General features: G+C 67.5%; 52 protein-coding genes (2 of these 52 only partly in view). 13 read left to right on the plus strand and 39 right to left on the minus strand.

Features of this window, described 5'->3' with window-relative positions; genetic code table 11:
* The 4 genes from AC3QL3_RS21120 to AC3QL3_RS21135 all read right to left on the minus strand — a co-directional run.
* Positions 1-845, minus strand: the 5' portion of a protein-coding gene (locus tag AC3QL3_RS21120; protein ID WP_492896088.1) for a ribokinase. It extends 121 nt beyond the left edge of the window; the window shows 845 of its 966 coding nt (coding positions 1-845); its start codon is at positions 843-845; its stop codon lies beyond the left edge, outside the window.
* A gap of 59 nt (positions 846-904) precedes the next feature.
* A complete protein-coding gene (locus AC3QL3_RS21125; RefSeq protein ID WP_492896089.1) occupies positions 905-1,681 on the minus strand; it encodes an OmpA family protein in 777 nt (258 codons plus the stop codon).
* The gene (locus AC3QL3_RS21130; RefSeq protein WP_492896090.1) at positions 1,678-2,043 is read right to left on the minus strand and encodes a DUF4398 domain-containing protein; all 366 of its coding nucleotides are present in this window, start codon (positions 2,041-2,043) and stop codon (positions 1,678-1,680) included. Before AC3QL3_RS21130 ends, AC3QL3_RS21125 begins: the two co-directional genes overlap by 4 nt.
* Before the next feature lie 185 nt (positions 2,044-2,228).
* On the minus strand, positions 2,229-3,545 hold the full coding sequence (locus AC3QL3_RS21135) for a NupC/NupG family nucleoside CNT transporter (RefSeq protein WP_492896091.1): 1,317 nt from the start codon (positions 3,543-3,545) through the stop codon (positions 2,229-2,231).
* A gap of 321 nt (positions 3,546-3,866) precedes the next feature.
* Between AC3QL3_RS21135 and gltB the strand changes: the two genes are divergently transcribed.
* The 3 genes from gltB (at position 3,867) to AC3QL3_RS21150 (ending at position 10,468) form a co-directional block, all read left to right on the plus strand.
* Positions 3,867-8,351 carry a glutamate synthase large subunit gene (gene gltB, locus AC3QL3_RS21140; RefSeq protein WP_492896092.1) on the plus strand — a complete coding sequence of 1,495 codons (4,485 nt, stop codon included), beginning with the start codon at positions 3,867-3,869 and terminating at the stop codon, positions 8,349-8,351.
* Positions 8,348-9,793 carry an FAD-dependent oxidoreductase gene (locus AC3QL3_RS21145; protein ID WP_492896093.1) on the plus strand — a complete coding sequence of 482 codons (1,446 nt, stop codon included), beginning with the start codon at positions 8,348-8,350 and terminating at the stop codon, positions 9,791-9,793. The genes gltB and AC3QL3_RS21145 overlap by 4 nt, the downstream gene beginning before the upstream one ends.
* Before the next feature lie 216 nt (positions 9,794-10,009).
* The gene (locus AC3QL3_RS21150) at positions 10,010-10,468 is read left to right on the plus strand and encodes a hypothetical protein (protein WP_492896094.1); all 459 of its coding nucleotides are present in this window, start codon (positions 10,010-10,012) and stop codon (positions 10,466-10,468) included.
* 55 nt (positions 10,469-10,523) lie between these two features.
* Here the strand turns inward: AC3QL3_RS21150 and AC3QL3_RS21155 are convergent, their stop codons facing one another.
* The 8 genes from AC3QL3_RS21155 to AC3QL3_RS21190 all read right to left on the minus strand — a co-directional run bounded on the left by AC3QL3_RS21155 (position 10,524) and on the right by AC3QL3_RS21190 (position 22,558).
* Positions 10,524-13,460, minus strand: a complete 2,937-nt coding sequence (locus AC3QL3_RS21155; protein ID WP_492896095.1) for a serine/threonine-protein kinase — start codon at positions 13,458-13,460, stop codon at positions 10,524-10,526.
* Positions 13,461-14,003 (minus strand): ECF-type sigma factor, encoded by a 543-nt coding sequence (locus AC3QL3_RS21160; RefSeq protein ID WP_492896096.1) that lies wholly within the window; start codon positions 14,001-14,003, stop codon positions 13,461-13,463.
* 158 nt (positions 14,004-14,161) lie between these two features.
* Positions 14,162-15,556 (minus strand): choice-of-anchor Q domain-containing protein, encoded by a 1,395-nt coding sequence (locus AC3QL3_RS21165; RefSeq protein ID WP_492896097.1) that lies wholly within the window; start codon positions 15,554-15,556, stop codon positions 14,162-14,164.
* Positions 15,557-15,627: 71 nt separating this feature from the next.
* Positions 15,628-16,080 (minus strand): DUF3574 domain-containing protein, encoded by a 453-nt coding sequence (locus AC3QL3_RS21170; RefSeq protein ID WP_492896098.1) that lies wholly within the window; start codon positions 16,078-16,080, stop codon positions 15,628-15,630.
* Entirely contained in the window at positions 16,067-17,338 is a 1,272-nt protein-coding gene (locus tag AC3QL3_RS21175) for a delta-60 repeat domain-containing protein (RefSeq protein WP_492896099.1), read from the minus strand. Before AC3QL3_RS21175 ends, AC3QL3_RS21170 begins: the two co-directional genes overlap by 14 nt.
* Positions 17,339-17,540: 202 nt before the next feature.
* Complete coding sequence (plsB, locus tag AC3QL3_RS21180; protein WP_492896100.1) at positions 17,541-20,066, minus strand: glycerol-3-phosphate 1-O-acyltransferase PlsB; 2,526 nt, start codon at positions 20,064-20,066, stop codon at positions 17,541-17,543.
* A 312-nt stretch (positions 20,067-20,378) separates the two neighbouring features.
* The gene (locus tag AC3QL3_RS21185; protein WP_492896101.1) at positions 20,379-21,296 is read right to left on the minus strand and encodes a hypothetical protein; all 918 of its coding nucleotides are present in this window, start codon (positions 21,294-21,296) and stop codon (positions 20,379-20,381) included.
* A gap of 377 nt (positions 21,297-21,673) precedes the next feature.
* Entirely contained in the window at positions 21,674-22,558 is an 885-nt protein-coding gene (locus AC3QL3_RS21190) for a 5'-nucleotidase, lipoprotein e(P4) family (protein ID WP_492896102.1), read from the minus strand.
* Positions 22,559-22,780: 222 nt separating this feature from the next.
* Here AC3QL3_RS21190 and AC3QL3_RS21195 point away from each other — a divergent pair, with 222 nt between their 5' ends.
* Positions 22,781-23,791 carry an AI-2E family transporter gene (locus AC3QL3_RS21195; protein WP_492896103.1) on the plus strand — a complete coding sequence of 337 codons (1,011 nt, stop codon included), beginning with the start codon at positions 22,781-22,783 and terminating at the stop codon, positions 23,789-23,791.
* Between the two features lie 6 nt (positions 23,792-23,797).
* On the opposite strand, the gene rhtA is transcribed toward AC3QL3_RS21195, so the two are convergent.
* The 3 genes from rhtA to AC3QL3_RS21210 all read right to left on the minus strand — a co-directional run bounded on the left by rhtA (position 23,798) and on the right by AC3QL3_RS21210 (position 27,744).
* Positions 23,798-24,682, minus strand: a complete 885-nt coding sequence (rhtA, locus tag AC3QL3_RS21200) for a threonine/homoserine exporter RhtA (RefSeq protein ID WP_492896104.1) — start codon at positions 24,680-24,682, stop codon at positions 23,798-23,800.
* 124 nt (positions 24,683-24,806) lie between these two features.
* Entirely contained in the window at positions 24,807-26,786 is a 1,980-nt protein-coding gene (locus AC3QL3_RS21205) for a UvrD-helicase domain-containing protein (protein WP_492896105.1), read from the minus strand.
* A 103-nt stretch (positions 26,787-26,889) separates the two neighbouring features.
* A complete protein-coding gene (locus tag AC3QL3_RS21210; RefSeq protein WP_492896106.1) occupies positions 26,890-27,744 on the minus strand; it encodes an NAD-dependent protein deacetylase in 855 nt (284 codons plus the stop codon).
* A gap of 140 nt (positions 27,745-27,884) precedes the next feature.
* Here AC3QL3_RS21210 and AC3QL3_RS21215 point away from each other — a divergent pair, with 140 nt between their 5' ends.
* The 3 genes from AC3QL3_RS21215 (at position 27,885) to AC3QL3_RS21225 (ending at position 30,098) form a co-directional block, all read left to right on the plus strand.
* The gene (locus tag AC3QL3_RS21215) at positions 27,885-28,607 is read left to right on the plus strand and encodes an SEL1-like repeat protein (RefSeq protein WP_492896107.1); all 723 of its coding nucleotides are present in this window, start codon (positions 27,885-27,887) and stop codon (positions 28,605-28,607) included.
* Between the two features lie 76 nt (positions 28,608-28,683).
* Complete coding sequence (locus AC3QL3_RS21220) at positions 28,684-29,340, plus strand: thymidine kinase (RefSeq protein WP_492896108.1); 657 nt, start codon at positions 28,684-28,686, stop codon at positions 29,338-29,340.
* Complete coding sequence (locus tag AC3QL3_RS21225; RefSeq protein WP_492896109.1) at positions 29,337-30,098, plus strand: hypothetical protein; 762 nt, start codon at positions 29,337-29,339, stop codon at positions 30,096-30,098. Before AC3QL3_RS21220 ends, AC3QL3_RS21225 begins: the two co-directional genes overlap by 4 nt.
* A gap of 239 nt (positions 30,099-30,337) precedes the next feature.
* Here AC3QL3_RS21225 and mutM read toward each other — a convergent pair whose 3' ends face one another.
* The 6 genes from mutM to AC3QL3_RS21255 all read right to left on the minus strand — a co-directional run bounded on the left by mutM (position 30,338) and on the right by AC3QL3_RS21255 (position 35,427).
* A complete protein-coding gene (mutM, locus tag AC3QL3_RS21230; RefSeq protein ID WP_492896110.1) occupies positions 30,338-31,150 on the minus strand; it encodes a bifunctional DNA-formamidopyrimidine glycosylase/DNA-(apurinic or apyrimidinic site) lyase in 813 nt (270 codons plus the stop codon).
* A 101-nt stretch (positions 31,151-31,251) separates the two neighbouring features.
* Complete coding sequence (locus tag AC3QL3_RS21235; protein ID WP_492896111.1) at positions 31,252-31,764, minus strand: DUF4340 domain-containing protein; 513 nt, start codon at positions 31,762-31,764, stop codon at positions 31,252-31,254.
* Between the two features lie 5 nt (positions 31,765-31,769).
* On the minus strand, positions 31,770-32,252 hold the full coding sequence (locus AC3QL3_RS21240; protein WP_492896112.1) for a hypothetical protein: 483 nt from the start codon (positions 32,250-32,252) through the stop codon (positions 31,770-31,772).
* A 75-nt stretch (positions 32,253-32,327) separates the two neighbouring features.
* Complete coding sequence (locus AC3QL3_RS21245) at positions 32,328-33,689, minus strand: GldG family protein (RefSeq protein WP_492896113.1); 1,362 nt, start codon at positions 33,687-33,689, stop codon at positions 32,328-32,330.
* A gap of 14 nt (positions 33,690-33,703) precedes the next feature.
* Complete coding sequence (locus AC3QL3_RS21250) at positions 33,704-34,465, minus strand: ABC transporter permease (RefSeq protein WP_492896114.1); 762 nt, start codon at positions 34,463-34,465, stop codon at positions 33,704-33,706.
* Positions 34,462-35,427, minus strand: coding sequence for an ABC transporter ATP-binding protein (locus tag AC3QL3_RS21255; protein WP_492896115.1), 966 nt, complete (start codon positions 35,425-35,427; stop codon positions 34,462-34,464). The genes AC3QL3_RS21250 and AC3QL3_RS21255 overlap by 4 nt, the downstream gene beginning before the upstream one ends.
* A 152-nt stretch (positions 35,428-35,579) precedes the next feature.
* Between AC3QL3_RS21255 and AC3QL3_RS21260 the strand changes: the two genes are divergently transcribed.
* Positions 35,580-36,785, plus strand: a complete 1,206-nt coding sequence (locus tag AC3QL3_RS21260; protein WP_492896116.1) for a DesA family fatty acid desaturase — start codon at positions 35,580-35,582, stop codon at positions 36,783-36,785.
* Between the two features lie 78 nt (positions 36,786-36,863).
* Here the strand turns inward: AC3QL3_RS21260 and AC3QL3_RS21265 are convergent, their stop codons facing one another.
* The 11 genes from AC3QL3_RS21265 to AC3QL3_RS21315 form a co-directional block, all read right to left on the minus strand.
* A complete protein-coding gene (locus AC3QL3_RS21265) occupies positions 36,864-37,397 on the minus strand; it encodes a hypothetical protein (RefSeq protein WP_492896117.1) in 534 nt (177 codons plus the stop codon).
* Positions 37,398-37,619: 222 nt separating this feature from the next.
* Positions 37,620-37,784 (minus strand): 50S ribosomal protein L33, encoded by a 165-nt coding sequence (gene rpmG / locus AC3QL3_RS21270; RefSeq protein WP_343788967.1) that lies wholly within the window; start codon positions 37,782-37,784, stop codon positions 37,620-37,622.
* Between the two features lie 13 nt (positions 37,785-37,797).
* Positions 37,798-38,034 carry a 50S ribosomal protein L28 gene (gene rpmB, locus AC3QL3_RS21275; protein ID WP_492896118.1) on the minus strand — a complete coding sequence of 79 codons (237 nt, stop codon included), beginning with the start codon at positions 38,032-38,034 and terminating at the stop codon, positions 37,798-37,800.
* A gap of 300 nt (positions 38,035-38,334) precedes the next feature.
* Complete coding sequence (locus tag AC3QL3_RS21280) at positions 38,335-39,051, minus strand: glycosyltransferase family 2 protein (RefSeq protein WP_492896119.1); 717 nt, start codon at positions 39,049-39,051, stop codon at positions 38,335-38,337.
* Between the two features lie 69 nt (positions 39,052-39,120).
* Positions 39,121-39,855 carry a DUF3379 family protein gene (locus AC3QL3_RS21285; protein WP_492896120.1) on the minus strand — a complete coding sequence of 245 codons (735 nt, stop codon included), beginning with the start codon at positions 39,853-39,855 and terminating at the stop codon, positions 39,121-39,123.
* Complete coding sequence (locus tag AC3QL3_RS21290) at positions 39,842-40,327, minus strand: sigma-70 family RNA polymerase sigma factor (RefSeq protein WP_492896121.1); 486 nt, start codon at positions 40,325-40,327, stop codon at positions 39,842-39,844. The genes AC3QL3_RS21285 and AC3QL3_RS21290 overlap by 14 nt, the downstream gene beginning before the upstream one ends.
* Before the next feature lie 92 nt (positions 40,328-40,419).
* On the minus strand, positions 40,420-41,400 hold the full coding sequence (locus tag AC3QL3_RS21295; protein WP_492896122.1) for an Ig-like domain-containing protein: 981 nt from the start codon (positions 41,398-41,400) through the stop codon (positions 40,420-40,422).
* A gap of 81 nt (positions 41,401-41,481) precedes the next feature.
* Positions 41,482-42,360: a ParB/RepB/Spo0J family partition protein gene (locus tag AC3QL3_RS21300; RefSeq protein ID WP_492896123.1), complete on the minus strand. Its 879-nt coding sequence runs from the start codon at positions 42,358-42,360 to the stop codon at positions 41,482-41,484.
* Positions 42,361-42,423: 63 nt separating this feature from the next.
* Positions 42,424-43,212, minus strand: a complete 789-nt coding sequence (locus AC3QL3_RS21305) for a ParA family protein (RefSeq protein ID WP_492896124.1) — start codon at positions 43,210-43,212, stop codon at positions 42,424-42,426.
* Positions 43,209-43,880 (minus strand): 16S rRNA (guanine(527)-N(7))-methyltransferase RsmG, encoded by a 672-nt coding sequence (gene rsmG / locus AC3QL3_RS21310; protein WP_492896125.1) that lies wholly within the window; start codon positions 43,878-43,880, stop codon positions 43,209-43,211. Before rsmG ends, AC3QL3_RS21305 begins: the two co-directional genes overlap by 4 nt.
* Positions 43,881-44,003: 123 nt before the next feature.
* A complete protein-coding gene (locus AC3QL3_RS21315) occupies positions 44,004-44,462 on the minus strand; it encodes an SPFH domain-containing protein (protein WP_492896126.1) in 459 nt (152 codons plus the stop codon).
* 327 nt (positions 44,463-44,789) lie between these two features.
* Between AC3QL3_RS21315 and hemB the strand changes: the two genes are divergently transcribed.
* The 3 genes from hemB to AC3QL3_RS21330 all read left to right on the plus strand — a co-directional run bounded on the left by hemB (position 44,790) and on the right by AC3QL3_RS21330 (position 46,977).
* Positions 44,790-45,785, plus strand: a complete 996-nt coding sequence (gene hemB / locus AC3QL3_RS21320; RefSeq protein ID WP_492899009.1) for a porphobilinogen synthase — start codon at positions 44,790-44,792, stop codon at positions 45,783-45,785.
* 118 nt (positions 45,786-45,903) lie between these two features.
* Positions 45,904-46,716, plus strand: coding sequence for a shikimate dehydrogenase (aroE, locus tag AC3QL3_RS21325; protein ID WP_492896127.1), 813 nt, complete (start codon positions 45,904-45,906; stop codon positions 46,714-46,716).
* Positions 46,717-46,719: 3 nt separating this feature from the next.
* Positions 46,720-46,977 carry a YkgJ family cysteine cluster protein gene (locus tag AC3QL3_RS21330; RefSeq protein WP_492896128.1) on the plus strand — a complete coding sequence of 86 codons (258 nt, stop codon included), beginning with the start codon at positions 46,720-46,722 and terminating at the stop codon, positions 46,975-46,977.
* Between the two features lie 82 nt (positions 46,978-47,059).
* On the opposite strand, the gene AC3QL3_RS21335 is transcribed toward AC3QL3_RS21330, so the two are convergent.
* Together AC3QL3_RS21335 and AC3QL3_RS21340 are read right to left on the minus strand one after the other, a co-directional pair.
* Positions 47,060-47,599 carry a gamma carbonic anhydrase family protein gene (locus AC3QL3_RS21335; RefSeq protein ID WP_492896129.1) on the minus strand — a complete coding sequence of 180 codons (540 nt, stop codon included), beginning with the start codon at positions 47,597-47,599 and terminating at the stop codon, positions 47,060-47,062.
* A 53-nt stretch (positions 47,600-47,652) separates the two neighbouring features.
* Positions 47,653-48,453 carry a helix-turn-helix domain-containing protein gene (locus AC3QL3_RS21340; RefSeq protein WP_492896130.1) on the minus strand — a complete coding sequence of 267 codons (801 nt, stop codon included), beginning with the start codon at positions 48,451-48,453 and terminating at the stop codon, positions 47,653-47,655.
* A gap of 196 nt (positions 48,454-48,649) precedes the next feature.
* Here AC3QL3_RS21340 and AC3QL3_RS21345 point away from each other — a divergent pair, with 196 nt between their 5' ends.
* Positions 48,650-49,621, plus strand: coding sequence for an alpha/beta fold hydrolase (locus AC3QL3_RS21345; RefSeq protein WP_492896131.1), 972 nt, complete (start codon positions 48,650-48,652; stop codon positions 49,619-49,621).
* Between the two features lie 79 nt (positions 49,622-49,700).
* The gene (locus AC3QL3_RS21350; protein ID WP_492896133.1) at positions 49,701-51,746 is read left to right on the plus strand and encodes a M3 family metallopeptidase; all 2,046 of its coding nucleotides are present in this window, start codon (positions 49,701-49,703) and stop codon (positions 51,744-51,746) included.
* 74 nt (positions 51,747-51,820) lie between these two features.
* Here AC3QL3_RS21350 and AC3QL3_RS21355 read toward each other — a convergent pair whose 3' ends face one another.
* The 5 genes from AC3QL3_RS21355 to AC3QL3_RS21375 form a co-directional block, all read right to left on the minus strand.
* Positions 51,821-52,246: a DUF3597 domain-containing protein gene (locus AC3QL3_RS21355; protein WP_492896134.1), complete on the minus strand. Its 426-nt coding sequence runs from the start codon at positions 52,244-52,246 to the stop codon at positions 51,821-51,823.
* A gap of 215 nt (positions 52,247-52,461) precedes the next feature.
* Entirely contained in the window at positions 52,462-52,773 is a 312-nt protein-coding gene (locus tag AC3QL3_RS21360) for a DUF3325 family protein (protein ID WP_492896135.1), read from the minus strand.
* On the minus strand, positions 52,766-54,427 hold the full coding sequence (locus tag AC3QL3_RS21365) for a PepSY-associated TM helix domain-containing protein (protein ID WP_492896136.1): 1,662 nt from the start codon (positions 54,425-54,427) through the stop codon (positions 52,766-52,768). The genes AC3QL3_RS21360 and AC3QL3_RS21365 overlap by 8 nt, the downstream gene beginning before the upstream one ends.
* A gap of 11 nt (positions 54,428-54,438) precedes the next feature.
* Positions 54,439-54,744 carry an iron uptake protein gene (locus AC3QL3_RS21370; protein WP_492896137.1) on the minus strand — a complete coding sequence of 102 codons (306 nt, stop codon included), beginning with the start codon at positions 54,742-54,744 and terminating at the stop codon, positions 54,439-54,441.
* A gap of 65 nt (positions 54,745-54,809) precedes the next feature.
* Positions 54,810-56,139: the 3' portion of a TonB-dependent siderophore receptor gene (locus AC3QL3_RS21375; RefSeq protein ID WP_492896139.1), read on the minus strand. It continues 896 nt past the right edge of the window; the window shows 1,330 of its 2,226 coding nt (coding positions 897-2,226); its start codon lies beyond the right edge, outside the window; it ends in the stop codon at positions 54,810-54,812.

The following is a 56,139-nucleotide window of genomic DNA, read 5'->3' on the forward strand; positions in this document are numbered from 1 at the left end:
GCATCCCGCACCATCGCCGCGACGAGCGCGCCGGAAAACGCATCGCCCGCACCGGTCGCATCGAGCGCATTCACGCGCTCGGGTGCGAGGCGGTAGTACGCGCTGGCATCGCCGAGTTGTTGTTGCGCAGCGTGCGAGACGAAGCAGCCGTGTGCGCCGAGCGTCAGCACCACGGTCGGCACGCCGAGGCGGCGCGCGAGCGCGTGCAGTTCGGCGTCCTCGTATCCTGCGAGGCCTGCGGCATCAATCACGACACCGGCGACTTGTTCGAGCAGCAGCGCGAATTCGCTTTCGTTCGGCGTGATCAGATCGCAGCCGGCGAGCAGGGCCGCATCGGCCTCGCTGCGCACCGGCGCCGGATTCAACACGCGCACGAGCCCGTGTCGAGCCGCCAGATCGAGCGCCGCGCACGTGGTCGCGATGTCGTTCTCCAGCTGCAAAAGCAGCAAGCGCGCACCGGCGAAGAGGTCGGCTTGCGCGGCGACGAAGTCCGGCGTCAGCGCCTCGTTCGCATCGAGCTGCACCACGTTCATCGGCGCACCGCCGGCGTCGACGAAGATGCCGGAAGTAGCGGTCGCGCGATCGCTGCGGATCTGCCAGCGGCAGGGCAGGCTTTCCGCCGCGGCGAAGCGCTGCGCGGCGGCGCCGAGCGCATCGTCGCCGAGTGCGCCGACGAAGGCGGTCGCGATACCTTGGCGCGCGCACACCACGGCTTGGTTGAAGCCCTTGCCGCCCGGCCCGCTGTAGAAGGTGGCGGCCCGGCGTGTTTCGCCGGGCCGCGGAAAGCGATCGAGTCCCCAAATATGGTCCTGCACGAAGGACCCGACCACGACCACGTCCGCCATCGCTACGCCCTGCCTGTGTTGCGGCCGGACAGTGTAGCGGGCGTGGCCGCGGCGCAGGCCTAGCGGGCGGCCAGGATCACCACGTCGACGCGGCGATCGGCCGCGCTCGGATCGTAGGCGTCGACGCCGCGCACGGTGACGCGCCCCGATTCGATGCCGCGCGCGTCCAGATAGTCGCGCACCGCGGTGGCGCGGCCGAGCGCGAGGCGGTTGCCGGCGGCGTTGCCGACGCCTTCGACCGCGACGCGTGCATTCGGCTCGTCGCGCAGCACGCGGGCGAGCTGGTCGAGCGAGCGCTCGGCGGTCGGCGTCGGCGTGCTGCTGTCGGGCTGGAACTGATACTCGGAGAAGCGCACGACCAGGCCGCGCGCATCCAGGCTCGATTCCATGTTCGGCAAACGCTCCTGGATCGCCATCAAGGTGCGGCGCTCGGGCGGCAACCATTCGCCGCCGGCGACGGTGCGTGCCGGCGCCACGCTGCGCGGCGCGCTGGCACGCGTCAACAGACGTTCGCGTTCGCCGGCGAGTTCGGCGCTGTGCGCTTCGGCGAAGCGCGCGCGTCCGCTCGCCTCGGCGATCTCGAGCAAGCGGCCTGCGATGTAGATTCTCTGCTCGCGCGCGGTTTGATCGAGCAGTCGATAGTCACGTGCCAGCGTATTCACGGCGACGTCGGCCTGCGCAAGTTCCGCGCCGCCGTTGGCGGCGACACGCGGATCGTGCTGCAGGCGATCGAGTTCGCTCTGCAGCTGCACCACCGGCGCGGGCGGAGCGGGCGGCACGCTGACGCAACCGGTCAGCGCGATGGCAAGGGCGAGGGGAACGGCACGCACGTTCATGAGCCACCTCCGGCAGCGATCTGGGCGCGCAGGCTGTCGAGACTGCGCTCGAGTTCGTCCGCGGCTGATTCGGCGCGGACCTGACGGCCGCGCGCCGCGGCGAGGTCGCCGTCGACGCGGGCGCGTTCGGAGTAAATCAAGCATTGCGTCCAGGCACGTCCGTTGCACGCGTCCATCGCCGCGTTGAGCGAGGTTTGCGCGGTGGCGAATTCGGCCACGGCGTAGGTCGGTGCATCGTCGCGACGCGCGTTCTGCACGGCGGTGCTGGCCTGTGCCAGCGTGAGTTCGGCGTCTTGGCGCTCGACGGCGCCGACGACGCCGCTGCACGAGAGCAAGAGCAAGACAAACAGAATCCGGAACATGGCGGCCTCCTAAGGCCGAGGCCGGTCCGCTCGACCGTGCATCGGCGACCACCGACGGCCGCAATCGGCACCGTCGACCCGCTTCCCGTCAAGGACTATGCGAGCGGCGGCGTGAACACGCACGAAACCCGGCCGGAACGGCTTCAGAGGCCGTTCCATGGTCCATTACGCGACGATTCGGGCGCTTAGAGCTGTTCCAGCACGCCGGCGATGGTGGCGGTCATGAAGGTCGCGATCGAGCCGCCGAGCACCGCGCGCAGGCCGAGCCGCGCGAGATCGGCGCGCCGGTTCGGCGCGAGTCCGCCGATGCCGCCGATCTGGATCGCGATCGAGGAGAAGTTGGCGAAGCCGCACAAGGCATAGGTCGCGATCAGCTGGCTCTGCTGGCTCATCTGCGAAATGTGCTTGGACATGTCGACGTAGGCGACGAACTCGTTGATGACGACTTTCTGGCCGATGAAACTGCCGACCAGCGGCGCCTCCGCCCACGGCACGCCGATCAGCCAGGCCAGCGGCGCCAGCACCCACCCGAACAAGGTCTGCAGCGACAGCTCGACCGGATGGCCGGCCTGCGCGCTGAGCCAGGCGTTGAGCGAGGAATCGGCCGCAGCGCCCCAGGCGTGCGCGCCGAGCCATTGGAACGGCGCGTTCAACAAGGCGACCAACGCGATGAAGGCGAGCAGCATCGCGCCGACGTTGAGGGCGAGGCGCAGGCCGTCGGCGGCGCCGGTGGCGGCCGCGTCGATCACGTTCGCGGTGGTTTTTTCGACTTCGAGCGTGACCGTGCCGCGAGTCAGCGGCTGTCCCGTTTCGGGCACCAGGATCTTGGCCAGCATCATCGTCGCCGGCGCGGCCATGATGCTCGCGGTCAACAGATGCGTCGCGAAGAACACCTGCTGCGCTTTGTCCTCGCCGCCGAGCAGGCCGACGTAGGCGGCCATCACGGAGCCGGCGATGTGCGCCATGCCGCCGATCATCACCGTCATCAGCTCCGACTGCGTCATGCGCTCGATGTAGGGCTTGATCGTCAGCGGCGCTTCGGTCTGGCCGATGAACACGCTGGCGCAGACGCTGGTGGTTTCGGCGCCCGACACGTTCATGACCTTGGTGATGACCCAGGCCATGCCGCGCACGATCTGCTGCATCACGCCGAGGTGGTACAGGACGCCGGTAAGTGAGGCGAAGAAGATGATCGTCGGCAGCACCTGCACGGCGAACACGAAGCCGAACTTCGACACGTCCATGAAGCCGCCGAAGATGAATTCGGAGCCGACGCGGACGAAATCGAGCAGTTTGACGAAGCCGTTGGCGATCGCGTGGAACACCTCGCGCCCGAATGGCAGCTTCAGCACGATCGTGGCGAACACGATCTGCAGCACCAGGCCGGTGGCGACCAGCTTCCAGCTGACCGCACGCTTGTTGTTGGAGAACGCGAACGCGATCGCGATCAGCACCGCGATGCCGAACAGCCCGAACGCGATGTGGCCCAGCGCCTGCAGCATGCTTGTACTCCCCCAAACGCCTGTGCGCCGGCAATCGGAGGAATGTAGAGCAGTGGCAAAGGCTTGTGCAAGGTGAGTGGACAGCCACGCCGCGTTCCCGCGCGCGCCGCGAAGGCCATGCATTTCTCCCTCTCCCGCTCGCGGGAGAGGCAACCGCGACTCTCTTCCCTTCGCGCCCTTTGACGCTCTGCAACAAATATGTTTTAGTCGGGGCGCGCGCTCCCTCCCGGAATCGAATTCAGGAATGGACGTTTAGACGCCCATTCATGGAAAGTCGTCGACGCAGGTTCCGGTGAGGCGGGCCATGCGGAGGTGCGCACGATGGCAGCAACCCAGCATGCCGGTCTGTACGACCCGGCCTACGAACACGACAGCTGCGGCTTCGGGCTGATCGCGCAGATCGACGCGCGCGCCAGCGCGGAACTCGTCGACAAGGCGTTCGCCGCGCTCGAACGCATGGCGCACCGCGGCGCGGTCGGCGCTGACGGACTCTCGGGCGACGGCTGCGGCATCCTGCTGCATCGACCGACGAACTGGTTGCGCGCGCTCGCGCAGGAGTCGGGTATCGCGCTCGGCGAGCGCTTCGCTGCCGGACTGGTCTTTCTCTCTCCCGAATCGGCGCGGCGCGAACAATCGATCGCCGAACTCGAAGCGCGCCTGCGCGACGAAGGCCTGGTCGTCGCCGGCTGGCGCGAGGTGCCGCTGGATCTGTCGGTCTGCGGCGTGCAAGCCGCGGCCTCGTTGCCGCGCATCGCGCAGCTGTTCGTCAACGCGGCGGACGCCGCGTTCGACGGCGGTCGCTACGACGAAGCGAGCTTCGACCGCAAGCTGTACCGCGCGCGCCGCCTCGCCACCAACGCGCTGCCGGACGAAGAGCATTTCTACATCGTCTCCTTGTCCGCCTCGATGATCGGCTACAAGGCGATGGTGCTGCCGGGCGCCCTGCGCCGCTTCTATCCGGACCTGGCGCGGCCCGAGCTGAGCGCTTGCGCGGCGGTGTTCCACAACCGCTTTTCGACCAATACCACGCCGCAGTGGCGGCTGGCGCAGCCGTTCCGCTATCTCGCGCACAACGGCGAGATCAACACGATCCGCGCCAACCGCAGCTGGATGGCCGCGCGCGCGAAGAAACTGATCTCGCCGCAGTTCGACTTCTCCACCCTCGGTGCCTTGGTGACGATGTCGGGCTCCGATTCGCAGAGCCTGGACAACGCGCTCGAACTGCTCCTAATCGGCGGCATCGCGCTACCGACCGCGATGCGCATCCTGGTACCGCCGGCGTTTTCGGCGCGCGAGGACGTCGACACCGATCTCGCCGCGTTCTACGAGTACTACGGCCTGCACACCGAACCGTGGGACGGCCCGGCCGGCCTGGTCATGTGCGACGGCCGCTACGCCGCCTGCACGCTCGACCGCAACGGCTTAAGGCCGGCGCGCTGGGCGTTGTCGGCCGACCGTCACCTGGTGGTCGCCTCGGAAGCCGGTATCTGGGACTACGCCGACGCCGACCTGCGCGAGAAGGGCCGGCTCGGACCGGGCGAGATGATCGCGGCCGACCTGGTCGAACACCGTCTGCTCAAGAGCGCCGACGTCGACGCCTTGAACCGCGGCTTGGCGCCGTTCAAGCAGTGGCTACGCGAAGGCGTGACGCATCTCGAATCGCACTTGATCGATCCCAGCCTCGCCGCCGAGCCGTTCCCGCCGGAGCTGCTGGCGCGCTTCCAGAAGCTGTTCGGCCTCTCGCGCGAGGAGCGCGACACGATTCTGACCGCGCTGGCCGAAGACGGCGTCGAAGCGACCGGCTCGATGGGCGACGACACGCCAGTCGCCGCGCTGTCGGGCGAAGCGCGGCCGCTGTACGACTATTTCCGCCAGGCGTTCGCGCAGGTCACCAATCCGCCGATCGATCCCTTGCGCGAAACGGCGGTGATGTCGCTGGTCACGCAGATCGGTCCGGAAGGCAACATCTTCGAACTGTCGGCCGCGAACGCGCGCCAGGTACTGCTGACCTCGCCGGTGTTGTCGCAGCGCAAGCTGCGCCAGCTGCTGGCCTTGCCGCAGTTCGCCAATGCGCAATGCTTCGTCGATCTGTATTACCGCGAAGCCGAAGGACTCGAAGCGGCGTTGAAGCGCATCTGCGTCGAAGCGACCACCGCGGTGCGCGCCGGCGCGCGCCTGGTCTTCCTGAGCGACCGCTATCCGCCGCAGCAACCCGACAAGCTGCCGATCCACGCCCTGCTCGCGACCGCGGCGATTCATCAGGCACTGGTCGCGGCGCAGCTGCGCTGCGACTGCAACCTCCTGGTCGAAACCGGTACCGCGCGCGACGCGCACCACTTCGCCTGCCTGATCGGCTTCGGCGCCTCGGCGGTGTATCCGTACCTGGCCTATCAGACTTTGTTCGACCTCGGCCGCGGCGGCCGCATCCGCGACCACGACGGCGAACCGCGCGAACTCGGCCGCACCTATCGCAAGGGCATCCGCAAGGGTTTGCTCAAGATCATCTCGAAGATGGGCATCTCGACCATCGCCGGCTACCGCGGCGCGCAGCTGTTCGAGATCGTCGGCCTCGACCGCGCGGTGGTCGATTTGTGCTTCGCCGGCACGCCGGCGCGCATCGGCGGCACGCGCTTCGTCGACCTGCAGGACGAGCAGCGCGAACGCCTGCTCGCCGCATTCGACGATGAAGCACGCCTGCCGCCGGGCGGCTTGCTCAAGTACGTGCACGGCGGCGAATACCACGCCTACAACCCCGACGTGGTCGGCGCGCTGCAAGCGGCCGTGCGCAGCGGTGAGGCGGCCGACTACCGCCACTATGCGGACCTGGTCGATCGCCGCGCACCGGCCGCACTGCGCGACCTGATCGAGCTGCGCGAAGACCTGGCGCCGATTCCGCTCGAGGAAGTCGAATCGGTCGAGTCGATCTTGAAGCGCTTCGACTCCGCCGGGATGTCGCTCGGCGCGCTGTCGCCCGAAGCGCACGAAACGCTGGCGCAGGCGATGAACCGCCTGGGCGCGCGCAGCAATTCGGGCGAAGGCGGTGAGGACCCGCTGCGCTACGGCACCGACAAGATGTCCAAGATCAAACAGGTCGCTTCGGCGCGCTTCGGCGTGACGCCCGAATACCTGGTCAATGCCGAAGTACTGCAGATCAAAGTTGCGCAAGGTGCCAAACCGGGCGAAGGCGGCCAGCTGCCCGGGCACAAGGTCAACGAGCTGATCGCGCGCCTGCGCTACGCGCGACCGGGCATCGGCCTGATCTCGCCGCCGCCGCATCACGACATCTATTCGATCGAAGACTTGGCGCAGCTGATCTTCGATTTGAAAGAGGTCAATCCCGATGCGCTGGTCTCGGTCAAGCTGGTCGCGCACGCCGGCGTCGGCACGATCGCGGCCGGCGTGGTCAAGGCCTATGCCGACCTCATCACGATCTCCGGCCACGACGGCGGCACCGGCGCGAGTCCGCTGACCTCGATCCGCTATGCCGGCGTGCCGTGGGAACTCGGCCTGGCCGAGGCGCACGAAACGCTGCGCCGCAACGGTCTGCGCGAACGCGTGCGCTTGCAGACCGACGGCGGCTTGAAGACCGGCCTCGACGTGATCAAGGCCGCCGTGCTCGGCGCCGAGAGCTTCGGCTTCGGCACCGCGCCGATGATCGCGATGGGCTGCAAGTACCTGCGCATCTGCCATCTGAATACCTGCGCCACCGGCGTCGCGACCCAGCTCGAGGTGTTGCGCAAGCAGCACTTCGTCGGCACCGCGGAATTGGTGATGCGCTATTTCCGCTTCGTCGCCGAGGACGTGCGCGAGCATTTGGCGCGGCTCGGGCTGCGCAAACTCGAAGACCTGGTAGGCCGCGTCGATCTGGTGCGCCGGCGCGAGGACTTGGACGGCAAGCACGCGCGCATCGATCTAGCGCCGCTGCTCAACGCCGCCGGCTTCGACGACGGCGCGCAGGTCTGCGCCGGCAGCCGCAACGTGCCGCGCGATCCCGGCTCGCTCGCCGCGCGCATCGTCGAGGACACGCGCTTCGCGGTCGAGCACCGACGCGGCGGCGAATTCCGCTACGCCGTTCGCAACACCGACCGCTCGCTCGGCGCGCGGCTGTCGGGCGAAGTCGCGCGCCGCCACGGCGACCGCGGCATGGACGCGCATCCGGTCACCTTGCGTCTTACCGGCAGCGCCGGCCAGAGCCTTGGCGCGTGGAATGCGGGCGGCGTGCACATCGTGCTCGAAGGCGAAGCCAACGACGGCGTCGGCAAGGGCATGACCGGCGGCCGTATCGTCGTGCATCCGCCGGCGGACGCCGGCTTCCGCGCACGCGACGCGGTCATCGTCGGCAACACTTGCCTGTACGGCGCGACCGGCGGCGAGCTCTATGCCGCCGGCTGTGCCGGCGAGCGCTTCGCCGTGCGCAATTCCGGCGCTCTGGCGGTGGTCGAAGGCAGCGGCGACCACACCTGCGAATACATGACCGGCGGCATCGTGGTCGTGCTCGGCCGCACCGGTATCAATTTCGGCGCCGGCATGACCGGCGGCTTCGCCTACGTGCTCGACACCGAGCGCGACTTCGTCGACCGCTACAACCACGAGCTGATCGACATCCAGCGCATCTCGCCCGAAGGCATGGAAAACCACCTGCAACACCTGTCCAGCTTGATCGCCGAGCACGTGAAGGCGACCGGCAGCGTGTGGGGCGCGGAGATCCAATCGCACTTCCGCGATCTGTTGCCGAAGTTCTGGCTGGTCAAACCCAAGGCGGCCAGCGTCGATTCGCTGATCGACGAACTGAGGCGCGCGGCATGAAGGAGAAGAATCCGTACTTCATCGAGATCCCGCGCGCGCTGCCGCGCGAAGTGCCGGTCGGCGTGCGCGTGCTCGGCTGGGGCGAGATCTACGGCGGCTTCGACGCCGGCCAAGGCGAGCAGCAGGCGGCGCGCTGCATCGACTGCGGCAATCCGTACTGCGAGTGGAAGTGCCCGGTGCACAACTACATCCCCAACTGGCTCAAGTTGGCGAAGGAAGGCCGCGTGTTCGAGGCGGCCACGCTGATGCACGAAACCAATCCGCTGCCGGAAATCTGCGGCCGCGTCTGTCCGCAGGATCGTTTGTGCGAGGGCGACTGCACGCTCAACGATGGTTTCGGCGCGGTGACCATCGGCGCGATCGAGAAGAACATCGTCGACCTCGCGTTCAAGCAGGGCTGGCGGCCGGACCTGTCGAACGTGCGGCCGAGCGGCCGCCGCGTCGCGATCGTCGGCGCAGGTCCGGCCGGGTTGGCCGCGGCCGACCGCTTGGTGCGCGCCGGCGTCGGCGCCGTGGTGTACGACCGCTATGAGGAAATCGGCGGCCTTCTGACCTTCGGCATTCCGCCGTTCAAGCTGGACAAGGACGTCGTGCGCTTGCGTCGCCAGGTGCTGGAGGGAATGGGGGTGGAGTTCCGGCTCGGCGTCGACATCGGCCGCGACCTGCCGTTCGCTGCGCTGTTGGACGGCTACGACGCGGTTTTCGTCGGCACCGGCGCGTATCGCGAGGTCGCCGCCGACTTGGCCGGCGACCGCCTGCCCGGCGTGCTGCCGGCCTTGCCGTTCCTGATCGCGAACGTGCGCCGCCTGCTCGGCGGCGACGGCGCGCCGGACGCCGGCTTGGACCTGCGCGGCAAACGCGTGGTCGTGCTCGGCGGCGGCGACACCGGCATGGACTGCGTGCGCACCGCGATCCGCCTCGGCGCGGTCGCGGTCAGCTGCGTTTACCGGCGCGACGAAGCGAACATGCCCGGCAGCCGGCGCGAGGTGAAGAACGCACGCGAGGAAGGCGTGCGTTTCCTGTTCAACCGGCAGCCCTTGGAGATCCTCGGCAGCGAGCGCGTCGAAGGCCTGCGCGTGGTCGAAACACGTCTGCTCGCCGATGGCCGCGGCCGTGCACGACCCGAGCCGGTTGCCGGCAGCGAACAGACCCTGCCGGCCGATGTCGTCATCGTCGCGTTCGGCTTCCGTCCGAGCCCGCCGGAGTGGTGCCGCGAGGCCGGCATCGATCTCGACGACAGCGGACGCGTGGCGGTCGGCGGCGGCGCGCGTCTGCCCTTCCAGACCACCAATCCGCGCGTATTCGCCGGCGGCGACAATGTGCGCGGCGCCGATCTGGTCGTGCGTGCGGTGCACGACGGGCGAGAGGCGGCGGCCTCGATCGTCAAAGCGCTGGCAGCCGAGAAAAAGCCGCTGCCGGAAGTCGAACTCGCCCCCGTCTAGCGGCGTCGACGGTGCGAGATCGGCCGCTTGCGACCGGCGCGCCGCAGGCGGGCGGTTCGCCGAAAGGACGATCGCCACGAATCTCTTGACAGCCCCTCGTCAAAGGATTATGGAGTACGGTGCCGTCGGCATCGAACTGCCGCCGCCTACACCGTCCACCCTCGAAACGAGGAGGCTGCTCGACCCGCCACGCTGCCGGTCGAGAGCCGAACCGATATGCCGAAACAGGGAATTCGCAGCCTCATTCAACTCTTCGTGTTCGCCTGCGCATTGACGGGCGTCGATGCGGCGCATGCGCAGAATTCCTGCGGCAACAACGCATTGCCCTCACCGCTCCCTTTGGACGGCCAGGCGATCGCGAATACCTGCATGCCGGATGCGAACCCTGTCTGCAGCGCGGCCTCCTTTCCCTACCGCACGTCGAGCGCGCGCCTGGTTCTGACCGAACCGAGCGCGGTGAACCTCACCCTCGCGGGCGGCGACCCTACGTTCTCTCCGATGCCCTACGTCACGGGCGGCGACTGCGACAAAGGCGGCTGCGGCGAGATACTGCCGGCGGGTGAGTATTGCCTCATCGTCACCGCCGATCCGGCCTCGGCCCTCGGCTCGTGCGGCTGCTTCAACCTGCTGGTCGAAACCGCCTCCGATCGCGTGTTCGCCGACAGCTTCGACTGAGGCCGCAGCGGTCACGGTTGGTGCCGTGTCCGCCTCGTGATCGCCGACTGCCCCGCTACGGCATCGCCCGTACCTGCCGCGTCATCCAGTGATCGACACCGCGCGTGCGTTCGAGCACGGCCAGCGCACTGCGTTGTTCGGCCCGGCCCTGCTCGACCTGCCGACGCGCGATCAAGCACTGCGCGTGCACCGCAAGCGCCTCGGCACGGCGCCAGCCGATCGCCTCGCCGTCGGCCGGGCGCAGCGCGAGCGCGCGGTCGGCAGCCGTGCAGCCGGCATCGACTTCCCCCTGCGCCAGCGTGATGCGCGCTTTGGCGACCCAGGCTGCAGCCAGCGTTTCGGGATTGCCGGGTCGCAACGTACTCAAAGCTTCCAAGGCCGCATCGACCTCGCTACGCGCGGCCGGCAGGTCGCCGGCTTCCTTCAGGCTCAGCGCGTACTGCATGCGCGCGGCGGCCGATTCCAACACCGGTGCGCCGGACAGATCGCGACGCATTTCCTGCGCCTGACGCTGCACAGCGACCGCCTCGTCGGCGCGCCCTTGCAGGCGCAGCACGATGCCGAGCTGATCGAGGCTGAAGGACACCAACAAGTGCTTCTCGCCGAGCTGGCGCCGGCGTGCGGCGAGCACTTCGCGAAACAGCGTCTCCGCTTCGGCGAGGTTGCCCGATTCGCGCAAGGCCACTGCGAGATTCGCCTTCGAGCCGAGCGCGAACGGATGGTCCGGCTTGCCCAGCGCCTCCCACACCGCGAGCGCGCGCCGGCTGTAGTCGGCGCCGCCGATGAAGTCGTCCATGTGCACGTGCAGGAGCGCGAGATTGTTCAAGGTACCGGCGACGTCGGGATGCGCTTCCCCGAGCAGGCGCTGCTGCATCGCCAGCGCTTCGGCGTAGAGCGGTGCCGCCGCGCGGTACTGGCCGAGACGGTCGAGTGCGCGCGCCTGGCCGCCGAGCGCCACCGCCAATGACGGATGGTCGCCGGGCAACAGACGCCGGTAGATCGCGGTGGCCTGCTCGAACAGCGCGGGCGCTTCGGCGACGCGCTCGCTCTGCATGCGAAACGCCGCCAGATTGGCCAGATTCTCGGCCACGTCGAGGTGGTTCTCGCCGTACAGCGCGCGGAACATCGCGAGCGCCTGCTCGGTCAGCGACGCACCGTCCTCGACCTGACGCATGTCGCCCTTCAACGCGGCGTATTGGTTGAGTTCGGTCGCGATCTGCGGATGCGGCGCCGGCAGGGCCGCGCGCGAGATCGCCAAGGCCTGCTGGAACAAGGGCTCGGCGCGTGGGAAGTCGCCTTGCCGGCGCGCGATCTCGCCTTGCAAGGCGAGGTCGGGCGCGACCGCCGCGCCGCGCTCGCCGGCGACCGCGCGATGCGCGGCCAGCGCGGCGGCGACGGTTTTCTCTGCCTCGGCGTAGTCGCCCTTTTCGTACTGCGCACGCGCAAGGCCTGCGAGCAGGTCGGCTTGCAGCGTGCGATCACCCGCGCCGGCGCGACCGGCGACGCGTTCGAACAGCGCGATCGCGCGGTCGTATTGACCGAGTTCGGTATAGATCGCCCCGAGCACCTGGCTGAAACGCGCCGCCAGCTGCGGCTGCTCGGCCAGCTGCGCGTCGAGCCGCTGTGCGCCGGCGTTGAGCACGTCGACCGCGCCGAGTTTGACGCCGCCGGGCACGTCCTTCGGATCGGCCACGCGGAAGATGTCGATCAGGAACGCGGTTACCGTCTCGGCGCGGCGCGCCTCTTCGCCGGCACGATGCGCCGACCACAGGGCCAGCGTGGTGGTCGCGATCAGCGCGGCGATCGCCAGCCCGAACACCGCGACGCCGCTGCGATGGCGCGCGACGAACTTGCGCAGGCGATACGTCACGGTGTCGCGGCGCGCGCTGATCGGCTCGCCGCCGAGATAGCGGTGCAGATCGTCCGACAGCGCGGCGACGGTGGCGTAGCGCCGCTCCGGTTCGGCCTGCAAGGCGGTCAGCACGATCGTGTCGAGGTCGCCGCGCAGCGCGCGTGCGCCGACCGCAGCGACCGCACCCTGCGCCGCGGCTTCGCTCGGCGGCGGCGTCGGCACGTCTTCGCTGAGTCGGCGCCGGCGGCTGCTGGTGGCGTCGTGCCGCGGCTGGCCGGTCAGCACTTCATACAGCAGGCAGCCGAGGCTGTAGATGTCGGTCGCGGTCGTCACCGGCTCGCCGCGCAACTGTTCGGGTGCGGCGTAGGCCGGCGTCAGCGGCAGGAGGTGCGCCTCGCCCGTCTGCGTGGCGGCACCGTCGGTGTCGTCGTCGATCAGCTTGGCGATGCCGAAATCGAGCAGTTTCACCTCGCCGGCCGGCGTCACCAGCACATTGGCCGGCTTGATGTCGCGGTGCACGACCAGCTGCCGATGCGCGAACTGCACCGCCGCGCAAACCTGTCGGAACAACTCGATGCGCGCGCGCAAGCCCAAGGCGTGCTCGGCGCAATAGGCCGGCAGGGTCGAGCCTTCGACGTACTCCATGACCAGATAAGGCCGGCCATCGGCGGACACCCCGCCGTCGAGCAGGGTCGCGATGTTCGGATGCGCCAGCCGTGCCAACAGCTGGCGTTCGCGCCGGAAACGCGCCAGCGCGAGTTCCGACTCCATCCCCCGTTTGATCAGCTTGAGCGCAGCGCGGCGTTCGAACTCACCATCCGCGCGTTCGACCAGGAACACCACACCCATGCCGCCGCGGCCGAGTTCGCGCACGACGCGCCAGGGTCCGATGCGCGCATCGGCGGCGAGGCGGCCGTCGACGCTGTCGACCCAATCGCTGGCGGCCTGCACGCGGGTCGCGTCGATCGCGCTGTCGAACGTATCGGCGCTGGCATCGGCGCGCAGCAGCGCGACGACTTCCCGCTCCAGATCGGCGTCGCCCTCGCACAGGCGCAGCAGCGCTTGCGCGCGTTGCGGCGCCGGCAGTTCGACGACCGCATCGAAAATCTCCCCGACCCGTTGCCAGCGTTGCGCGTCCACTCAAGCCTCCCGCGCGGGGTTCGCTTCGAGCTCCTGCACCAGGAAGGCGCGCGCGCGCCGCCAATCGCGAAAGACGGTGCGCTCGGTCACCCCTTGCAGCTTGGCGATCTCGTCGATGCCCAAGCCGCCGAACACGTGCCATTCCACCAGCTGACCGGCGCGCGGGTCGCGCTCGGACAATCGGTTCAAGGCCACGTCGAGCGCGAGCATGTCGATCAACGGCGCGGCGGCGCCGACGTGGCCCTCGTCGAGGCCGGTCAGCACGGCGAAGCCGCCGCGCTTGATGCGGCCGCGGCTGCGCGCATGGTCGACCAGCACCTGACGCATCGCGCGCGCGGCCAGCGACAGAAAATGCTCGCGCGTGAGCGACTGCGCTTCGGCCGCGCCCTGCAGTTTCAGATAGGTTTCGTGCAGCAATACGGTGGTGTCGAGCGTCGGCGGACTGCCGGCCGCACGACGCTGCCCGCGCGCAATCCGGCGCAGCTCCTGGTAGACCAGAGCGAACAGCGGCTGGGACTGATCGTTGATGGCGGCGCCTCGCAAATGACGTCCGGCCCGGGCCCGGACGGCGCGACGATACCGCAGTGCAGCGCAAGAAATCGTTGCCGCCGGTCGAATCGGGCGGGGCGCGGCGGCGCGACCCCACGGCGGCGCGGTTGCCGCGGCCCGTGTCGGCCCTTCTTGCGTTCGCGACGCCATGCCTAATCGAACCCGTCGGCGAAGATCCGGTCCGGATCGCGCTCGAAGGCGCCGATGTCGGGCGCGCCACCGAGCGAGCGCGGCTGGCCGCGCTGATCGCGGGACAGACCGTCCGTGTTGGCGCCGCGATCGAGCGCCAAGCTGTCGGCGAGCAAGGCGTGGGTCCGGGTGCTGCCGCCGTTGAGCGCCAGCGGCGCCAGGCGCGGATCGGCCACGAAGATCGTGTCGGATGGCCCGCCGAGGTCCGAGTAGCCGATCAGGTTGTGGCTGCCGCTTACGCTGGAATTTTCGCCGTTGCCGCCGATGTCGGTCGGTCCGCCAACCGTCGCGTTGGTGTTGCCGGCGATCAGCGTGCTCTGCAGCTCGACCTGGCTTTCCCACATGCGCAGGCCACCGCCGTACTTGTTCTGGCCGCTCTCGATGTTGAACGCGATCGTGCTGTTGGCGATGCGCGCGGCGCCGCCCATGATGCGCAAGCCGGCACCGAAACGCCCGCGATTGCCCGACACGGTGCTGTTGACGATCGCGATCGGCGCGCTGCCGCCGCCACGCAGATCCGCAGCGCCGGCGAAGCCGGCCGAATTGCCCGACAGCGTGGAGCTGCTGATGGTGATGTCGCCGTCGGCACGCAGGCCGCCGCCGAACACGGCCGAGTTGTCGCTGATCGTGCTGTATTTGACCTCGAGGCCGGCGCCGGCCTGGGCGCCGCCGCCGAACGAATAGCCGTTGTTGTCCGGCGTTTCCGCCACGTTTCCGCTGATCACGCTGTGCGCGATCTGCAGGCGCCCGGCCGTGTAGATACCGCCGCCGCCGGTCGTGCGATTGATCGCGCTGCTGCGTGCGGCGTTGTCGTGCACGAAGCTGTTCCACAACCTCGCGCCGCCCTGCGCGTACAGCGCACCGCCGAGTGGGCCGTCATCGCCGAGCGAGCTGCGCGCTTCGCAGCTGGTCAGCTCGGCACCGACCAGGGCGACCGTGCCGGAAGAGAAAATGCAACCGCCGCGCGCACGCGGCGCTTGCGGCAAGTTCTGATACTTGAAGCCGTTCGCGACGGTGAGATCGGACAGGCTCAGGGTGCCGGTTCCGGTGTGCACCAGCGCCTGGTTTTGCCGGCCCGCATCGATGCGCAGGATGCCCGCGCCGGGGCCGCGCAGACTGAGATCGTTCTGCCCGACGAAGATCGCACCGCCGCTCAACGTGATCGTGCTGCAGGCGAGCGCGCCGAGGTCGATCGTCTCGCCGTTGTCGGCTACGCGTATCGCCTCGCGCAGACTGCCGGCGCCGCTGTCTTCGCAGTTGGTCACCGCAGCCGCGTGCGCTGGCGTCGCGAGCGAGAAGCCGAGCGCGATCGCCAAGGCGAGCGGCGTCAGGCGCAGTAGGGTGGTTCGCGCTGCCATCGAAGTTCTCCGCCAGCGCGGCGGACTCAAGAGTCCGCCGCGTTGACTGCAGGGGTGATCGCGATGTGCCGTTAGAAGCGCGCACACGCCTCGACGCGTTCGCGCAACACCGACTCCTGCGCGTAACGCTGTCGATACGTCGCCACGACCGTGCCGATCGCGCGTTCGCTGGCCGCGTCGTCGGCGTGCAGTACGACGACGACGTGGCTCGCCTCGCTGACGCCGACACCATCGGCACCGCGCCAATGGCCGGCGGCGTCGTACACGCTGAAGCCGGCCGGAAACGCCGGCGTCAGCACCTCGCGCACGAAGCCTTGCCAGTCCGCGGCGCTGACCACACCGCCGTCGGGCCGCGCCGTGCCGAAGTACAAGGCGTCGCGCTGCATGCGCTGCTCGCCGCTCTGGCACGGAGCGTGTCCGCGCGAGGGCGTCGCGGCGCAGGCACCGAGCGTCAGCACCGCGACGAGCAGGGCGGCGCGTGACGCCACCGCCGCCGCGCGACGCCGTGGCTCAGTCGAAGCCATTGCCGAACACCTTGTCGTCGTAGATGCGCGCGATGTTGCCGTGGCTTTCGCCGCCGATGACGCTGAAGATGCCGCCGACCACGAGACGACCGTTGGGCTGCTGCGCGATCGAGCTGACGCTGGCGACGTTGTTCGGCGGCGAGGTGGTCGCATCGAAGCTGCCGTCGAGCTGGCCGTTCGGCTGCAGGCGCGCGAAGTTGCTGCGCGGCAGGCCGCCGACGCTGTCGAACGAACCGCTGATCAGCACGCTGCCGTCGGACTTGCGCACCACGCTTTCGGCATCGCATTCGACGCCCAGATCGGGGTCGTAGCTCGGGTCGACGCGACCGTCGGCAGCGCTGACGCGTGCGAGGCAATGCCGCGTCGTGCCGTTGACGGTCGGGAAGTTGCCGGCAATCAGAACCTTGCCGGCGCCGCCGTCGGGCACCCAGCCGAGCGAGGACACGTACAAGGTCGGCGAACTCTGACCGAGCGAGACGTTGAAGGACGGATCGAGCGTGCCGTTGGTGTTGAGCCGCACGATCAGGTAGTCGCCTTCGCCGGCACCGAACTCCCAGCCGGTGACGAGCTTGCCGTCCGGCTGCAGCAGCAGGGCGCGCACCGAGAACACGAACTCGTTCGCTTCGGTGAAGCTGCTGTCGAGGCCGCCGTTGGTGTTGAGGCGAGCCAGGCTCGCGCGCGCGGCGCCGCCGACCGAGGTGAAGGAGCCGCCGATGAAGATCTTGCCGTCCGGCTGCAGCGCGAAGGCGTAGACCGATCCGTTCGGACCGCCGGTGCCGTTGGGGTCGAAGCTCGTGTCCAGCGTGCCGTCCGCGTTCAGGCGCGCGACGTTGTTGCGCGGCACTCCGTTGACCGCAGTGAACGTGCCGCCGATCAGGATACGGTTGGCGCTGTCGAGCATGAGCGTGCTGACTTGCGCGTTGCCGTTCTCCGGATCGGTCACCGTCGCGGTGAACGCGGTGTCGACGCTGCCGTCGGCCTTGTTCAGGCGCACGATGTTGGCTTTGTCGATGCCGTTGATCGTACTGAAGTAGCCGCCGACCAGGATCTTGCCGTCCGGCTGCACTTTGGTGACGTTGACGTAGCCGGTGCCGCCGTTGGTGTCGGCGATGAAACTCGGATCGGCGCTGCCGTCTTGCGCGGTGGCGGTGACGGCCGTCGCCAGCGCGACCAGCAGGAGCGACCAGCGAGCGGCGCGCAGGCGGCGAGCGAAGCGGGCGGAAGCACCCGCGCCATGCGATGCGTTGAGCGTGAACATGAAGCCTCCAAAATGGACTCAGGGTTCGCGCGGAATGGCCGTTGCCGATGCTTGCTGCATGTGGCGACGACGAAACTGTGCGCGCGGGGCCGGCTACGGTGTTTCGCTCGGATCGCTGACATCGAGGCGTTGGCGCGCGTTCAGCTGCGGCACGCGCAGGAGCCGCGGCGCACGCGCAGCGAGGGGCCGCGCGATGCGCGGCTCAGGAGGCGGCGTTGAGGCCGAGCTGCGCCTGCTGCGCGTCGGTCAGCTTGAGAATGCTGTGGCGGATTTCGCGGCTCAGGATCACGCGCGCGTCCTTGGCGACGGCTTCGAGCTCGGGTTGGAAGGTGAGCTTGCCGTTGTCGTCGATCGCGATCACGCGGCGCTCGCGCAGCTTGTGGATGAAGCCGCGAAACAGCGAGCGGTCGAAGAACTCCGGCGCATTCATCTCGTGCAGCAAGGACAGGCGCTGCGCGGTGAGATAACTGAGATTCTCCAGCTCGCTCGCGCTGAGCGCATGCGGTCCGTTCTTCACCAGCAGGGCGAGCCCGATGTAGTAGCGCTCGATCGCCGGCATCAGCGTGTGCGCGAGCGCGCGCAGGCGGAAGGCGGAATTGCTCTGGCCGGGTCCGCGTTCGAGGATGCGGCCGTCGGTGCCTTCGACCGTGGTCAAGAGGCCGCGCGTCTGCAGGAAGTCCAAGGTGGCCTGCACGCGCTCGCCGAACTCGGCCTCGCTCCAGGGCAGGAACAGCTCGGCCTGCACGAACGGATAGACCAGCCGCCCCAGGCGCAGGATCGAGGCGCGCGCGAGACGCCGGTTGTTGTTGAAGCAACAGCCGATCCACGCCGCGGTCGCGAACAGATGGGTGATGTTGTTGCCGAAGTAGCTGAGCAAGACACCCGGCTTTTCGTCGACCGTCAGCACGTCGCCGAGCGGATGAGTGGTGCGGCGAATCCATTGCATCTTCTCGCCGTAGGCGACGATCTCGGCCGGCGTCTGCGGCGTCACGGTGACACGATCGGAATAGGGCAGCTCGGTCAGCAGCGCCTTGCACAGCTCGATCTGTTCGAGCAGATCGGCTTCGGCCATCGCGTGTTTGGGCGTGGCCAGCAAAGTCAGCGCGAGCAGATTGATCGGACCTGCGTGCGCGGCGCGATTGATGTTGACCAGGATGCGCTCACCCAGAACATCGACGGCGCCCTTCAACCACGCCGGCTTGGCTTCCGGATCGGCCGCCGAGGCCTGCCATTCCGGCGCGACTTCGTCGAGCAGCGGCTTTAGGAACAGCGGCTCGCCGAAGTTCAAGGTGACCGCGCCGTAGTTATGGCGCAAAGCGCCCAGGCCGCGAATCAGGCTGCCCCAAGATTCCTTCTCTTTCGGCTTGCCCGACAGCTCGCCGATGTAGGACTCGCCCTCCATGATCTTCTCGTAGCCGATGTAGACCGGCTGGAACACCACCGGGCGATCGGGCTGACGCAGGAAACTGCGCAGCGTCATCGACAACAAGCCGCCGCGTGAGGTCAGCATGCGGCCGGTGCGCGAGCGGCCGCCTTCGATGAAGTACATCAGCGAGATGCCGCGCGCGATCAGCTGACTCATGTACTCGCGGAACACGGTCGAGTAGAACGGATCGCTGAAGCTGCGGCGCAGGAAGAACGCGCCGCCGCGGCGCAGCAGCGAGCCGATCAGCGGCAGGTTCAGATTGACGCCGGCAGCGATGTGCGGCACCGCCAAGCCGTTGTGATAGAGCACGTAGGGCAGCAGCGCGTCGTCGGTGGTGCTGCGATGGCAGGGCACGAAGATCACTTCGTGGCCGGGCACGATTTCGCGCAGGCGATCGAAGTGATGCATGCTGACGCCGTGGTAGATCTTCTCCCACAGCGCACTCAAGAGGAACGAAGCCGAACGCACCACCAGATGCGACTGGTCGGCGGCGATTTCCCAAGCGAACTGGCGCGCCTTCGCCGCCGATTCGGCGCGGCTGATGCCTTCGCGGCTCGCATTGGCGTCGATCGCCTGCTGCACCGGTGCCGCGTTGACGACGCCGTCGATCAAGGTGCGCCGATGCGAAAGATCCGGCCCGATCACGGCGGCGCGGATGCGCCGGAAGTGCACGCGCAGGATGCGCTGCAGCTTGCGCACGCCGCGCTCGGTGTCGGCCTCGGCGGCGACGAATTCGCGCAGGTCGATCGGCGCCGCGAACTGCACCACGGTGTCGCGGCCGTTCAAGAACAACGCGAGCAGGCGGCGGAAGCGTCCGACCACGACCCAGTTCTCCGAGAACAGCACGCTGAACCAGCCCGATTCGCGCGCCGGCGCGCGGCCGACGAAGATCGACACCGGTACTAAGCGCACGTCCTTGCCGGGGTCGGCGCGGACCAGGTCGGCGAGCAGGCTCAGTGTTTCCGAGCGCGTCGGATGCGGCCGCCGGCCGAACAAACGCGGCCGCCGCGACAGCGCGATCACCGCGCGGCGGCGTTTGATCGGCAGGCGTGCGGCCGCCGCGAACGGCGAAGGCAGGCCGGCTTCCTGGCAGGCGCGCTCGAGGATCAGCGTGTCCGACAGGCCCGGCCGCTCGATCACGTAGACGGTCGGGCGCGCGTCTTCAGGCAGCAGCGCGCGCGCGTCTTCAGGCGTGCGGCGGATGCGCACCCAAGGGCGCAGCAGCGCGCCGATCGCGTTGAGCCAGGCCGGCGCCTGCGGGTCGTGCAGCGCGGGCGGCGCCGCAGGGGGCGAGGGTTCCATCGGTTCAGTTTATCAGGGCGGGGAAAGTCACCACCGTGTCAGCGGTGCTCGGCTGTGCGACGGAACGCGCCGGCCTGCTGGCGCGGGCGCGGCGGCCAGGTGCATGGCGTTCGTCCCGCAGACGACCGCGGGCTCTTAGGCGTGCGCTTTCTCAGTTTGGTACAGGCGCAAGACCGCGCAGAGCACGCCGACCGTGCCGCGATAGACGCGCAGACGGCCGGCGCGTGCGCGCAGTTCGATGAACTGCGCGCCGTCACGAGGAGAGATAGAAACCGCCGTCGACGTTGACGCGACGATCTCTACGCGAGGGGATCAGCCCTTTGCCGGCGCCTCGGGCGCGGCGGCGGCAGCCGGCGCCACGGCGGCGGGGGCCTTGCCTTCGCCCTTCTCCAGCGCGTGCTTGCCGTACCAGCGGCCGTCAAGATTGACCATCTCGGTCTCGCCGGTCAGCGGCGTGTCGAACAGCGTGTAGCTGATCTTGACCTTGGCGGTCTTGCCGTCGTTGGAGATCACTTCGGATTTGACCGAATCGAGCGTCTGGTCGATCGACAGGCCGTACACCGCGAGCGCTTCCTTCACGCCCTGCAGGCCGGTACGCGCCTTCTCCATCGACTGATCGTAGGTCAGCGCGCGCGCTTCGTCGGCGCTCTTGAGGTTGAGCGCGCGTGCGGTCTTGGTCACCACGGCGAGCACTTTCTTGACCGCGTCCGGATCGGTGAAGCGCGTCTTCTGCACCCAAGCACCGGCTGCGGTGATCGCCGCCAACGCCTGCTGCTTCTCCGCTTCGGACATGTCCTTGTTCTGCTGCACCAGGCCCTGCAACCAGCCGCTGCCCATCGAGACGTACATCGGAATCTGCTGCTGGTACTGCGCGTCGAACGCCTTCAGCTGCGGCTCGAGTTCGGCGTACAGCTTGGTTTCCGCGTCCGGCTCGGTCAGCTTGCCCATGGTGTCGGCGAACTTCTTGCGGTCCTCGTCGCTGACCGGCTCCGCGTCCTTGCCCCAATCGGCTTTCGCCTTGGCGAAATCGGCCGGCGGCAGCGCGTGCTGCATGAGTCCGGCAATGTCGTTCTGCTTGAGCAGCGCCACGGACTTCTGGATCGCTCCGTCCGGGCCTTCGGCTTGAACGGCCGGCGCCGCGGCCGGCGCGGCGGTTTCGGCCTGCTTCTGCTCGCAGGCGGAGACGAAAACGATCAACGACGCCGCGAGTGCGGCGCGGGCCATGGGCATGCGCATCGGAATTCCCCGGTTCAGAGGTTAGGAAGGGGCGGCACTTTAACAGCGCCCCAAGACGGCAGCCACTGCGAATGCGTGAAATCGCCAGCAGAGCAAGCATCTACTGACCGCCAGCAAGAATTTGCGCGCAGACCTCATTCGATCCGCTGCCGCCTCTCCGATCAAAAAATCGCCCAACAAAAAACCCGGCAAGCAAGCTTGTCCGGGTTAATCCGGCAGGGCCGGAGGGGGAACTGGTCGTCGTTATCTGGGAGACGGTTATCGGGGCGCTGTGGTCGTCTTCACCGAATTCTGATGGTCAATATACTTAAGAGATATAGCTAATGCAATACTTTAATTGTTAAGCAGCATGCTATTGATATTTATGACACTTATTTTTGAAGCGCGTCCATCTTTGCGCGCCGCCGCGCGTCCGGCGCTTGCGACCATTCGTTGTTGAACAAGGCCGGCTCCCACGAGCCATAGGTCGGATTGGGCAGCACGAACCAGCGTTCGCCGATCCAATCCGCATACGGCTCAACCGCGGCGCGACGGCCTTCGGGCGTATTGGCGACCACGTCGACGAAATCGCCGATCTGATCGCCGAGCTGCATCAGCACGCGATACTTGCGGCCGACCAGCTGGCGCCGACAGCCCTTCTCGGTGCCGTTCTGTTCGCAGCCTTCGACCACCGTTCCGAGACCCAGAAAGGCCGTTTCGCTGGAAACCGGGAAGCCGGCCTCGCGCAAGTTCTCCAAGGTCGCCGTATTCAAGTCCTGCGCGCGGTTGGACAGATAGAACACCGTCACGCCGCGCTTGTCGGCCAGCTTGGCGAATTCGAGCGCGCCCGGCAGCGCCTTGGCCGCCTTTTCCTGGCACCAGGCCGCCCAGGTCGCCTCGTTGAATTCGCCGCCGCTCTGGATCAAGCGCGCCTGATAAGGCGAGTTGTCCAGCACGGTTTCGTCGATGTCGAGAATCACCGCCGGTTTTGCGCCTTTGGGAATACGCGTGCGATCGCCCTTGGCCAGCGCATCCCATTTCGAATTCTTCAGCGCGACGGCGAGCTTTTCGCCGGCCTGACGGAATACCTCACGAAAGATCAGATCGTGTTCGACCGCGGTCTGCGTCCACACGACCGCGTTGAGATTGTCGTTGGCGGCCGGACCGGCCGGCACCGGCGGCGGCGTGGTGGCAGACGTCCGGCGCGAATGGGGCGCGCCGGCGCAGCCGGCCAAGAGTGCGGCGGCCAGCAGCAGGGAAATCGAAAGCTTCGACATGCGAACTCCGAAGGGTTGGAGGAAAAGGACGATAGACCAGGCACTCCCCGCCGTTCGCGAACGCGTACACGTTCGCGACGTCGGCAGCGGCCGACGCCGGAGCGAACGTTCGATCGCCCCCGGCGGGATTGGATTTGCAACGGTCAGCGCATACGATCGAGCAAGTTTATGACAAGCCGTCAGGCGCACCGTCGCGGCTGCCGACCTCCCACAGGGACGCTTATGGAATCGCCGTTCGGCCAGCGCCTGCGCCTCACGAGTTACGCGCTCACCGCGCTGGCGCTGTTTCTGATCCTGTATCTGCACCTGTTGCCGGCGCTGCTCGCCGGTCTTTTGGTGTACGCGCTGGTCAATGCGCTGGCGCCATTGCTGCAACGGCACCTGCCCGGGGCGCGCGCGCATTGGCTCATCGTCGCGCTGCTCAGCGTGGTCGTGGTCGGCTTGCTGACCTTGGGCACTCTCGGCGCAGTCAGCTTCCTGCGCAGCGAGCTCGGCAATCCGAGCGCGGTGTTCGAACGGCTGATGCCGCTGCTCGAACGCGCCCGCACGCAATTGCCGCAGGTGGTGGTCGACCACCTGCCCGACAGCATCGACGACTTCCGCACCGTCGCGATCGAATGGCTGCGCGAACACGCCGCCCAGCTGCAGCTTGCGGGCAAGACCTTCGCGCGCGTGATCGTGCACCTTTTGATCGGCATGATCCTCGGCGCGATGATCGCGCTCTACAACGCGCGCCCGAACGGCCGCGGCGGACCGCTGGCGCAGACCTTGGCCGAGCGCTGCGGCAACCTGGTCGACTCGTTCCACGACATCGTCTTCGCGCAGGTGAAGATTTCCGCGCTGAATACGTTGTTCACCGGCATCTTTCTGCTGCTCATCCTGCCGCTGTTCGGGGTGCACTTGCCGCTGGCGAAAACGCTGGTCGTGGCGACCTTCGTCGCCGGACTCCTGCCGGTGATCGGCAACCTGATCTCCAACACGCTGATCTTCGTGGTCGGCATGTCGGTCTCGCTCGGCGTCGCGGTGGCCGCGCTGGTGTTCTTGATCGTCATCCACAAGCTCGAGTACTTCCTCAACGCGCGCATCGTCGGCACGCAGATCCGCGCGCGCGCGTGGGAACTGTTGATCGCGATGCTGCTGATGGAATCGGCTTTCGGCGCGCCCGGCCTGATCGCGGCGCCGATCTACTACGCCTATCTCAAGCGCGAGCTGGCGGCGGCGAAGCTGATCTGAAGCCGCTCAGCCCGCCGGAGCCGCCGCTTCCGCCGACCGGCGCAAGCTGAGCGCGCTGCCTGCCGCCGCCGCGACGATCGCCGCGATCGCCAGCCATTGCAGCGGGCTCAAATGCTCGCTCAGGAATGCGACGCCGGCAGCCGCGGCGATCGCCGGCTCCAGACTGAGCAAGGTGCTGAAGGTGCGCGCAGGCAAGTTGGTCAGCGCGATCATCTCCAAGGTGTAGGGCAGCGCCGAACTCAGCACGGCGACGCCGAGCGCGAACGGCAGGAGGTCGGGCGATAGCAAGGCGAAGCCGGCGTGCGCCACACCGACCGGCACCGCGAGCAAGGCGCCGATCGAGGTGCCGAGCGTGACCGCATCGGCGCCGTACGCGGCTCCGGCCTTGCGGCCGAGCACGATGTACAACACCCAGCCGACGCCGGCGGCCAATGCATACGCCACGCCGAGCGGATCGAGCCCATGCATCTCTTCGCGCAGCGGCAGCAGCAGCAACAGGCCCGCGATCACCAGCGCGATCCAGACGAAGTCGATCGCGCGGCGCGAACTGAACACCGCCAGCGCCAGCGGGCCGGTGAACTCCAGCGCGACCGCGATACCGAGCGGAATCGTGCGCAGGGAAAGATAGAACAGGAGATTCATCGCGCCGATCGCGAGCCCATAGCCCCACAGCGCACGCCGATCTTCGCGCGTATGCACGTTGCGCCAAGGCCGACGCCAGGCCAGCAGGATCAGCGCCGCCAGGCCCAATCGATAGGCGGTCGCCCCTTCCGCGCCGACCGCCGGAAACAAATGCTTGGCGATGGCCGCGCCGCATTGGTAGGACAGCATGCCGATCAACAACGCGACGATGGCGAGCGCGATGCGCGCGAAATGCGAACGGGGGGACATGGAGGATGCCGCGAAAGGAGTCTGCCGATGATCGGCGCAGACTCGCGCGAATGCTACCGGGCGGCGTGTCCGCCACCATGCTCTGCTGACAACCACCGTCAGCAGAGCACGGCGAGCACGCGCTTCAGTCGGCCAGCAAGCTGGCCAGTCGCGCGATGTGCGAGGACGCCAGCTCCTGCCGGTGCGCCGCATCTTGTTCGCTGTCGCGGCCGGACCAGTGCAGATCCTCTGCCGGCAGTTCGCGCAGGAACCGGCTCGGTTCGTTGACGAGGATCTCGCCGAAGCGGCGCTTGCGTTTGGCGTAGCTCAAGGAGAGCTGTTCCTTCGCGCGCGTGATGCCGACGTACATCAAGCGCCGCTCTTCCTCGACCCGTCCTTCGGCAAGACTGCCTTCGTGCGGCAGCGTGCCGTCTTCGAGTCCGACCAGGAAGACGAAACGGAATTCCAGCCCTTTGGCCGAATGCAGGGTCATCAGCCGCGCCGCGTTGCCGGGATCGTCGCGGTCGCCGTGGCTGAGCAGGGCGAGCTGCGCGGCGAGATCGCCGGCGGCGCCGTCCTTCTGCATCGCGCGGAACCATTCGGCCAGTTCCTTCAGGTTCTCCAACCGCCGCTCGCGCAAGGCCGGCTCCTTGACCTGAGCGGCGATGTGCTCGGCGTAGCCGATGCGGCGGATCAGTTCCTCGACCAGATCGGCGGCGGCGACGCGCTCGGCGCGTGAAGCCAGCTCGTGGATCAAGCCGGCGAAGCCGGCCAGGGAGGACGCCGAACGCGCCGCGAGCTGACCGAGCACGGCGTCGCTGTGCGCGGCGCGCAGCAGCGAGGTGTGCCGCACGCCGGCGAGTTCGCCGAGCTTTTCCAGGGTCGTGGCGCCGATGTCGCGCCGCGGCAGGTTGACCACGCGCAGGAACGCCGCGTCGTCGTCGGGATTGTTGATCAGGCGCAGATAGGCGAGCAGATCCTTGACCTCGGCGCGATCGAGGAAGGCGGTGCCGCCGGTCACGTGATACGGCACGCGCGCCAGACGCAGTGCCTTCTCCAGCGCACGCGATTGATGATTGCCGCGATAGAGCACGGCGAATTCGTGCCACGGCGCCTTGTGCTTCTCGGCCAAGTGCGCGATCGCGCCGGCGACGCATTCCGCTTCGTGCTCGTCGTCGCGGCATTCGAGCACGCGGATCGGCGCGCCCTCGGCTTCCTGGCTCCAAAGTTTCTTCTCGAACACGTGCGCGTTGTGCGCGATGACCGCGTTCGCCGCCCGCAGGATGCGCCGGCCGCAGCGATAGTTCTGCTCCAGCTTGACCACTTTGAGCTGCGGATAGTCGCGCGAGAGCTCGGCCAGATTCTCCGGATTGGCGCCGCGCCAAGCGTAGATGCTCTGGTCGTCGTCGCCGACCGCGGTGAACATGCCGCGCTCGCCGGCCAGCACTTTCACCAGCCGGTATTGCGCGCTGTTGGTGTCTTGGTACTCGTCGACGAGCAGATAACGCAGGCGCTCGCGCCAGGCCGTGCGCGCGTCGCTGTCGGCTTCCAGCACCGCCAGCGGCAGGCGGATCAGATCGTCGAAATCGACCGCGTTGAACGCACCGAGGCGGCGCTGGTACGCGGCGTAGAGATCGGCCGCTTCGCGTTCGCGCGGACTCGCCGCGGCCGCCGCCGCCTGTTCCGGCGTCAAGCCTTCGTTCTTCGCACGCGACAGCAGCGACTGCAAGGCGTACAGCACGTCCGGCTTGGCGTTCTTGGGCGCCAGCTCCTTGACCAGGCTTTGCGTATCGTCAGCGTCGAGCACCGAAAAGCCGCGGCGCAGGTTCGCGCGCGCGTGTTCGAGCTGCAGGAACTTCAGGCCGAGCGCATGGAAGGTGCAGACCGTCAGCCCTTCCGCCGCGCTGCCGGAAACGAGCTTGCCGACGCGCTCGCGCATCTCACGCGCAGCTTTGTTGGTGAAGGTGATCGCGGCGATCTTCGCCGCGGAAAGATTCTTGCGCCGGATCAGATGCGCGATTTTCTCGGTGATCACGCGCGTCTTGCCCGAACCCGCGCCGGCGAGCACGAGCAAGGGCCCGTCGCAGTAGTCGACGGCGGCGCGTTGTTGCGGGTTGAGACTCATCGAACCTGCGGGGCGCGGAAACGAAAGAGAACGATTTAACCACGAAGGACACGACCAGCACGAAAGAAAAATGGAGAGGCGCTTTCTTCCTGCCCTTCCCCGCTCATGCGCCGGCTTCTGCGTCCTCGCGAGGACTGCGAATCGCGGCTGCCAGAGCCTCGGCGCAATCGCGCTCGATCTTCAGCGCCAAGAGATCGTCGGCGCGCGTGCGGCCGAGATTGATCGCTGCGACCGGCTTGCCTTGGCGTGCAGCCTCGCGCGCGAAGCGGTAGCCGGAGAACACCATCAAGGACGAGCCGACCACAAGCATCGCATCGCTGGCGGCGAGGTGCGCCTGCGCACGCTCGACGCGTTCGCGCGGCACGTTCTCGCCGAAGAACACGACGTCGGGCTTGAGCAGACCGCCGCAGTCGGCGCAGGCCGGCACTTCGAACGCAGCGAAGTCGAGGCCGTCGAGATCGGCGTCACCGTCCGGCGCGTCGCTCGCTTCGAGCGCGATCCAATTCGGATTGCGCCGTTCGAGTTCGCGCTGGAACTGCTCGCGCGGAAGGCGCCGCTCACAACCGAGGCAGCACACCTCGTCGAGGCGTCCGTGCAGATCGATGACACGGCGGCTGCCGGCGGCCTGGTGCAGACCGTCGACGTTCTGCGTCAACAGAACTTCGATGCGCCCTTCTGCTTCGAGCTGCGCCAACGCGGCGTGCGTGCCGTTCGGCCGCGCACGGCCGAAGCGGCGCCAGCCGACCAGACTGCGCGCCCAGTAGCGCGAGCGCGTCGTCGAGTCGCCGACGAAGGCCTGGTAGGTCACCGGCGGCGGCCGCTTCCAACCGCCCTCCAGGTCGCGATAGTCCGGAATGCCCGACGCGGTGCTGCAGCCGGCGCCGGTCAAGACGAACAGGCGCCGATGGCGCGCGAGAAAATCGCGCAAGGGAGTCGGTTCGGCCTCAGCGGTTCGCATCGGAAGGAGTTCTCGCCACGATCTCGTTCAGGTGCGGCTGCGGGACGCCGATTCAATCGCCGTTTCGGCCTTGAAATACGAGTAGCTCGGTAGTATGAAACGTTTCGTCGATCCGTATCGGCAAGGAGGAGGAGCCTCCGATGAATTCGCTACGTTATCTACTTGCGCTGGCTCTGCTGGTTGCTGGCGTCGCGACAGCCGCGGAAACAGCCGCGCAGAATGAGTACAAGCAGGACGATCCTTTCATCATCAGCAGCGAAGCGTTTCAACGCGCCCACCCGGACGTGCGCTGGCGCAACCTCGGCGCCACCAAGTACGACCAGAAGCGTTACAAGGAAGCGGCCGATCATTTCCGCGATGCGGCGAGTTACGCCGACAAGCCCTCCCAAGCAATGCTCGCACTGATGCTGTGGAACGGCGATGGGATCGCGGCCGATCGTGTGCAAGCCTACGCTTGGATGGACGTAGCGGCCGAGCGCGGCTACAAGACCTTCATCGCCACGCGGCAGAAATTCTGGAACGGATTGAGCGAGAACGAGCGTCCTCGCGCGCTGGAGCTCAGCAAGGAGCTGTATGCGGAGTACGGCGACGAGCGCGCCAAGAAACGGCTCAATCTCGAAATGACGCGGCAGAAGATCAAGGTGATCGGCAGCCACTTGGGTCGAGCCCAAGGCTCGCTGGTGCGGTTGCCCGGTCCGGACGGGAGGTTTCGTAGTATTTCCTCTACCCAGTTCTATAGCCCGCGCTACTGGAACCCGTCGTTGTATTGGTCCTGGCAGGATCAAATCTGGGAACAGCCACAAGGCCAGGTCGAAGTCGGTCCCGTGCAGTCGACGGACGAAACGCCGAAAGACAAGCACTGAGCAGCCGCCATCCGCGATCGCCCCGGCGCGATCGCGTCTCAGGCTAGGATAGCGGCCCGTTTGAGGCCGCTCCGCGATGGCGAAACTGCATTTCTATTATTCGGCGATGAACGCCGGCAAGACCACGACGCTGCTGCAGAGCGCGTACAACTACCGCGAACGCGGCCTGCGCCCGCTGATCCTGACGCCGCAGCTGGATACGCGAGCTGGTGTGGGAATCGTCGCTTCGCGCATCGGCCTGCGCTCACCGGCGCAGCGTTTCGCGCGCCATGAAGATTTGCGCGTGCTGGTCGAGGCCGATCTCGCCGCTCACGGCAAACTCGATTGCGTCCTCGTCGACGAGGCGCAATTTCTGTCCAAGACGCAGGTGTGGCAGCTCGGCGATATCGTCGACGTGCTCGGCATTCCGGTGCTCGCTTACGGCCTGCGCACGGATTTTCGCGGAGAGCCGTTTGAAGGGAGCCAGTATCTTCTAGCCTGGGCCGACAGCCTGATCGAGATCAAGACGATCTGCCACACGGGCAAGAAGGCGACGATGGTCGTGCGCGTCGACGAGCACGGCCGCGCCGTCACCGACGGTCCGCAAGTGGAGATCGGCGGCAACGACCGCTACGTCTCGGTCAGCCGCGCCGAGTTCAAGAAGATCATGGCCGGCGAGAGCACGGTCGAACTGCAACAAGCCGTGCTGCCGCTCGACGCAGGGCCGGCGGAGACTTCCAAGGAGCCGCGATGAGCGAAATGAGTTGGCCGCGGCCGCAATGGCGCGACAGCGGCGAGGAAGCGTTTCTGCTCTGGTTCGTGTTCGGCGATTTCGGTGCCGACCTCACCATCGACGCCGAGCGCTACCGCACGCGCGGCACGCCCGCCGGCATCGAGATCGTCCGCTACGTCAATCGCGAACTGGCGAAATGGGACGGCTATCCGCTCGCCGGCACGCTGGGGCGGCTGTTGTGGAGCGAGGACGCGCGCTTGTTCGAACAGGCCAAGCGCGCCGGCGAATGCGTCATGCTGCGCGGCGCGATCGCCGACACGGCCGATCTGGATGCGCTGCGCGATCTGCTCGGTACGATCACCGCGTTGACCGATCGCGGCGGCATCGCCGTGGTCGATCCGCAGACCTTGTCGATGTACGACGCCGCCGACTGGCGCCGCCGTTTTTTCGCCGTCGACGCGTTCAGCGCGCGCGAGCACGTGCTGATCCTGTGCGACGAGGACACACGTAACACGGGCCGCTTGCACGTACATACGCGCGGCTTGCGCAAATTCGCGCGCCCGGACGTCAGCGTGCGCAACGTGCCGGCCGAGGCGGCCGATCTGGCCGGCCAGCTGGCCGATCGCTTCGTCGCCTTCCAAGCCGCCGGCGGCGTGGTCGACGACGGGCATGTCGTCGATCTCGACGGCGCACCCGAGAGCATCACGGTGCAACGTGCCGGCACTCTGGGCGATCCCGAGTTCAACAACCGCCATCTCGCCTTGCGCTGGCCCGACTGACACCCGCCCGACAAAAAGGGGACGCGCGCGCCGTAGCGCGCGCGCCCCCGTTCCCTCCCCGCTGCTTGCGGGCACATCCGGTGCCCGCCTAGTTCCGATACGTGAAACGGCGCGGAAAAAGGACATCGGGTGACGAAAAAGTGCCCTGAACGCCACCCAGACCGGTTCGTGGCGAAGTTCGGCCCGATCATCGAGCCGGCGCATCGTCGGTGACCGAGTGGTCTGGCGGGTTACGGCGGCTAGCGTTGGCAGCGTGGGCAGAAGAAGGTCGAGCGCTGGCCGAGCACGATCGCGCGGATCGGCGTGCCGCAGACTTTGCAGGGCTCGCCGGCGCGACCGTAGGCGAACAATTCCTGCTCGAAATAGCCGGGCGTGCCGTCGGGGCTGATGAAGTCGCGCAAGGTGGTGCCGCCGCGACGAATCGCGTATGCGAGGATGCGTTTGACCTCGTCGGCGAGACGCGCGTAGCGCTCGCGCGAGACCGAACCGGCAGCGCGCTTGGGATGGATGCCGGCGGCGAACAGCGCTTCGCTGGCGTAGATGTTGCCGACACCGACCACGATCGCCTGGTCCATCAGGAACAGCTTGACCGCCGCCTTGCGCCCGCGCGAACGCGCCCACAAGAGATCGCCGTCGAACTCGTCGGACAAAGGCTCCGGACCGAGGCCGGCAAGCAAAGGATGCGTCTCGCCGCGCGGCTGCCACAGCTGGCTGCCGAAACGGCGCGGATCGGTGAAGCGCAGCAATTGGCCCGAATCGAGCTTCCAATCGACGTGGTCGTGCGCGCCGACCGGCGTCGCCGCCGGCAGCACGCGCAGGCTGCCGGACATGCCCAGATGCAACAGAGCGCTGCCGGGTTCGGTATGCACCAACAGATACTTCGCGCGCCGCTCCAGCTCGAGGATGCGCTGCCCGGGCAGGTTCCGGAGTAGTGCCGCCGGCAACGGCCAGCGCAGCCGCGGTTGGCGTACGTCGAGTGCGACCACGGTGCGGCCGAGCAGATGCGGCGCCAGGCCGCGGCGCGTGGTTTCGACCTCGGGAAGTTCGGGCACGTTCGCTCTCGCTGACGACTCCGCTCAGATGGCGGTGTAGCGGCACGATGCAAGACAGGCCGCGCGATGGCAACGGCTCGGACGAAGATCGCCGTCGGCCGCTAAGGCGAAGCCGACGGCGGCACCGCGACTTCGTTCTCCGGCGCTGCGAACAACCGCGCGCTGAAACGATCGGGCACCAGCGCGATCGCGCCGCCGACCTCGACGTAGCGATCGCCGTTGATCGCATCGGTGCCGCCGAACTTCAGCAGCGTGTCGTCGAGCTGCAAGGTCGCCAGCGGCGGGTCCAGGCCGAGCTTCTTCGGATCGAAGGCGTCGGCCGCACGGCGGTCGCGGATCGATGCGGTCGCGATCGCGAGCAATTTACCGACCGCTTCGGCATCGGCGGCGCGCGCGTACGGTTCGAGCATGCGCCAGCCGTCGCCGGTCTTTTCGAAGCGGCGTGGCGTGCAGCCCGCGCAAGCGACCGCAACAGTGCGAACCAGCGCCGGATCGATCCGCGTCAACGGCTCGGCGATCAAGCTGCGCTCGTGGCGCACCTGCGCCCACACCGCCGCACCGAGCAGTGCGGCCAGGACGAAAAGCAACAGCGGCATGCGGGTGCGGCGGCGCATGCGACTCAGCGCTCGCGCTTCTTGTGCGGCTTCTTCGGCGGCGTCTTCTCCGCGACTTCGCCGATCAGCGTGCAGCGAAGCAGGATCGGTTTGCGCAGCGCGGCGCCGAGGCCGTCTTCGAAGAACATGCAATCGAGAATGTTGTCGGGCAGCGTCTTGCGCGCGGAAAAGACATTGATGGTTACGCGCGGCTCGGCCCGCGCGATCTGCGCCAGCTGGGCCGGGTCGAACACCGGCGGAACGACGCGCACGCGGCCGGGCTTGGCCAGCTCTTTTTCGATACTGCCGAGCACAATCTGGCCGTCCGCGGCGGCGCCGCTGCGGCTCGCATCGGCCTTCGGTTCGCCGACGAAGGCGATCGACACGCCGATCGCTTCGCCTGTGGTCTTGAGCTTGGCGGCGGCCTGTTTGGACGTACGCACGACGATGTCGATCGAGGCACCGCGCACGCCGGCGGTTTTATCGGCGGACGCCGACGCATCGCCCACTGCGAACGCGAGCGCCAACACAGCAAGCTGGATGAGCCTGGGCTTGATCGCCGTATCCTCCCCGCCGCGCCTACGCTACCGCCGCCGGCGCCATGCGATCAACGCGCCGCTGCCGGCCAGCAGCAACGGCAGCGCGATCAGGAAGGCCAGCGCGAGCGTGGTCAGTTGTGCGGGAGTGAACGCCAAGGCGCGATCGGGCGCGCGGCGCTCGACGATTGCAACCTGCGCATCGTCGCCCAGGAGCCAGTCGAACACGCGCTGGCCGAGCTCGCGATTGCCGCCGTTGCCGAGGAAGCTGTTGGAGAGGAAATCGCCGTCGCCGATCACCACGGCGCGTTGCTCGCGCCGATCCGGTCGCGGCGAGACGCGCGTCAGTGCGAAGCCGAGATCGAGCGGGCCGGCGATTTCGCCGGCGGCGCTGTCCTGACGGATCGTGTCGACCGCCGCGCCCGCCTTCGGAATCGCGCCGGTTTCGTTCCACGACTGCGCGCTCGAGCGCAGGATCGGCTGCACGTCCCAGCGCGCCTCAGCCAGACGCGCCAGCGCCGCCGGCTGCGGAAACAGCGTGGTCAACGCGAAGTCGCGCGTGATCGCGTGCGGCGGATATTGCGTGAGCGCGACGAAGCTCGGATCGCCGACGCCGAACGCCTGCCCGCTGCCGTCGACCAGGGTGCCCGGCAGCACGCGCAGGCCGAGTGCCAGCGCGAGCGCATCCAGGCCGCCGCCCGCTGCGCCGGCCGGCTCGTCCGGCTCGGCCAACCACAACAAGGCGCCGCCGCGATCGACGTAGTCGACCAGTTCGCTCGCGACCGCCGCCGGCAGCGCGACCTGCGGATCGGCAACCACCACAAGATCGGTGTTCTCCGGCACCTTGCCCAGATTCGCCAGCGGCAGCGGCACCGCGCGCAGACCGCGCTCGCTCAGCGCGGCGACGAACTGGCCGAGATCGGCGTTCGCCTTGCCGAGCGGTTGCCGCTCGCCCTCGCCTTCGAGGAAGGCGACGACGCGCGTGCGTGCACGCGACAGGCGCAGCAGTGCGTTGGAGAACTCCGCTTCGCCCAAAACCTTCAAGCGTTCGCTGTGGTCCTTGTAGCGCAGCTCCATTTCGCCGTCGACGTTGACGCCGGCCGCGCGCATTGCGCCGGGGTCCTCGTCCGGATCGACGAAGCGCAGGCTGAGATCCGGTTTGACGCGACGGTAGCGTTCGACGAAGTCAGCGATGATCGCGCGCAAGCCGCCCTGACGCCGCGCGTAGCTGACGACTTCGACCGGCGCATCGAGCGAATCGAGCAGCGCCGCCGACGCCTCGCCGAGGCTGGCGTTGCGCTCGCGGCTCCAGTCGGCCACCGCCGCATAGCGCGTACTCAAGAAAGCGAGCGCGGCCGCAACCGCGAACAAGAGCGCCGCATAGATGAAGTTACCGAAACGTTCGCGCATGGCGGCGGCCGGTCCTAGTCCGCGCTCGCGCGCAACGCGTCGAGCCGGCGCGTGGCCAGGGCCAGCGCGACGCCGATCAGCAGCAGGAAGTAGACGACGTCGACACTGCCGACGAGGCCGAGCAAGAACGGCTGCAGATGCGTCGGCAGCGCGAGGTAGTTGATCGCCGCGTTGCTGACGCCCTGCAGACGTGCGCCGGCGTCGACGGCGGCGAGCAGGCTGTTGAGCGCCAGCGCAGCCGCCGCGGCCAGCACCGGCTGCGCGGTCCAAGCCGAGCAGGCGAGCCCGATCGCACACAGCGCAGCCGCATACAGACTCAGTCCGAGCAGCGCGGCTGCGAGCTTGCCGAAGTCGAGCGCGGCACCGAAGCCGAGCGCGAGCGGCATCAGCGCGACCAGGGCTGTCAGCACCAGCACGAAACCGAGTGCGCCGAGGTATTTGCCGAGCACGATGCGCGCGTTGCCGACACCGCTGGCGAGCAGAAGCGGCAAGGTCTGCGCGCGGCGTTCGCCGGCGAACGCGCGCATCGTGACCAGCGGCACCAGCAGCACGAGCAGACTCGAATAGCTGCGCAGCAGCGCGATCGCGATGAGATCAGTCGCTCCGGGCGCATTCTTCAGCGCGCCGAGTTTTGGCATCAGGTCGAGAAAGCCGTCGAGCGAGAGCAGAAATTGCCAGGCCATCAGCGCGACGACCACGGCGGCCAGCATCCACGCGAACGGCTGCACCGCGAGGCGGCGCCATTCGTGGCGTGCGATCAACAGCGCGACGCTCATGCGAGCGCCTCTTGCGCAGCCGCGGCTCGCGCCGCAGCGCTTGCCGGTTCGTCCGCAGCCGCGATGGCGAGGAAGGTCTGCTCCAACGAAGCGTCCTCGCTGCGCAGCTCTTCCAAGCCGAAACCGCGTTCGACTACGGCGCGCGCGAATGCGTCGACGGCGACTCCGGGCTGCAGGCAGATGCGCCAACGATGCGCGGCGAGCGGTTCGGCGCTGGAAACCAGGTCGAGCGATTGCCAATCGACCGCGTGCAGGCGGCGCGCGACACCGACGCGCAGCGCGGCTTGCGTCTCGGCACGCGCCGGACCGCTGTGACGCAACTCGCCGCGATGCAGGATCGCGACGCGGTCGCAACACGCGGCCACATCGGGCAAGAGGTGTGTGGACAGCACTACGGCGTGCTCTTCGCCGAGACCGCGCACGAGTTGGCGCAGCTTGAGCGCCTGCACCGGATCGAGACCTGAGGCCGGCTCGTCCAGCACGATCAGCTCGGGTTCGTGCAGGATCGCCTGGGCCAGACCGACGCGCTGGCGAAAGCCCTTCGACAAGGTCGCGATCGGGCGCCGCTGCACCTCGCCCAATTCGCAACGTTCGATCGCGCGCGCGACTGCGCCGGCGACCGCGCCGCGTGCCAGTCCGCGCAGACGCGCGCAGAAGACGAGGAACTCGCGCGGCGTCAGCTCGGCGTGCAGCGGCGGCGTTTCCGGCAAATAGCCGATCGAGCGACGAGCCAGCTCGGGATGTTCGTAGAGATCCTCGCCGTGCAACCGTACGCTGCCGGATGTCGGCGCCAGCACGCCGGCGATCATGCGCAAGGTCGTGCTCTTGCCGGCGCCGTTGACGCCGAGCAGGCCGAGCACCTCGCCGCGATGCAGCTCCAATTCCAAACCATGCACCACCGTACGTCCGGCGAGGACGCGGTCGACCTGGCGCAGGAGTAGGGTCGGCGAGGGGAGATTCACGGGCGGCGATGTTGCGGCTCCGCCGCGACGCCGGCAAGCACGGCTTGTGCGAACTGCGTGGCGAGTTCGTCGCAAAGCTTGACGCCGCCCCGTAGCGCCCCCATTGACAGCCGCGTATAGTCGTGTCTCATTTCCTCCCGCTTCGTCTCTTCATGTCCGACACTCTGATTTCCCTCGCCGCCCGCGGCCTGACGCAAGGCTCCTGGGGCACCTGGCTCGTCTACATGCTGGTCGTTACCCAGCTGACGATCTTCACGGTGACTCTGTACCTGCATCGCAGCCAGACGCATCGCGGCGTCGATTTCCATCCGGTCCTCGCGCACTTCTTCCGTTTCTGGTCGTGGCTCACGACCGGCATGGTCACCAAGGAATGGGTGGCGATCCATCGCAAGCACCACGCCAAGGTCGAGACCGAGGAAGATCCGCACAGCCCGCAGATCCACGGCATCAATAAGGTGTTCTGGGACGGCGTCGGTCTCTACCGCGACGCCAGCCACAACCTCGACGACATGGACAAGTACGGCCGCGGTACGCCGGACGACTGGATCGAGCGCAAGCTCTACTCAGCGCATGCGTATTGGGGCCCGACCCTGATGGCGATCATCAACGTCGCGCTGTTCGGCGTGGTCGGCATGGCGCTGTGGGCGATCCAGATGATGTGGATCCCGTTCTGGGCCGCCGGCTTCGTCAACGGCGTCGGCCACTGGTGGGGCTATCGCAACTTCGAGTCCGCCGACACCTCGACCAATCTGTCGCCGTGGGGCGTGTGGATCGGCGGCGAAGAGCTGCACAACAACCACCACGCGTTCCCGAGCTCGGCCAAGTTCGCGCTGCGCCGCTGGGAGTTCGACATCGGCTGGGCTGCGATCCGCCTGTTCGAGATGCTCGGCCTGTCCAAAGTGCTGCGCGTCGCGCCGGCGCTGGACGTACGCCCGAACATGCATCTGCCGGACGCCGATACCGTCAAGGCGGTGCTGTCGCACCGTTTCCACGTGATGAGCGACTATTTCCGCGGCGTGATCGCACCGACCCTGCGCGAAGAGGCCGGCAAGGCCGGCGCCGGCATCGCGGCGCTGCCGCGCAAGCTGCGCAAGGCGCTCGGCAACGGCGGCCGCTGGCTCGACGCCGCTTCGCGCGATCGCATGACCGCCTTCACCGACAAGCACCCGCAGCTGCGCACCGTGTGCGAGTTCCGCGCGCGCCTGGCCGCGCTGACCGAGCGCAACGGCCGCAATGTCGACGGCATGCTCGACGGCCTGAAGGACTGGTGCCGCGAAGCCGAAGCGACCGGTATCCGTACGCTGGCGGAATTCGCGGCAAGGCTGAAAGGTTATCGCCTCGCCGGCGAAGCAAGCTGAGGCTCGCGCAACCGTCAAACAGAAAAGCCCGCTTCGTGCGGGCTTTTTCTTGCGCGCACCGAGGCGCCGCCACTCGGATCAGGACGCGCGGCGGAAGCTCGAACGATTGCGCACGATCGCCTCGGCGCAATTGCGACCTTCGCGCTTGACGATGTCCATTTGCGTACGGCTCCAGCGCAAGGTGTAGCGCACGCATTGCTCGGGCTCACCTTGCGCCGCCGGAATTTCAGTCGCGACGACTTCGGCCACGCCGTCTTGCGACGAGGTCGAGTCGATGCGGTAGCGTCGATTCTCGTCCGCGCCGAGCCCGTGCACCCAGACCAGCGTCTTGGCGTCGAAATCGAATTTGATCCGCTCGTAGGAATGGACGGTCTTCTTCGGACCGTCGTCGTAGATGGCGTGGAAGGCGAGCTCATCCGGTGCGATCAGGGCGATATTGGCGATCGTCGGCAGGGTGATTTCGCGGTGATCACCACTGTAGTCGCGATAGGTCATGCTGCCGTTCCAGCGGCCTTCGGCGTCGACGAGCGATCGCACCGGCGCCGGATCGTAGAGTGCGTGCGCAGAGGTTGCAGCGAGAACGAACAGCAGGGCGGGCAAACGCGATCGCATGGGCGAAACCTTCACGGATAGTGGGCGCGCCTTCGATGCTCGCGAATCGAAAAAGGTTGAGCCGCCGCGGCGGCAACGCCCGATAGCCGTACTGCCGTAAAACAAAAACCCGCCAGCAAGGCGGGTTTTTGTTTACGAAAGCGGAAGAACCAAGATTCTGCATTTCCGCTTTCGCGGAGATGATGTAGCGGTAGGTCATGCGCTACGCGCAGGCCTCACGGCTTACTTGATCTTGCCTTCCTTGTAAGCGACGTGCTTGCGGACGACGGGGTCGTACTTCTTGACCTCCATCTTGTCCGGCGTGTTCTTCTTGTTCTTGTCGGTGGTGTAGAAGTGGCCGGTGCCGGCCGAGGAGATCAGACGGATCTTGTCGCGCTTGGATGCCATGGTCAGTTACTCCTCAGATCTTTTCGCCGCGCTTGCGCAGCTCGGCGACGACGACTTCGATGCCCTTCTTGTCGATCGTGCGCAACCCATGGTTGGACACGCGCAAGGACACCCAGCGCTTCTCGCTCGGCACCCAGAAGCGGCGCTCGTGCAGGTTCGGCAGCCAGCGGCGCCGCGTCTTGTTGTTGGCGTGGGAAACGTTGTTGCCGGATTGGAAACTCTTTCCGGTGACTTGGCAGACTCTGGACATGCGAACCTCGGTATCTCGATTCCGTCCTTGGCCAGGACGGCGGCGGCCCAGCGGCGACGATGCGCCGTGCGGTGCTGGAAGTCCCTTCACGTCCGACGCGGGCGGACCGCATGACCGGAATCCGCGTGCCCGAAAGGGCAATGAACGAGGCAGGGAGCCGCACTTTATAGCCTAATCAGGGGCTTGCGGCAAGCACCGCGACGCCGAGCCGGGCCAGAGCACCGCGCGATCGGCTTCGAGCAGACTCACGCCGTCGAGAGCGACTTCGGCCGGCTCGTCAGCGGCACGAAGAGGCGCGCCTCACGCCTCTTCCACCGCCGTGCGCTTGGAGCGCTTGATCAGCCAACCCACCCCGCGCAGATCGGAAATGCCGACCAGGGCGCGATTGAGGTTGTTGTACTTGGACACGCCGGTCCCGCGCGGGCGGTGATTGACCGGCACGCTGCGCACCTGCCAGCCGGCCCGCTGCATCAGCGCGGGCAAGTAGCGGTGCATGTGATCGAAATAGGGCAGGTCGAGGAATGCCGCGCGCTCGAACAGCTTGATGCCGCAGCCGGTGTCGGGTGTGTCGTCGCGCAACAGCCGCGAGCGGATCGCATTCGCCCATTTCGAGGCCCAGCGCTTGCTGCCCGAGTCGCGCCGGTTCACCCGCCAGCCGGCGTAGAGCTTGATCGCGGCCGGCGATTCGTCGCGCATCGCGACGAGCTTGGGGATGTCGGCGGGATCGTTCTGGCCGTCACCGTCCAAGGTGGCGATCCACTCGCCGCGCGCGGCTTTGACGCCGTTGCGGATCGCCGTGCTCTGACCGCTCTGGCTCAGATGGCGCAGCACGCGCAGTTCGGGATATTGCGCCTTCGCCTGCGTCAGCACGGCGAGCGAGTCGTCCTTGCTGGCGTCGTCGACGTAGACGATCTCGAACGCGACGCGCCCGCGCAGGGCGGCGGCGATCTCGGCCAAGAGCGGCGGAATATTGTCGCGCTCGTTGAACACGGGCACGACCACGGAAAGTGCAGGCATACGCGAAGGAACCGGCGCGAAAGAAGCGCATTATCGCCGAACGCGCGTTCGCGCGCCGGAGCAGGGTTCTCAGGGCGCGCCGGCGGCGCTCAGCGCGGGGGGGCCGTCGAGCGCTTGCTGCCAGGTGCGTTCGAGCGCGCCGAAACTCGTGTCGCTCTTGGCCAGCAGCACCAGGGTGCCGTCGCGGATCGGCACTTCACGCCCGCGCATGCCGTCGCGCTCGAAATCCGCCGTGGCCGGCGCTCGATGCTGCACCACGTACACCACGCTGACCGGACCGTCCTCGCGCGGCATCACCATGTGCACGGTGCGATAGGCGCCGACCGGGCATTCGCTGACGTAGGCGATGCCATCGGGCACCGCCGCCAGCTCGACGCCGCGATCGGCGAACGCCTTGCGCACGTCGGCCGCCGGCAGCGTGGCGGTGCGCGACAGCGCAGCGCGCTCGCCCGGACCGGTCACATGCTCGGCCACCAGCTGCGACAACGGCGCGCTCGTTTCGTAACGGCGCCACAGGCCGACCGCGAGCACCAGACTCGCCGCCGCCGCGAGCGCGATCCAGCCGAGACGGGCTCGATTCCCGCCGCGCCGCTGGCGTTCGCCGGTCAGCTGCGCGAGCAGGATGCGGTCGGCCAGTCCTTCCGGCACCGGCATGCTCAGCGCGGCGGCGAGCCGCGTCTCGAATGTCTGCGCGCGTGCGTACGCCTCGGCGCAGAACGGGCAGGTTTGCAGGTGTGCGCGCGCGGCGCGGTCGTTGACCTGCGGGTCGCTGCCGAGCAAGCGGCGGAACTCAAGGCAGTCCATGCAGGGCCGCCTCCTGGACCGTGTCGCCGTCGAGCAGGGCGCGCAGTTTCTGACGCGCGCGGAATACTTGAGTCATCACCGCCGCTTCACTGATGCGCAATTCACGCGCGATCTCGGCGCAGGAAAAACCGCCGAGCACCTGCAGCACGAGCGGCTCGCGGTACTTCGGTTCGAGTTTGGCGATCGCCGCGCGCAGCACGGCATCCTCGCCCAGATGCTCGGGGCCGGGCGCGCTGTCGCCGAGTTCGAGCTCGGCGATGTCGGTCGTCGGCATCGGCTTGCGCTCGTACAGACGCGCATGCTCGCGCCGCAAGATCGTGACCAGCCACGCCTTCGCCGCGACGTTCTCGCGCAGGGAGTCGAGCCCGCGCCAAGCGCGCAGGAAGGTCTCCTGTACCAGATCCTGCGCCAGCGCCTCCTGACCACAGAGCCAGTAGGCGTAGCGATAAAGTTCGCCGGAATGCGCGCGCACGAGCGCCTCGTACTGTTGCTGACGTTGACTCACGCCAGCAACAGACCGGGCTTTGGCATCCTCGCTTGCAGACTCCCTCATGCGGCGTCGCGCTACTCCGGCGTATTCTCGAAACCGTCCTCGAAGATCGTGTCCGCCGCCGTCACCAGGAACTCGACCGGCAGCGCGGTCGGATTGTGCACCGAATCGTTGCTGTGCACGCACAGATTCGCACTGTGCGGGCCGGGCTTGAGGGTGCTCGCGTCGAAAGTCGCGGTCACGGTCGTCTCGGCCCCCTGCGCGATCGCGCCGGCCGCCGGGTCGACGCTGAGCCAGGGCACGCTGACCGGGCTGACGCAGTCACCCGACGACGTATTGATGCTCCAGTCGAGCGGCAAACTGCCGGTGTTGCTGATGTCGAAAGTCTGGGTGGTGGTGTCGCCGACGGCCGCCTGCGCGCTCAAGCCGGCCACCGACAGCTCGAGCACCGGAGCCGCGGCCTGCACGATGATGATGCCCGACATGCCCTGACCGCCGGTGCCGCCGTGGTTGTTGCAGTAGAAGCGGAATTCGCCGACGTTGGGGAACGGAACCGTGCAGTTCGCGTCGCACGAGAACAGACTGTCGTCGGAGCGCAGCGGATGGAAGCTACTCGCCGTGAAGGCGACCGAATCGCCCGGCGCGATCGTCAGCGTGTTCGGTGTGTAGGTGAAGCCGGAGATGCCGACCTGATGCGTGGTGCCGCCGACCACGCGAATGATGCCGGACATGCCTTGGCCGCCGGCACCGCCGTGGTTGTCGCAGTAGTAGCGGTATTCGCCCGGCGTGGCGAACGTCTGCGTACACGCCGTATCGCAGGAGAACAGGCCGTCGTCGGTGCGCAAGGGATGGGTGCCGCTGGCGGCGAAAGCGACCGAGTCGCCTGCCTGGATGGTCAGATCGTTCGGCGTATAGGTGAAGCCGGAGATTCCGACCTGGTGCGTGGTTCCGCCCAGGGTGCCGACGGGACCGCCCGGCCCCTGACGGTTGGCGGCGAAGGCGGACAGCGAAACCAGCGCAAGGGCGCTGGCGACGAATGCGAGCAGGGTGCGCATGCAGGTTCTCCCCGGAGGTGGAACCCGTGAGTACCGCGAGAGCGGCCGATGGTTGTCGCGCCGGTCGAAGCGCCGGCGATCTTAACGAATGCGCCCGAGCAGACCGTCCAGCTCGTCGAGGCTGTGGTAATGGATGACCAGCTTGCCGCGGCCGTTGCGTCCGTGGGCTAGATTCACGCGCGTAGCGAGCTTCTCGGCCAGATCGCGCTCCAGCGCGGCGATGTTCGGATCGCGCGCCGCCTTGCTCTTGACCGCGCCGCCGGGGGGCGCCGGCAGCCTGCGTACGGCGTCTTCCAGCTCGCGCACCGACCATTGCTTGTCGGCCGCCTCGCGCGCCAAGGCCAGCGCTCGCGCCTCCGGCTGCACGGTGGCGAGCGCACGTGCGTGGCCCATCTCGAGCCGGCGGTCGTCGAGCAGACGTTTAATCCCTTCGGGCAGGTCGAGCAGGCGCAGCAGGTTCGATACCGCTGCGCGCGAGCGGCCGACCGCCTCGGCGACTTGCTGGTGGGTCAGTTCGAACTCGTCGATCAGGCGCGCCAGCGCCTGCGCTTCCTCCAACGGCGACAGATCCTCGCGCTGGATGTTCTCGATCAGCGCCATCGCGACCACGGCCTGGTCCGGCACTTCCTTGACCAGAGCCGGAATCTCGCTGAGGCCGGCTTGCTGCGCCGCGCGCCAACGGCGCTCACCGGCGATCAATTCGTAGCGGCCCGGCGCGATCGCGCGCACCACCACCGGCTGGATCAAGCCTTGCGCCTTGATCGACGCGGCCAGTTCCTCGATGCGTTCGGCGTCGAAGTGATGGCGCGGCTGGTATTTACCGGGACGGATTGCGGAGGTTTCGAGCGTGCGCAGCTCGCCTTCGGACTCGTTCGCGGAACCCGGTGAAGCCGCATCGCCGCCGCCGAGCAGGGCGTCCAGGCCGCGTCCGAGTCCGAGTCCTTTTTTCTTTGCCGCCATGAGCGTTCTCCGTGCGATCGTTGTCGATCGCGAAAATCAAAGCGGCTGTCTCCGCCGCTTTTTTCAGTTGGTCGCCGCTGCGGCGGAAGGTCCACGCTCGCGCCGCAGCATCTCGCCGGCGAGGCCGAGATAGGCGATCGCGCCGCGCGATTCGCGGTCGTACAGATTGATCGGCTTGCCGTGGCTGGGTGCTTCCGCCAGGCGCACGTTGCGCGGAATGATCGAGCGGAACACCTTGTCGCCGAAATGCTTGGTCAGCTGCAGCGAGACCTCGTTGCCGAGGTTGTTGCGCACGTCGTACATGGTGCGCAGTAGGCCTTCGATCTCGAGCGCCGGATTGAGCCGCGCGCGCACCGCCTTGATCGTGTCGAGCAGGCTCGATAGACCTTCCAGCGCAAAGTATTCGCACTGCACCGGAATCAGCACGCCGTGCGCCGCGGTCAGCGCATTGATCGTCAACAAATGCAGCGTTGGCGGGCAATCGATCAGGATCGTGTGGTAGCGGTCGTCCAGCTTGGCCAGCTGATCCTTCAAACGCATCTCGCGCGCGAGACTGTCCATCAGCTTCAATTCGGCCGCGGTCAAATCGCCGCTGCCGGGCAGTAGATCGAAACCCGCTTCGGTGGTCTGGATCACGTCGCCGATCGCGGCTTCTTCGAGCAGCACTTCGCAGCCGCTCGGATGCGCCGTGCGCTTGTCCACGCCGGCCGCCATGGTCGCGTTGCCCTGCGGATCGAGATCGATCAGGAGTACCTTGCGCCGCGTCTCCGCCAGCGCCGCAGCGAGGTTGACGGCGGTGGTGGTCTTGCCGACCCCGCCTTTCTGGTTTGCCACCGCGATGATGCGCGTCATGACGATCCTGCCCGCCCCTGCTGCTCCGGCGCGTCCGGCCGGACCCGCTTGATTACCACGACATGCCGTTCCGCGTCCAAACCCGGCACCTCGAGAACGTCGACGCGATCGACGCGAAAAGCGGCCGGCACGGCGGCGAGTTCGTCTTCCGGAAAGCGGCCCTTCAGCGCCAGCCAGACGCCGTTCGGCGCGAGCAAGTGTCCGCCCCAGGCGAGCATTTCGGCCAGGCTCGCGAAAGCGCGCGCGCTGACGCAATCGTAGCTGCCGGTCGCCGCTTCGACGCGGCTCTCGGTCACGCGCACGTTGTCGAGTTTGAGTTCGCGCACCGCCGCGCGCAGAAAGCGCGTCTTCTTGCCGTTCGAGTCGACCAGGGTCACGGCACGCTCGGAGGCCGCGATCGCCAACGGGATGCCGGGCAAGCCGGCGCCACTGCCGAGATCGGCCAGGCTCGCACCCTGCACGTACGGCGACACGGCGAGCGAGTCGAGCAGATGGCGCGTGACCATCTCGTCGAGGTCGCGCACGGCGCTGAGGTTGTAGGTCGCATTCCAGCGCGCGAGCAGCCGGACGTACGCGAGCAGCCGCTCGATGGCGGCGGCGGAAAGATCGAGATGCAACGCTGCGAGGCCGGCGACGAGGCGCCGCCGCAGCGGGTCCTGGTCAGACATGCGGCGACGATCGGAAGTGCGGGGGCGCGCAGTATCCGCGCGGAAGGTTCCGAAATCCACCGCGCAGGACGAATGCGTCCGGCCCGCGCAAGTCTTTGCGCAGGCCGGACGTCATAGCGGGGCTCAATTCAACGCGTTCAGGTCGACGCGGGCGATCAGAAGGCCGCGGTCGCGCAGTTCGGTATTCAACGACTGCTTCAACCAAGCCCGGCGCAGGTCGGCTGCTTCCGGCAAGCCGGGCGCCGCGAGCCAACGATGCATCGCGTTGTGCAGCAGATTCTCGAGGTCTTCGATGACGACATCGGCGCGCTCGGGATCGAGCACCTGAAAATAGACCACGCCGCGATAGCGCTGACCGTCGACCGCGAGATCTTCGATCGGCATCGCCGCACCGGCGAGGCTGATCTTGTGCGCGACGCGCTCGACCAGCGGTACGACCAGATGAGTGCCGGAACGAACCGCGCGCACATGACCGTCCATGCGGCGGAAGGTGTACACATGCCCTTCTGGAATACGTCGAATCGAGGCGACGACCAGAAGGGCGAGGAGACACAGAGCGGCTAGCAGGATCGGGGACAACATTTTCTTATCTCTAGCGCAGTTACGAAACGTACTTCGCGTTTCGTCGTAATAACACAGGGCAAGTGAACTAACAATCACTTAACAGTTTGCCGGCCCCACTCATAACCAAAGCTGAATATTTCCCAGCTGGATTCGCCGAATCGATACGACGTTCAGCCCGGTCTACCGACATCGGCGCGTCCGCGCAGGTTCGATCCGGCGGCGAGAAACCAGAATCCGGCGCATAGGAGCACGACGTGGATGCGGTCCTCGGGCGACACCTCGCCGCAGCGGACGTGCGGAAGCGACGCTTACAATGAGCCTCTCCGCTTGCAGACAGCTCACGCCATGGCCTATCCGCACACCCGCCTGCGGCGCATGCGCCGCGATGCGTTCTCGCGCGCCCTGATGCGCGAGACCGATCTCATGCCGTCCGACCTGATCCTGCCGGTGTTCGTGTGCGAAGACCGCGACACCGTCGAGCCGATCGCGTCGATGCCGAGCGTCGAGCGTGTGTCGATCGATCGCCTGCTGCGCATTGCCGCTGAAGCGCAGCAACTGGGCGTGCCGGCGCTGGCGCTGTTTCCGGTCACGCCGCCCGAAGCGAAATCGCTCGACGCGCGCGAAGCTTGGAATCCGGACGGACTGGCGCAGCGCGCGGTGCGCGCATTGAAGAAGGAATGTCCCGCGCTCGGCGTGATCACCGACGTCGCCCTCGATCCGTTCACCACGCACGGCCAGGACGGTCTGATCGACGACTCCGGTTACGTCGTCAACGACGCCACCGTCGATGCACTGGTCAAGCAGGCGGTCTCGCACGCCGAGGCCGGCGCCGACGTGGTGGCGCCGTCGGACATGATGGACGGGCGTATCGGTGCGATCCGGAAGGCATTGGAAGCGGGTGGCTACGTGCACACGCGCATCCTCGCCTACTCGGCCAAGTACGCCTCGGCCTTCTACGGCCCGTTCCGCGACGCTGTCGGCTCCGCCGGAAATCTCGGGAAAGGCAACAAGTACACCTACCAGATGGACCCGGCCAACAGCGACGAGGCGCTGCGCGAAATCGCGCTCGATCTCGACGAAGGCGCCGACATGATCATGGTCAAGCCCGCGCTGCCGTATCTGGACATCGTGCGCCGCGCCAAGCGTCGCTTCGGCGTGCCGACCTTCGCCTACCAGGTCAGCGGCGAGTACGCGATGCTGAAGGCGGCGGCGCAGAACGGCTGGCTCGACGAGCGTGCCTGCGTGCTCGAAGCGCTGACCGGCATCCGCCGCGCCGGTGCCGACGCGATCCTGACCTACTACGCTCTGGACGTCGCGCGCTGGCTGCGCGAGGGGCAATGAGTTCGAGGACCGAACGCTCGCAGCGCGAAGCGCGGCCAGAACGAAGCCGAGATCTTCGTTCTGCTCGCCCACGGCGTGCGTTTCGGCTCTCCAGCTCCGACTCTTCGCCGGCGATTCGATGACTTCCCGCTACGCCGTCTTCGGCCAACCCATCGCGCATTCGCTGTCGCCACGCATCCATGCCGCCTTCGGCCGCCAGCTCGGCATCGCGCTCGACTATCGCGCGATCGAGGCGGGCCGCGCGGATTTCGACGCGCGCCTGGCCGCGTTCGCGCGCGAAGGCGGCCGCGGCGCCAACGTCACCTTGCCGCTGAAGCAGGACGCGCTCGCGGTGTGCGCCGAGCTGAGCGATCGCGCGCGCAGCAGCGGCAGCGTGAATACCTTGATCCGCGACGGCGAGGTCTGGCGCGGCGACAGCACCGACGGTGCCGGTTTGTTGCGCGACCTGCGCTTGCGCCATGCCTTCGACCCGCGCGAGCGCCGCGTACTGCTGCTCGGCGCCGGCGGCGCCGCTCGCGCGGCGGCGTTCGCGTTCGCCGATACCGGCGTAGGCGAGCTGGCGATTGCGAACCGCACGACCGAACGCGCGATCGAACTTGCACGCGCCGTCGGCACCGCTGCGCGTGCTTGCGCGACGAGCGAGCTGGCGACGCTCGGCCGCTTCGATCTGATCGTCAACGCGACCGCGGCCGGCCACAACGGCGCGACGATCGCCTTGCCGCCGACGCTGTTCGACACGGACACGCTCGGTTACGACCTCTCCTACGGCAAAGCCGCGCAGGCATTCATCGACGCGGCACACGCCGCCGGAGCCGCGCGCGTCAGCGACGGCCTCGGCATGCTGGTCGAACAGGCGGCCGAAGCGTTCTCGCTGTGGCACGGCGCACGCCCGGACACGGCGCCCATCTACGCCACCTTGCGCGAAGGCTGACCTGTGCAATGCCGCTCGCACTGCGGCGCCTGCTGCATCGCGCCGTCGATCTCCTCGCCGATTCCGGGTATGCCGCAGGGTAAGCCGGCCGGCGTGCGCTGCGTGCAGCTGACCGACGAGGACGCCTGCGCGATCTTCGGCCAGCCCGAGCGCCCGGCCGTCTGCCGCAGTCTGCGTCCCTCGCCATCGATGTGCGGCGCCGATCGGAACCAGGCGATGGCACTGTTGAGCGCGCTCGAGCGGGCGACCCAGCCGACCTGATTTCCAGCGAGATCGATCGTCGCGACGTCGAAGAAAGCATGCCGGCGATCGTCGTATCGATGCGTCGGCTACGCCGAAGCCCCTAGTCGCTCGGCTGACGCAGGTAACGGTTCTTCAGCTTCACGTACTGCCGCGCCGAGTAGTACAGCTTTTCGATTTCCTGCGCCGACAGCTGGCGCACGCAGCGCGCCGGATTGCCGACCCACAGCTCGCCTTCGCCGACGATCTTGCCCGGCGCGACCAGCGCGCCGGCGCCGACGATCGCATGGCGATGCACGATGGCGCCGTCGAGCACAGTCGCGTGCATGCCGATCAGGCAGGCGTCGCCGATCGTGCAGGCGTGCAGGATCGCGCCGTGGCCGACGGTGACGTCGGCACCGACGACGAGCGGAAAACCGCCGGGTGTGTAGGGACCGTCGTGGGTGACGTGCAGCACGGCGCCGTCCTGCACGTTGGTGCGCGCGCCGATGCGGATGTGGTGGACGTCGCCGCGCGCGACCGCGCACGGCCAGAACGAGGCGTCTTCGCCGATCTCGACGTCGCCGATCACGACCGCCGCGGGATCGATGTAAGCGCTGGCGGCGACGCGCGGGAGTAGGCCTTCGTAGGGTCGAACGTTCATCGGCGGCGTGCTGGGGCGATGCGCAAGCGTACCAGCGCGGGCCGCTCGGGCGCTCAGGATTTCGCCTGCGCCAGCTCGCGGCAGAACGCGGCGGTCGCCTCATCTTCGGGAAAGCAGCTTTCGATGTGCAGTTCGTCGAGGGTGACGTCGCGCGGCGTGGCGAAGGTGGTGATGGTCGAAAAGAAGCGCAGCTCGCGGCCGTGCTTGCGGAACGCCACCGCCAGCAGCGGCGCCGGCGCGTGATCGAGCTCGTGCCGCCGCCAATGCGCCGGCACGTCCGGATAGGCGAGGATTTCTTCCAGCAACGCGCGCGCCTGCGCGTCGCCTGGCGCACTGCGCACGGCATCGTGCAGGTGGCGAATCAGATCGCCGGCGACCTCGTTCCAGTTCGCGACCGCGGCGCGCAGATCGGCCGGATCGAAGAAATGGCGCAGCATGTTCCGATGCGGGCTGTGGCGGCCGTCGAGCAGAAAGCGGTTCACGCGCATCGCGGCGCGATTGGCGCCGAGAATGTTCCAGCGCCGATCGACCAAGAACGCCGGATAGGGTTCCTGCTGCGCGAGCAAGAGATCGATCGCGCGCCGGACTTGTTCGAGCATCGGTTCGTCCAGCGAGCGCTCGGCGTATTGCGGCGCGTAACCGGCAGCGACCCAGAGTTCGTTGCGTGCGCGCAGCGGTATCGCGAGCGCGTCGGCCAATCGCGCCAGCATCTCGCGGCTCGGCTGCGCCTTGCCGGTCTCGACGTAGCTCAGATGCCGGCTGGACAGACCGGCGTCGAGCGCGAGTGCGAGTTGGCTCAAGCGTCGCGTCGTGCGCCATTCGCGCAACAGAGCACCGATCGGGTTGGCAGGCATTGCATCGAGACGTGGGAAGAAGACGCCGAGGATAGTCGCGCATCGGCCGATCGACCATGCCGCCTCGCTCGTCGGCACGCGTACGAACTCGATGCGATGACCTGCCACGTCATCGCGCCATGACCTGCGGCGTCATTGCCGCGAGGCCGCGCGCACCGGAGCATGGCCGCTTCTGTGCTCGTTGGAGAAACCGCCCATGAATCGCCGACGTTTCCTCTTGCTCGCCGCGGCCGGCAGCGCGGCTGGCGCGGCGGCTTCCGTCGCCGCGCGTTCGGTCGATGCCGACGCCGCCCCGCTCGATGCGGCCGCATTCCACGCCTCGCGTCGTTTCGCGCGCACGCCGTTCGGCGACATCGCCTACGTCGAACGCGGCCACGGCGCGGCCGCATTGTTCCTGCACGGCTTTCCGTTGAACGGTTTCCAATGGCGCGCGGCCCTGCCCCAGCTCGCCCGCGAGCGTCGCTGCATTGCGCCGGACTTCATGGCTTTGGGCTACACCAAGGTAGCCGCCGGGCAGGATGTCGGGCCGCAGGCGCAAGCGGCGATGCTGGTCGCGCTGCTCGATGCGCTCGGGCTCGATGCGGTCGACGTGGTCGCCAACGACAGCGGCGGCCAAGTCGCGCAACTCCTGCTCGCGCGCCATCCCGGCCGCGTGCGTACGCTGCTTCTGACCAACTGCGACAGCGAAATCGACAGCCCGCCGGCCGCGCTGCAACCGGTGATCGCCTTGTCCAAAGCGGGCCGCTACTGCGACCGCTGGCTCGCGCCGTGGCTGGCCGACAAGGCGCTCGCGCGCTCGGCGCAGGGCATCGGCGGGATGTGCTACGACGATCCGGCGCATCCGACCGACGAGGCGATCGAAACTTATTTCGCGCCGATTCTGGCGACATCCGAGCGCAAAGCATTGATGCATGCCTACGCGATCTCGCTCGAACACAATCCGCTGCTCGGCATCGCGCCGGTGCTGCAGCGTTCGACGGTTCCGACGCGCATCGTCTGGGGCAGCGGCGACACGATCTTCTCGTCGGCGAGCCCCGACTATCTCGATCGCAGCTTCGGCGGCTCGCGCGGCGTGCGCCGGCTCGCCGGCGCCAAGCTGTTCTGGCCGGAGCAGCGTCCGCAGGTGATCGTCGAGGAAGCGCGTCGACTGTGGAGCGAGCACGCCTGAGCGCGGTGCGGCGGCGCGGCGCTTGATTTCAACGCCGCGGTGCGCCACGTTGATGGACCGTTCCCGACGCTCCGCCTCCATGCAAGACACCAATCCGCTGCTGCAAACGACCGGCCTGCCGCGCTTCTCCTCGATCCGGCCCGAGCACGTCGAGCCCGCGATCGATGCGATCCTGGCCGACTACCGCACGCGCATCGATGCCCTGCTCGCGCATGAAGGGCCGCGCGACTTCGCCGGCGTCGTGCTGCTCGGCGAAGAACTCGAAGATCGGCTCAGCCGCGCCTGGGCGCCGGTCTCGCATCTGCACGGCGTCGCCGACAGCGAGGCCTTGCGCAAGGCTTACGCGGCGGCGCAGGAAAAGATCGTCGAACACGCCAGCGAGCTCGGTCAGAACCGTGCTTTGTACGCGGCGACCAAGGCGGTCGAGGATGCGCCGGCGAGCCGTGCACTGCCGCGCGCCGCGCGTACCTTGGTCGAACACGAGCTGCGCGACTTCAAGCTTTCCGGCGTCGCGTTGGAAGAGCCGGCGCGCTCGCGCTTTCGCGAGATCGCCAACGAATTGGCCAAACTCGCGACCGAGTTCGAGGAAGCCGTGCTCGACGCCACCGATGCGTGGAGCGAAGCCTTGACCGATGCGGCGCAGCTGGCCGGCATTCCCGAATCCGGCCGCGCCGTGCTGCGCGCTTATGCCGAGGAAAAAGAAGCCGACGGCTGGCTGGTCACGCTGAAACAGCCGAGCGTGCAGGCGGTGTTGACCTATGCCGACGACCGCGGCTTGCGCGAACGCGTCTATGCCGCCTATCAGACGCGCGCTTCGGATCAAGGACCGAGCGCCGGCCGCTTCGACAATTCCGAGCGCATCGAAAAGATTCTCGCGCTGCGCCACGAAGCGGCGCAGCTGCTCGGCTTCGGCGATTCCGCGGAGGAATCGCTGGCGACCAAGATGGCGCCCTCGCCCGATGCGGTGTTCGCCTTCCTGCACGATCTCGCCGCGCGCGCCAAACCGGTGGCCGAACGCGAGCTGGTCGAGTTGCGCGCGTTCGCCGCGAGCGAACTCGGCCTCGCCGAGTTGCAGCCGTGGGACGTCGGCTACGCCGCCGAAAAGCTGCGCGAGAAGAAGTACTCGTTGAACGAAGAAGAACTGAAACCGTACTTCGCGCTCGACGCCGTCTTGAGCGGCTTCTTCGCCATCGTCGAGCGCGTCTTGGGTGTGTCCTTGCGCCTGCGCGAGGACGTCGACGTCTGGCATCCGGACGTGCGCTACTACGAACTGGTCGACGCCGACGGCAAGGTTTTCGCCGGCGCCTACGTCGATCTCTACGCGCGCAGCGGCAAGCGCGGCGGCGCCTGGATGGACGTGTGCATCAACCGCTTCCGCCGCGACGACGGCGTGCAATTACCGGTCGCGTTCCTGACGTGCAATTTCGCGCCGCCGACCAAGGACACGCCGTCCTTGCTCACGCACGACGACGTGCTGACTTTGTTTCACGAATTCGGCCACGGCTTGCATCATCTCTTGACCGAAGTCGACTACCCCGGCGTCGCAGGCATCAGCGGCGTCGAATGGGATGCGGTCGAATTGCCGAGTCAGTTCATGGAGAACTACGGCTGGCAGCGCGAAGCGCTCGACCTGTTCGCGCGCCACTGGCAGACCGGAGAGAAGTTGCCGGACGAGCTGTTCGCACGCATGCAGGCCGCGCGACATTTCCAAGCCGGCATGTTCCTGGTGCGCCAACTCGAGTTCGGTCTGTTCGACTTCCGCATCCATCGCGAATTCGATCCGGCGCGCGGCGCGCGCGTCCTGCAGATCCTGAGCGAGGTGCGCGACGAAGTCGCCGTGATCCAGCCGCCGGTCTGGCAGCGGTTCCCGCACGCGTTCACGCACATCTTCGCCGGCGGCTACGCGGCCGGCTATTACAGCTATCTGTGGGCCGAGGTGTTGTCCGCCGACGCATTCGAGCGGTTCGAACAGGCCGGCGTGTTCGATCGAGCGACCGGCGCGGCGTATCGGCAATCGATACTCGCCGTCGGCGGTTCGCGCCCGGCGCTGGAGAGCTTCGTCGAGTTCCGCGGACGCGAACCCAAACCCGATGCGCTGCTGCGCAGCTACGGCTTGGCCGCCTAGACGAAGCTGAGCTGCTCCAATCGCGCGATGGAGAGGCCTGCGTCGTCAGCGACGCGCAGGCCTTCCAGCGTGAATCAGTCGAGCAGGTCGGCCGGTACGTTGCCGCCGTTGGCGGCGATGCGCGCCAGCACGGTCTTGTGCAGCCAGATGTTCATCTTGGCGGAGTCGCTCATCAGTTCGGCGGGAACGCCCAATTCCTGCGCCAGCTCCTTACGCGCGGCCAGACTGCTGTCGATGCCGAGCAGCTTGAGCAAGTCGACGATCGAGGTGCGCCAGTTGAGCTTCTCCGCGTGCTTGGCCGCACGCTCTTCCAGCTGCGCGACGACGTCGACGACTTCGATCGGAGTCGGCGCTGGCGGCGCGGCAGGCGGAGCCGATGCGGGCGTGGGCGCCGTGTTCGCAGGTGCGGTGCCGGGCTGAGCCGTCGGGGCGGGCGCGGGCGCGGCGGCCTTGGCTGTGCCGAAACCGAGCGTAGAGAGGAGTTTGTCGAAGATGCCCATGGCGTGCTTCCTTTAATGGTCGTGGACGAACCATCGCATCGCCGTGTGGCGGCCGATCGACGGCCGTGCACTATGGGGCAGATCGATGACGCCGCGTGTGACGCGTTACAGGATGTATCCCATTACAGCGGCGCGGTTGCAAAACGTCACGAACGCGCACCCGTCCGCCCGACTCGATCGACGCGCGGGTGGCGACGAAACGGTGCCGACCGGCGTTAGCGTCGCAGCAGCAGCACGCGCAACCAGTGCGCGCGCCACGACAGCAGGAAGGCGATGGTCAGCGACGCCGCCGCGAGCGTCATCACCCACACCAGCGCGGCCATCGAGGGGTGATCGACCAAGAGGCACAGCGTCAACGACACAGCGAGCGCGAGCGCCGCGAGCAGCCGCAAGCGTTTCGTCGTCGCGGGCAGGCGTGCGGCGGCACCGCGCACTTGGCGCCAGTGCGGTTCCATCGCCAGAGCGAGCCAGCCCATGCCGAGCAGATTGGCGAGCACGGCGCCGAGCAAGAGCAGAGCGTCAGGCATGCGCCACCTCCGCCCGCGCGCGCGCCGGCGGCGCGCGCCGCAGCCGCCGCGCGGCGAAGAACGCGATCGCAGCCGCGACCAGCAGGAACAGGTCGACACCGGCCACTGGCCAATAGCCGGCGCCGATCGTACGGATCAGGTGATCGCCCGTCGTCGCCCAGTTCAGCAGCACCGCCAGCACGGCGAGCACGCCGACGGCGAGCGTCTGCTCGTACCAGGCCGGGTTGCGCTCGCCGCGCGCGACCGGTGCACTGCGCCAGAACGCGTGCGCCATCGCGACTACCCAGCCGCCCCAGAACAGGTAGCGCTCTAAATCGCCGCGCCCCGGCCAGCCGGTCGGCAAGGTCTCCGGCAGCAGGCGGTTGGCGATCAAGAGGCCGAGCGTAGCGAGCAGCATGCCGGTCAAGGTCGTCACGCCCAGCGCATCGACCACGCGTGCGCCTTGGCTGCCTTGCTTGGCGTGCTGGCGTTTGCGCTTCTCGACGAAGAACAGAAATCCGGTCGCGATGCAGACGGCGCCGCTGAGGCCGCCGAGCACGTACAGCCAGCGCAGCAGCCAATGACGGAAGTGCTGCAAGTGCAGCCCGGTCAGAAACTCGTTGATGCTGTCGACCACGGTCGCGGGCGGATCTTCACTCAGCACCTCGCCGGTCGAGGCTTTGAAGTGAACGCCTTCACCGGTCAGCGCGATGCGATCGGTGCCGGCTCGATAGACGCTGACGTAACCGTTGGCATCCCCGACATGCTGCAGGTTGAGAAAGCCGACCTCGCCGACCATGCCGCGCTCGCGCCAGCGCCGCTGCGCTTCGGCCACCATCGCATCGACCGAGGCCAGCGGTGCGGCGACGCCGGCACGATGGTGCGGCAAACCGGTTTCCTGCGCTTCGATCTTCTCGTGCAATTCGTGCAGCGGGTCGAGCTGCGTATGCGTGACCGGAAAATAGATGCCGGCGAAGATGACAAGGCCGGTGAAAGCGAAGAAGAAGTGGAACGGCAGCGCGACCACACCGGTCAGGTTGTGCAGGTCGAGTACGCTGCGCTGGTTCTTGTTCGGCCGGAAGGTGAAGAACTCGCGGAAGATCTTGCGGTGCATGACGACGCCGCTGACCAGGGCGACCAGCATCATCAGCGCGGAGAAGCCGACGATCCAATAACCGACCTCGCGCCATTCCAAGGTCAGGCTGTAGTGCATCGGATAGAAGAACTGGCTGCCGATCTTGAGCGAATCGTCAGGCAGCAGCTTGCCGTTGCGCGGATCGATCGTGCGGTCGCCCCAGACCGCTTCTTCCGGGTCCTTCGCGTTCGCCACCTCGTAGCCGGCGTACAGCTCGAGCACCGGATCGCGATGCGTCGTATAGGCGCTCCACTGGCGCACCACGTCGTAGTGCTGCGGCATCGGACCGTTGACGCGATCGCGCATCGCCTCGATGCTTTCCGGCGACGGCTGCATGCTTTCGAATACGGGTCGCAGCATGCGATCGAACGAGGGCATCGGTTGCGGCGCGAAGCGCGACTGCGGCACCGTCCAACGATCGATCTCGCGATCGAACACCGACAGCGAACCGAAGAAGAACACGACGATCAGCACGAAGCCGAGCAGCAGACCGAACCAGGTGTGCAGCCAGGTCATCGCTTGACGGAGGTTCTGGAACACGGGCGCCTCCCTCAGCGGACGATCAGGTGTTGCAGGAACGAAGCGGCGGCGGCCATCGCCGCGCCGCCGCCGACGAGTACGATCCACGCACGCGCCAGACTCGGCGTGACGAACGCCCAGCAAAATGCGACGAGATAGAGCAGGAAAGCGAGGATGCTGCCGAGATGCTCGCCGTCGTGAAACTTCATCCCGAGCGCGTACGCGCCGGCCACGGTGAGCGCGAGGAAGCCCCAGCAGAATGCGTAGCCGCCGAATACGGCGGCGCCGATGCGCAGCGCGATCGGAAGGCGTGTAGCGGAAGCGGTGGTGATCGCCATCTGGGTGGATCCTGGATGCGAGGAATGCGGCACCGTCGGTGCGGCTGCGCTCGGTGGGTCGATCGTCAGAACCGATACGTCAGGTTGAGGTTGGCGCTGCGCGGCATGCCCCAGCTGTAGGTGCTGTAGTAGCTGAAGATCGTGTAGTACTTCTTGTCGAGCAGATTATTGATCGTCAACGCCGCCGACAAATGCGGGTTGAACTCGTAACGCGCGCTCGCGTCGGCGACCCAGTAATCCGGTGCGGTATATCGCTGTTTGGTGCGCGTCGGCGTGTCGATGTCGCCCCAGGTTTCGTCCTGCCAACGCGCGCCGCCGCTCAAGGTCAGGCCTTTCCAGCGGCCCTCGGGCTGGTAGCTCGCGTACAGCGTGAACTCGTTGGCCGGGGTCAGGGTCTGCGTGCGCGCGCCTTCCTGCCGCGAGATGTGATGCGTATAGCCGCCTTGCAGCTGCCAGCCCTGCGCGATGCGGCCCGACACTTCCAGCTCGTAGCCTTCGGTCTTCACGCCTTGCGCCGCGCGGTAGGCGACGCCGCCGCTCGGCGTACGTCCGCTGGTTTCGATGCCGAAGTTGTCTTGCTCCAGGCGAAACACCGCTGCCGACGCATTCAATCGGCCACCGAAGAATTCCGCCTTGGTGCCGATTTCGTAGTTCTTGCCTTCCAGCGGATCGAGCACGCGGCCGCGTTCGTCCTGCAACGACTGCGGACTGAAGATGCTGGTGTAGCTGGCGTAGAGGGACCAATGCGAGTCGAGATCGTAGATCGCACCGACGTAGGGCACGAACACACCCGATTCGTCGAGCTTGGACACCTCGTTGCGATACCACGACCAGCGTCCGCCGGTGATCAGCTTCAAGTCGTCGCGCAGATTCCAGCGCGCCGCCGTGTAGACGCCGCGCTCGCGCGTGACCTCGTCGTTGGTGTAGTTCGGGGTCGCGCTCCACTGCGGCTTGGGAAAGTCGCCGATCCAATGGTAGTAGTCGTCGATGGGCGCCTCGGGCAGGTACCAGCCGGAATTCTTCCAGCGGCGCCGCGCCGAAGAGACGCCGACGACGAGCTCGTGCTCGCGCCCGCCGAGTTGGAACGGGCCATTGACGAAGCCGTCGAACGCATCGCTGGTGGTGCGGCCGATGTACTGGCCGATCCACATGCGCACGCCCGAACCGTCGTGCGGATTGGGAAAGCCCGCGGCGGCGGCGCCTAAGTTGGCGTCGTAGCCATTGATCTGGTGGTTGTATTGCATCTTGGCGACCCAGCCGTTGTCGAAGGCGTGGTCGAGCGTGGCGAAGCCGGTGCGCGTGTACTGATCCCAGTGGCTCCAGTTCGCGCCGTTGTTGAACGAGCGCGGCATCGCGTTGAAGCCGCCGTCGGTGTTGAGCAGCGGAATGCCGCCC

The organism is Dokdonella sp. GW821-FHT11D02, from assembly GCF_058808595.1.

What these genes read in the sequence shown, in the direction of transcription:
- AC3QL3_RS21285 (WP_492896120.1), bottom strand. Translation starts at nt 39,855, where the DNA reads ATGGACTGCCTTGAGTTCCGCCGCTTGCTCGGCAGCGACCCGCAGGTC.
- AC3QL3_RS21185 (WP_492896101.1), bottom strand. Translation starts at nt 21,296, where the DNA reads ATGCCCATGGCCCGCGCCGCACTCGCGGCGTCGTTGATCGTTTTCGTC.
- rsmG (WP_492896125.1), bottom strand. Translation starts at nt 43,880, where the DNA reads ATGTCTGACCAGGACCCGCTGCGGCGGCGCCTCGTCGCCGGCCTCGCA.
- AC3QL3_RS21215 (WP_492896107.1), top strand. Translation starts at nt 27,885, where the DNA reads ATGAATTCGCTACGTTATCTACTTGCGCTGGCTCTGCTGGTTGCTGGC.
- rpmB (WP_492896118.1), bottom strand. Translation starts at nt 38,034, where the DNA reads ATGTCCAGAGTCTGCCAAGTCACCGGAAAGAGTTTCCAATCCGGCAAC.
- aroE (WP_492896127.1), top strand. Translation starts at nt 45,904, where the DNA reads ATGACTTCCCGCTACGCCGTCTTCGGCCAACCCATCGCGCATTCGCTG.
- AC3QL3_RS21225 (WP_492896109.1), top strand. Translation starts at nt 29,337, where the DNA reads ATGAGCGAAATGAGTTGGCCGCGGCCGCAATGGCGCGACAGCGGCGAG.
- AC3QL3_RS21345 (WP_492896131.1), top strand. Translation starts at nt 48,650, where the DNA reads ATGAATCGCCGACGTTTCCTCTTGCTCGCCGCGGCCGGCAGCGCGGCT.
- rpmG (WP_343788967.1), bottom strand. Translation starts at nt 37,784, where the DNA reads ATGGCATCCAAGCGCGACAAGATCCGTCTGATCTCCTCGGCCGGCACC.
- AC3QL3_RS21205 (WP_492896105.1), bottom strand. Translation starts at nt 26,786, where the DNA reads ATGAGTCTCAACCCGCAACAACGCGCCGCCGTCGACTACTGCGACGGG.
- AC3QL3_RS21150 (WP_492896094.1), top strand. Translation starts at nt 10,010, where the DNA reads ATGCCGAAACAGGGAATTCGCAGCCTCATTCAACTCTTCGTGTTCGCC.
- AC3QL3_RS21355 (WP_492896134.1), bottom strand. Translation starts at nt 52,246, where the DNA reads ATGGGCATCTTCGACAAACTCCTCTCTACGCTCGGTTTCGGCACAGCC.
- gltB (WP_492896092.1), top strand. Translation starts at nt 3,867, where the DNA reads ATGGCAGCAACCCAGCATGCCGGTCTGTACGACCCGGCCTACGAACAC.
- AC3QL3_RS21165 (WP_492896097.1), bottom strand. Translation starts at nt 15,556, where the DNA reads ATGGCAGCGCGAACCACCCTACTGCGCCTGACGCCGCTCGCCTTGGCG.
- AC3QL3_RS21340 (WP_492896130.1), bottom strand. Translation starts at nt 48,453, where the DNA reads ATGCCTGCCAACCCGATCGGTGCTCTGTTGCGCGAATGGCGCACGACG.
- rhtA (WP_492896104.1), bottom strand. Translation starts at nt 24,682, where the DNA reads ATGTCCCCCCGTTCGCATTTCGCGCGCATCGCGCTCGCCATCGTCGCG.
- AC3QL3_RS21280 (WP_492896119.1), bottom strand. Translation starts at nt 39,051, where the DNA reads ATGCCTGCACTTTCCGTGGTCGTGCCCGTGTTCAACGAGCGCGACAAT.
- AC3QL3_RS21125 (WP_492896089.1), bottom strand. Translation starts at nt 1,681, where the DNA reads ATGAACGTGCGTGCCGTTCCCCTCGCCCTTGCCATCGCGCTGACCGGT.
- AC3QL3_RS21195 (WP_492896103.1), top strand. Translation starts at nt 22,781, where the DNA reads ATGGAATCGCCGTTCGGCCAGCGCCTGCGCCTCACGAGTTACGCGCTC.
- AC3QL3_RS21210 (WP_492896106.1), bottom strand. Translation starts at nt 27,744, where the DNA reads ATGCGAACCGCTGAGGCCGAACCGACTCCCTTGCGCGATTTTCTCGCG.
- AC3QL3_RS21175 (WP_492896099.1), bottom strand. Translation starts at nt 17,338, where the DNA reads ATGTTCACGCTCAACGCATCGCATGGCGCGGGTGCTTCCGCCCGCTTC.
- AC3QL3_RS21370 (WP_492896137.1), bottom strand. Translation starts at nt 54,744, where the DNA reads ATGGCGATCACCACCGCTTCCGCTACACGCCTTCCGATCGCGCTGCGC.
- AC3QL3_RS21360 (WP_492896135.1), bottom strand. Translation starts at nt 52,773, where the DNA reads ATGCCTGACGCTCTGCTCTTGCTCGGCGCCGTGCTCGCCAATCTGCTC.
- AC3QL3_RS21350 (WP_492896133.1), top strand. Translation starts at nt 49,701, where the DNA reads ATGCAAGACACCAATCCGCTGCTGCAAACGACCGGCCTGCCGCGCTTC.
- AC3QL3_RS21295 (WP_492896122.1), bottom strand. Translation starts at nt 41,400, where the DNA reads ATGCGCACCCTGCTCGCATTCGTCGCCAGCGCCCTTGCGCTGGTTTCG.
- AC3QL3_RS21250 (WP_492896114.1), bottom strand. Translation starts at nt 34,465, where the DNA reads ATGAGCGTCGCGCTGTTGATCGCACGCCACGAATGGCGCCGCCTCGCG.
- AC3QL3_RS21265 (WP_492896117.1), bottom strand. Translation starts at nt 37,397, where the DNA reads ATGCGATCGCGTTTGCCCGCCCTGCTGTTCGTTCTCGCTGCAACCTCT.
- AC3QL3_RS21135 (WP_492896091.1), bottom strand. Translation starts at nt 3,545, where the DNA reads ATGCTGCAGGCGCTGGGCCACATCGCGTTCGGGCTGTTCGGCATCGCG.
- AC3QL3_RS21315 (WP_492896126.1), bottom strand. Translation starts at nt 44,462, where the DNA reads ATGTTGTCCCCGATCCTGCTAGCCGCTCTGTGTCTCCTCGCCCTTCTG.
- plsB (WP_492896100.1), bottom strand. Translation starts at nt 20,066, where the DNA reads ATGGAACCCTCGCCCCCTGCGGCGCCGCCCGCGCTGCACGACCCGCAG.
- AC3QL3_RS21305 (WP_492896124.1), bottom strand. Translation starts at nt 43,212, where the DNA reads ATGACGCGCATCATCGCGGTGGCAAACCAGAAAGGCGGGGTCGGCAAG.
- AC3QL3_RS21170 (WP_492896098.1), bottom strand. Translation starts at nt 16,080, where the DNA reads ATGGCTTCGACTGAGCCACGGCGTCGCGCGGCGGCGGTGGCGTCACGC.
- AC3QL3_RS21220 (WP_492896108.1), top strand. Translation starts at nt 28,684, where the DNA reads ATGGCGAAACTGCATTTCTATTATTCGGCGATGAACGCCGGCAAGACC.
- AC3QL3_RS21190 (WP_492896102.1), bottom strand. Translation starts at nt 22,558, where the DNA reads ATGTCGAAGCTTTCGATTTCCCTGCTGCTGGCCGCCGCACTCTTGGCC.
- AC3QL3_RS21145 (WP_492896093.1), top strand. Translation starts at nt 8,348, where the DNA reads ATGAAGGAGAAGAATCCGTACTTCATCGAGATCCCGCGCGCGCTGCCG.
- AC3QL3_RS21235 (WP_492896111.1), bottom strand. Translation starts at nt 31,764, where the DNA reads ATGCGCCGCCGCACCCGCATGCCGCTGTTGCTTTTCGTCCTGGCCGCA.
- hemB (WP_492899009.1), top strand. Translation starts at nt 44,790, where the DNA reads ATGGCCTATCCGCACACCCGCCTGCGGCGCATGCGCCGCGATGCGTTC.
- AC3QL3_RS21260 (WP_492896116.1), top strand. Translation starts at nt 35,580, where the DNA reads ATGTCCGACACTCTGATTTCCCTCGCCGCCCGCGGCCTGACGCAAGGC.
- AC3QL3_RS21130 (WP_492896090.1), bottom strand. Translation starts at nt 2,043, where the DNA reads ATGTTCCGGATTCTGTTTGTCTTGCTCTTGCTCTCGTGCAGCGGCGTC.
- AC3QL3_RS21245 (WP_492896113.1), bottom strand. Translation starts at nt 33,689, where the DNA reads ATGCGCGAACGTTTCGGTAACTTCATCTATGCGGCGCTCTTGTTCGCG.
- AC3QL3_RS21300 (WP_492896123.1), bottom strand. Translation starts at nt 42,360, where the DNA reads ATGGCGGCAAAGAAAAAAGGACTCGGACTCGGACGCGGCCTGGACGCC.
- AC3QL3_RS21335 (WP_492896129.1), bottom strand. Translation starts at nt 47,599, where the DNA reads ATGAACGTTCGACCCTACGAAGGCCTACTCCCGCGCGTCGCCGCCAGC.